The 57671-nt window shown below is 69.1% G+C and carries 42 protein-coding genes, 1 tRNA gene and 2 pseudogenes (1 of these 45 running past the window's edge); 20 read left to right on the forward strand and 25 right to left on the reverse strand.

Going from position 1 to position 57671, the window contains the following annotated elements; translation table 11 throughout:
* Window positions 1–275: 275 nt before the first annotated feature.
* Window positions 276–1118 (reverse strand): MurR/RpiR family transcriptional regulator, encoded by an 843-nt coding sequence (locus tag ACIA8F_RS13700; RefSeq protein ID WP_399378506.1) that lies wholly within the window; start codon window positions 1116–1118, stop codon window positions 276–278.
* Window positions 1119–1336: 218 nt separating this feature from the next.
* Between ACIA8F_RS13700 and ACIA8F_RS13705 the strand changes: the two genes are divergently transcribed.
* Genes ACIA8F_RS13705 through ACIA8F_RS13725 form a run of 5 tightly spaced genes read left to right on the forward strand, consistent with a single transcriptional unit; the run spans window position 1337 to window position 7727 of the window.
* Window positions 1337–2440: a TniQ family protein gene (locus ACIA8F_RS13705; protein WP_399378507.1), complete on the forward strand. Its 1104-nt coding sequence runs from the start codon at window positions 1337–1339 to the stop codon at window positions 2438–2440.
* Window positions 2437–3198 (forward strand): TnsA-like heteromeric transposase endonuclease subunit, encoded by a 762-nt coding sequence (locus tag ACIA8F_RS13710; protein WP_399378508.1) that lies wholly within the window; start codon window positions 2437–2439, stop codon window positions 3196–3198. Before ACIA8F_RS13705 ends, ACIA8F_RS13710 begins: the two co-directional genes overlap by 4 nt.
* Entirely contained in the window at window positions 3195–5351 is a 2157-nt protein-coding gene (locus tag ACIA8F_RS13715) for a transposase (protein ID WP_399378509.1), read from the forward strand. The genes ACIA8F_RS13710 and ACIA8F_RS13715 overlap by 4 nt, the downstream gene beginning before the upstream one ends.
* Complete coding sequence (locus tag ACIA8F_RS13720; protein WP_399378510.1) at window positions 5351–6544, forward strand: TniB family NTP-binding protein; 1194 nt, start codon at window positions 5351–5353, stop codon at window positions 6542–6544. Before ACIA8F_RS13715 ends, ACIA8F_RS13720 begins: the two co-directional genes overlap by 1 nt.
* A 58-nt stretch (window positions 6545–6602) precedes the next feature.
* Window positions 6603–7727, forward strand: coding sequence for a TniQ family protein (locus ACIA8F_RS13725; RefSeq protein ID WP_399378511.1), 1125 nt, complete (start codon window positions 6603–6605; stop codon window positions 7725–7727).
* A 45-nt stretch (window positions 7728–7772) separates the two neighbouring features.
* On the opposite strand, the gene ACIA8F_RS13730 is transcribed toward ACIA8F_RS13725, so the two are convergent.
* The 10 genes and pseudogenes from ACIA8F_RS13730 to ACIA8F_RS13775 form a co-directional block, all read right to left on the reverse strand.
* Window positions 7773–8720, reverse strand: a complete 948-nt coding sequence (locus ACIA8F_RS13730) for a TniQ family protein (protein WP_399378512.1) — start codon at window positions 8718–8720, stop codon at window positions 7773–7775.
* On the reverse strand, window positions 8713–10170 hold the full coding sequence (locus tag ACIA8F_RS13735) for a DUF6221 family protein (protein WP_399378513.1): 1458 nt from the start codon (window positions 10168–10170) through the stop codon (window positions 8713–8715). The genes ACIA8F_RS13730 and ACIA8F_RS13735 overlap by 8 nt, the downstream gene beginning before the upstream one ends.
* Window positions 10167–10562: a helix-turn-helix domain-containing protein gene (locus ACIA8F_RS13740; protein WP_399378514.1), complete on the reverse strand. Its 396-nt coding sequence runs from the start codon at window positions 10560–10562 to the stop codon at window positions 10167–10169. Before ACIA8F_RS13740 ends, ACIA8F_RS13735 begins: the two co-directional genes overlap by 4 nt.
* Window positions 10563–11206: 644 nt before the next feature.
* Window positions 11207–11662 carry a hypothetical protein gene (locus ACIA8F_RS13745; RefSeq protein ID WP_399378515.1) on the reverse strand — a complete coding sequence of 152 codons (456 nt, stop codon included), beginning with the start codon at window positions 11660–11662 and terminating at the stop codon, window positions 11207–11209.
* A gap of 135 nt (window positions 11663–11797) precedes the next feature.
* Window positions 11798–18382 (reverse strand): RHS repeat-associated core domain-containing protein, encoded by a 6585-nt coding sequence (locus tag ACIA8F_RS13750; RefSeq protein WP_399378516.1) that lies wholly within the window; start codon window positions 18380–18382, stop codon window positions 11798–11800.
* Between the two features lie 724 nt (window positions 18383–19106).
* The gene (locus tag ACIA8F_RS13755) at window positions 19107–19364 is read right to left on the reverse strand and encodes a transposase (RefSeq protein WP_399378517.1); all 258 of its coding nucleotides are present in this window, start codon (window positions 19362–19364) and stop codon (window positions 19107–19109) included.
* A 32-nt stretch (window positions 19365–19396) separates the two neighbouring features.
* Window positions 19397–19540: pseudogene (locus tag ACIA8F_RS13760) on the reverse strand (transposase); the annotation flags it as partial.
* Between the two features lie 512 nt (window positions 19541–20052).
* Window positions 20053–20289, reverse strand: a complete 237-nt coding sequence (locus ACIA8F_RS13765; protein WP_399378518.1) for a hypothetical protein — start codon at window positions 20287–20289, stop codon at window positions 20053–20055.
* A gap of 251 nt (window positions 20290–20540) precedes the next feature.
* Window positions 20541–21548: a hypothetical protein gene (locus ACIA8F_RS13770; RefSeq protein ID WP_399378519.1), complete on the reverse strand. Its 1008-nt coding sequence runs from the start codon at window positions 21546–21548 to the stop codon at window positions 20541–20543.
* Window positions 21549–21560: 12 nt separating this feature from the next.
* Window positions 21561–22076 carry a hypothetical protein gene (locus ACIA8F_RS13775; protein WP_399378520.1) on the reverse strand — a complete coding sequence of 172 codons (516 nt, stop codon included), beginning with the start codon at window positions 22074–22076 and terminating at the stop codon, window positions 21561–21563.
* Between the two features lie 272 nt (window positions 22077–22348).
* Between ACIA8F_RS13775 and ACIA8F_RS13780 the strand changes: the two genes are divergently transcribed.
* The 3 genes from ACIA8F_RS13780 to ACIA8F_RS13790 are packed head-to-tail and all read left to right on the forward strand — an operon-like array spanning window position 22349 to window position 26978.
* Window positions 22349–23275, forward strand: coding sequence for a DUF2690 domain-containing protein (locus tag ACIA8F_RS13780; protein WP_399378521.1), 927 nt, complete (start codon window positions 22349–22351; stop codon window positions 23273–23275).
* Window positions 23276–23316: 41 nt separating this feature from the next.
* Window positions 23317–26271 (forward strand): hypothetical protein, encoded by a 2955-nt coding sequence (locus ACIA8F_RS13785; RefSeq protein ID WP_399378522.1) that lies wholly within the window; start codon window positions 23317–23319, stop codon window positions 26269–26271.
* Window positions 26272–26303: 32 nt separating this feature from the next.
* Window positions 26304–26978 carry a hypothetical protein gene (locus ACIA8F_RS13790; protein ID WP_399378523.1) on the forward strand — a complete coding sequence of 225 codons (675 nt, stop codon included), beginning with the start codon at window positions 26304–26306 and terminating at the stop codon, window positions 26976–26978.
* 71 nt (window positions 26979–27049) lie between these two features.
* Here the strand turns inward: ACIA8F_RS13790 and ACIA8F_RS13795 are convergent, their stop codons facing one another.
* Window positions 27050–27382, reverse strand: a complete 333-nt coding sequence (locus tag ACIA8F_RS13795) for a hypothetical protein (RefSeq protein ID WP_399378524.1) — start codon at window positions 27380–27382, stop codon at window positions 27050–27052.
* A 563-nt stretch (window positions 27383–27945) separates the two neighbouring features.
* Between ACIA8F_RS13795 and ACIA8F_RS13800 the strand changes: the two genes are divergently transcribed.
* On the forward strand, window positions 27946–31986 hold the full coding sequence (locus tag ACIA8F_RS13800) for a GDSL-type esterase/lipase family protein (protein ID WP_399378525.1): 4041 nt from the start codon (window positions 27946–27948) through the stop codon (window positions 31984–31986).
* A 31-nt stretch (window positions 31987–32017) separates the two neighbouring features.
* Window positions 32018–32458 (forward strand): hypothetical protein, encoded by a 441-nt coding sequence (locus ACIA8F_RS13805; RefSeq protein ID WP_399378526.1) that lies wholly within the window; start codon window positions 32018–32020, stop codon window positions 32456–32458.
* 235 nt (window positions 32459–32693) lie between these two features.
* Here the strand turns inward: ACIA8F_RS13805 and ACIA8F_RS13810 are convergent.
* Together ACIA8F_RS13810 and ACIA8F_RS13815 are read right to left on the reverse strand one after the other, a co-directional pair.
* Window positions 32694–33893: pseudogene (locus tag ACIA8F_RS13810) on the reverse strand (IS3 family transposase).
* Window positions 33894–34049: 156 nt separating this feature from the next.
* The gene (locus ACIA8F_RS13815; protein ID WP_399378527.1) at window positions 34050–34562 is read right to left on the reverse strand and encodes an SMI1/KNR4 family protein; all 513 of its coding nucleotides are present in this window, start codon (window positions 34560–34562) and stop codon (window positions 34050–34052) included.
* Window positions 34563–35438: 876 nt separating this feature from the next.
* On the opposite strand from ACIA8F_RS13815, the gene ACIA8F_RS13820 reads away from it, so the two are divergent.
* Window positions 35439–36701 (forward strand): MFS transporter, encoded by a 1263-nt coding sequence (locus ACIA8F_RS13820; protein WP_399378528.1) that lies wholly within the window; start codon window positions 35439–35441, stop codon window positions 36699–36701.
* Between the two features lie 9 nt (window positions 36702–36710).
* Complete coding sequence (locus tag ACIA8F_RS13825; RefSeq protein ID WP_399378529.1) at window positions 36711–37097, forward strand: hypothetical protein; 387 nt, start codon at window positions 36711–36713, stop codon at window positions 37095–37097.
* Between the two features lie 441 nt (window positions 37098–37538).
* Here ACIA8F_RS13825 and ACIA8F_RS13830 read toward each other — a convergent pair whose 3' ends face one another.
* Complete coding sequence (locus ACIA8F_RS13830) at window positions 37539–38924, reverse strand: cystathionine beta-synthase (RefSeq protein ID WP_399378771.1); 1386 nt, start codon at window positions 38922–38924, stop codon at window positions 37539–37541.
* A 167-nt stretch (window positions 38925–39091) separates the two neighbouring features.
* On the opposite strand from ACIA8F_RS13830, the gene ACIA8F_RS13835 reads away from it, so the two are divergent.
* From ACIA8F_RS13835 to ACIA8F_RS13845, 3 genes are all read left to right on the forward strand, one after another.
* Complete coding sequence (locus ACIA8F_RS13835) at window positions 39092–40204, forward strand: SGNH/GDSL hydrolase family protein (RefSeq protein ID WP_399378530.1); 1113 nt, start codon at window positions 39092–39094, stop codon at window positions 40202–40204.
* A gap of 67 nt (window positions 40205–40271) precedes the next feature.
* Window positions 40272–41492, forward strand: a complete 1221-nt coding sequence (locus tag ACIA8F_RS13840; RefSeq protein ID WP_399378531.1) for an acetyl-CoA C-acetyltransferase — start codon at window positions 40272–40274, stop codon at window positions 41490–41492.
* Between the two features lie 416 nt (window positions 41493–41908).
* Entirely contained in the window at window positions 41909–42733 is an 825-nt protein-coding gene (locus ACIA8F_RS13845) for a hypothetical protein (protein ID WP_399378532.1), read from the forward strand.
* Window positions 42734–42752: 19 nt separating this feature from the next.
* On the opposite strand, the gene ACIA8F_RS13850 is transcribed toward ACIA8F_RS13845, so the two are convergent.
* On the reverse strand, window positions 42753–43127 hold the full coding sequence (locus tag ACIA8F_RS13850) for a hypothetical protein (protein ID WP_399378533.1): 375 nt from the start codon (window positions 43125–43127) through the stop codon (window positions 42753–42755).
* 101 nt (window positions 43128–43228) lie between these two features.
* Here ACIA8F_RS13850 and ACIA8F_RS13855 point away from each other — a divergent pair, with 101 nt between their 5' ends.
* Window positions 43229–43459, forward strand: a complete 231-nt coding sequence (locus ACIA8F_RS13855; protein WP_399378534.1) for a DUF4287 domain-containing protein — start codon at window positions 43229–43231, stop codon at window positions 43457–43459.
* A gap of 91 nt (window positions 43460–43550) precedes the next feature.
* Here ACIA8F_RS13855 and ACIA8F_RS13860 read toward each other — a convergent pair whose 3' ends face one another.
* Window positions 43551–44408, reverse strand: a complete 858-nt coding sequence (locus ACIA8F_RS13860) for a Bax inhibitor-1/YccA family protein (RefSeq protein WP_399378535.1) — start codon at window positions 44406–44408, stop codon at window positions 43551–43553.
* A 183-nt stretch (window positions 44409–44591) separates the two neighbouring features.
* Window positions 44592–44673 (reverse strand) — tRNA-Leu (locus ACIA8F_RS13865).
* Between the two features lie 442 nt (window positions 44674–45115).
* Here ACIA8F_RS13865 and ACIA8F_RS13870 point away from each other — a divergent pair.
* Entirely contained in the window at window positions 45116–45880 is a 765-nt protein-coding gene (locus ACIA8F_RS13870; RefSeq protein WP_399378772.1) for an ABC transporter ATP-binding protein, read from the forward strand.
* A gap of 54 nt (window positions 45881–45934) precedes the next feature.
* Complete coding sequence (locus ACIA8F_RS13875) at window positions 45935–48487, forward strand: ABC transporter permease (protein ID WP_399378536.1); 2553 nt, start codon at window positions 45935–45937, stop codon at window positions 48485–48487.
* Window positions 48488–48566: 79 nt separating this feature from the next.
* Here ACIA8F_RS13875 and ACIA8F_RS13880 read toward each other — a convergent pair whose 3' ends face one another.
* Both ACIA8F_RS13880 and ACIA8F_RS13885 read right to left on the reverse strand, forming a co-directional pair.
* Window positions 48567–49946 (reverse strand): class I SAM-dependent methyltransferase, encoded by a 1380-nt coding sequence (locus tag ACIA8F_RS13880; protein ID WP_399378537.1) that lies wholly within the window; start codon window positions 49944–49946, stop codon window positions 48567–48569.
* Between the two features lie 207 nt (window positions 49947–50153).
* Window positions 50154–51539 (reverse strand): NAD(P)/FAD-dependent oxidoreductase, encoded by a 1386-nt coding sequence (locus ACIA8F_RS13885; RefSeq protein ID WP_399378538.1) that lies wholly within the window; start codon window positions 51537–51539, stop codon window positions 50154–50156.
* Between the two features lie 430 nt (window positions 51540–51969).
* On the opposite strand from ACIA8F_RS13885, the gene ACIA8F_RS13890 reads away from it, so the two are divergent.
* Together ACIA8F_RS13890 and ACIA8F_RS13895 are read left to right on the forward strand one after the other, a co-directional pair.
* A complete protein-coding gene (locus ACIA8F_RS13890) occupies window positions 51970–53085 on the forward strand; it encodes a MerR family transcriptional regulator (protein WP_399378539.1) in 1116 nt (371 codons plus the stop codon).
* A gap of 68 nt (window positions 53086–53153) precedes the next feature.
* The gene (locus tag ACIA8F_RS13895; protein ID WP_399378540.1) at window positions 53154–53315 is read left to right on the forward strand and encodes a hypothetical protein; all 162 of its coding nucleotides are present in this window, start codon (window positions 53154–53156) and stop codon (window positions 53313–53315) included.
* 69 nt (window positions 53316–53384) lie between these two features.
* Here ACIA8F_RS13895 and ACIA8F_RS13900 read toward each other — a convergent pair whose 3' ends face one another.
* The 5 genes from ACIA8F_RS13900 to ACIA8F_RS13920 form a co-directional block, all read right to left on the reverse strand.
* On the reverse strand, window positions 53385–54326 hold the full coding sequence (locus ACIA8F_RS13900) for an exopolyphosphatase (RefSeq protein WP_399378541.1): 942 nt from the start codon (window positions 54324–54326) through the stop codon (window positions 53385–53387).
* Window positions 54323–54898, reverse strand: a complete 576-nt coding sequence (locus ACIA8F_RS13905; protein ID WP_399378543.1) for a DUF501 domain-containing protein — start codon at window positions 54896–54898, stop codon at window positions 54323–54325. The genes ACIA8F_RS13900 and ACIA8F_RS13905 overlap by 4 nt, the downstream gene beginning before the upstream one ends.
* A gap of 40 nt (window positions 54899–54938) precedes the next feature.
* Window positions 54939–55427 carry a septum formation initiator family protein gene (locus ACIA8F_RS13910; RefSeq protein ID WP_250737322.1) on the reverse strand — a complete coding sequence of 163 codons (489 nt, stop codon included), beginning with the start codon at window positions 55425–55427 and terminating at the stop codon, window positions 54939–54941.
* 99 nt (window positions 55428–55526) lie between these two features.
* A complete protein-coding gene (gene eno, locus ACIA8F_RS13915; RefSeq protein ID WP_399378546.1) occupies window positions 55527–56813 on the reverse strand; it encodes a phosphopyruvate hydratase in 1287 nt (428 codons plus the stop codon).
* A gap of 320 nt (window positions 56814–57133) precedes the next feature.
* Window positions 57134–57671, reverse strand: partial view of a transglycosylase family protein gene (locus ACIA8F_RS13920; RefSeq protein WP_399378547.1) — the 3' portion only. Its footprint extends 170 nt past the window's final position; only the last 538 of its 708 coding nucleotides appear in the window; its start codon lies off the right edge, out of view — the gene reads right to left on this strand; it ends in the stop codon at window positions 57134–57136.

Consider the following 57671-nt stretch of genomic DNA (forward strand, 5'->3'; position numbering starts at 1 on the left):
AAGCCACAACTGTCGAAAGTTGCGGACAGGGCGCCTAAATCATGCAGTCCAGACCAACACCCCACCCCCCCCCCCCCCCCCCCCCCCCCCCCCCCCCCCCCCCCCCCCCCCCCCCCCCCCCCCCCCCCCCCCCGCGGGGGGCGCGCCCCCCCCCCCCCCCCCCCCCCCCCCCCCCCCCCCCCCCCCCCCCCCCCCCCCCCCCCCCACCCCCCGCAGCAAGCACCGCACCCCCGCCAACCCCAGCCCCGCCGGCGTTTGAGGCGCACCACACCGAGCTACTCCACGAACAGCCCCCGCGCCGCCGCCCGCGCGTCAAACGCCTCCAACCGCGCCTGCGCCTCCGGCAGCGCATCCGCCATCGCCTCCAACAGCACCCGCCCCAACAGCATCGGCGCACACGCCGTGTCGAAGGCGAGCCCGGTGCCGACCGGAGCCGGGATCAGGAGGTCGGAGTGGCGGGCCACCGGCGCGAAGGCGGAGTCGGCGACCGTGACCACGGTCAGCCCCGCCCCCCGCGCGTGATCCAGCGCCTCCGCGACCTCCTTCGGATGCCGCGGCAGCGCGAAGCACAGCAGGGCCGAGGCCCCCGCGCCCACCGCCGCGTCGATCCGGTCGGCGAGCATCGAGCCGCCCTCGTCGAGCAGCCGGACGTCCGGGTGGACCTTCGCGGCGAAGTACGCGAACCCGCGCGCCTGCGAGGAGGCCGCGCGCAGCCCCAGTACGGGCAGCGGGCTCGACCCGGCCAGCAGCCGCCCCGCCTCCCGGACCGGCGCCGGGTCGGCGAGCATCGCGGAGAGCTGCCGCAGGTTCTCGATCTCGCCCTGGACGGCCTGCTGGTACTCGTTGTACGCGTCCTCCTCACCGCCCGCGGCCCGCTCGGCGGGGGCCACTTCGCGCAGGTGGCGGCGCAGCGCGGGATAGCCGTCGAAGCCGAGCGCCACCGCGAACCGGGTCACCGACGGCTGGCTCACCCCGGCCAGTTCGGCGAGCTCCACGCTCGACAGGAACGGCACCTCCGCCGCCCCGCGCACCATGCAGTGCGCGATGCGCCGCTGGGTCGGCGTCAGCCGGTGTCCCTCGAACAGCTTCTGCAGCCGGGCCGCAGGGCTCTCGCTCATCCCGTTCCCCTCCGTCCAGCCGGCCGGTCACCGACGGGATATTCAGTCTCCGAGCACTCTGCATGCGCTTATGCAGGACGGCAACCCGATCCCGTCATCCGAGACCTCTCCTGAGAGCAGTAGCTCAAAATGAGAGTGTGAACCCCAGCCTGATAGTGCACTTGATAGCGTGAGCCTCTAGATGAGAGTGATGCGGGACGCTTTCAGGGGGTGAGCATGTGCCGCCACGGCGATTAGCCCTGGTCGCGGCTCCACGGCCGGGTGAGGCGTTCGGGTCGTGGGTGGACCGGATGGCGCACGTGAACCGGTGCCCACCGGCCGAGGTCGCGAACCTGATGGGACTGCGCCTGCGGGGGGCATCTCCGGATGTCCGGCCCCCCTTGTTCGGGGTGCGTTCCGACGAGGAGGTCCGGCGGACCGTGTTCACGGCAACGGGTGTTCCCGGCGGCCTGGTGGACGGGATGCATCTGTCCGTTTTCGAGGGTGGGCCGTTGAGCGTGGAGTCGGTGCTCTCGGCGGGAAAGGCGCATCGGCCATCGGCCGGGCGGGAATGGGCGGAGCCGCACGGCAGCCGTGCGTGCCCGTGCTGCCTCCTCGTGTCGGGTGGCGTGTGGCAATTGTGGTGGAAGCTGTCGGGCGCGGCAGTGTGTCCCGAGCATCAGGTGGCGCTGCTGGATCGTTGTCCGTCGTGCGGTTGGGTGCTGAGGTGGGGTGGGGACCGGCCTCGGGTCGTTCCGGCGCAGTGGGTCAGGCCGCCGACTTGCTGCGCGAACTCCGTTGGCGGAAGACCTTGTTCGCAGTGGCTTCCTGCGGTTCGCGTGACCCGGGCAGCTGAACGGACGGCCGAAGCGCAGCAGCGATGGCTGGACATCGCGTTCGGGCGGGCGAGGCCGGTACTGGGCGGCGTGGACGTGCCCGCGGGCGAGTGGTTCGCGGCGTATCGCGCGTGTGTGATCTTGTTGCGGCTTGGGTTGCCGAGGGTTCTGGGTCGTCTGCGGGATGTGCCGGCGTGGTGCGGGAGAGTTCTGCTGGAGGAACGCGCCGAGCGCGGGGCGCATCGGGGCCAGTTCGGCTGGGGCCCGGCATCAGCCGATGCCGCGGCGGCGTTTCTCACCGTGGTGATGCCCGTGCTGACGGCCTCCGGTATGCCGGAGTTGTCGCGGCGGCTGGCACCGCTGGTGCGGACGGCGGTCGATGTCGGGCGTCTGGCTGCCCGGCCACTGGGGCGGCTCTCTGTGCCGGAGGTTTTCGCGGAGGCGGTGGCGGCGCAGGTGCAGGTGGGGCGTTCGGCCAGGAGTCCGTGGGAAAGGGGTTCGCGGTGAGCGGTGACGTGGAGGGTCCGGAGCCGGCGGTCCGGGGGTTCGACCTGGTGCGGGTGCGGTACGTCGATGCCGAGGGGATCGAGCGTCTGGTCCGCCTGGAGGAGGCGGCCGGTGTGCTGTTCGAGGATGGCCGGATGGTGCGGGCGATTCCCAGTTACCGGGACCAGGGGCACATGCCGGGCCAGTACTGGGTGGCGAAGTGGGGCGACTTCGCCGACTACGAGAGCGTGCTGGAGTCGAAGTGGCTGATGCTGCTGGACTTCGACCCGCAGGTGACGGCGTTCGTCACGCAGCCCTTGGAGTTCGATGCCATCGACGCCCGAGGGGCGTGGCGGCACACGCCGGATGTCTTCGCGCGTCGCCGGGACGGCAGCGTGCTGCTGCTGGATGTGAAGAACCCGGAACTGCGGAATGATCCGAAGGTGTTGCTGCAGGAGGAGCGCACCCGGCGTGTGTGTGAGCGGCTGGGTTGGGACTACGCGATGGTGTCGGAGCCGAGCCGGCAGCGCTGGGTGAACGTCGATCTGCTGTCCAGTGCCCGGCGTCCGCTGCATCTGGGGGCGGATCTGGTTCCGCGCCTGCTGGAGTTGGCCCGTGAGCCGGTGGAGATCGGGGAGTTGATGCGGTTCATGGAGTTCCCGGACCTGGCTCGCGGGGTCCTGTACCACTTGATGTGGCATCAGCGGATCGTCACGGATCTGGATCGTCCGCTGCGGGAGACGACGCTGGTGAAGACCGCGGCGGAGGCGTCCGAATGACGGCCGACGGCGCGGTGCGCCTGCGGTACGGGACGAAGCTGTGGCTGGACGACGAGGTGCACACCGTGACCGGGGTGACCGACGATGGGGTGCGGCTGCGTTCGGACAGTGGTTCGTGGACCGTGATCGGTGTGGGGCACCTGCTCGCGGATCCCACCTTCCGCCCCTGCGACGGTGACGAGGCCGCAGAGGGGGAAGCCCCCAGTGAACCGGGCACTGCGGAACGGCAGCTGTGGCCGGACGCCGCCGCTCTGTTCGACAAGCTGAGCGACAAGCAGCTGGAGGACCTCCAGCGCGCCCAAGAGCACCTCCAGGAAATGACCACCGGCTATCGCAGCGGCGATCCGCAGGACGCGCTGCCCGGGGAACCCCGGCCGGAGTACGCCCCGGAGGTGTCGCTGGCCCAGCGGGTGCGGAGCAAGGCGCGGGAACTGGGCTACAGCGAGCCGCAGACGTGGCGGCGGCTGCGCAGATGGCGGGATGAGGGGCCGTGGGGGCTGGTGGACCGGCGCAGTCATCGGCCGTCGGATCCGCTGGCGGGCGTGGACCAACGGCTGATCGACGCGATCCTCACGCAGCATTACGTGACGGAGGAGGACGACTCGACCGGCAGCCTGAACCGGCTGCGGCGCCGGGTGGAACGCCGCCTGGCCGACGTCCACGGCCCGGGCGCGGTGAGGGTGCCGTCGCAGAAGTCGTTCAACCGGTACGTCGCCGCTCTTCTGCCCGGCCGCTACACCACCGGTCAGGCCACGACGCGCCAGTCGGTGGCGAACCGGCCGGACGGGCACTACCGGCCGATCACCGCCAGCCGTCCTGGCGAGCTGGTGATGATCGACACCAGCTGGCTGGACGTGCGCGCCTACGATCCGGTCGAGGACGTCGTCTTCTCGGTGGACCTGACGATCGCCATCGACGTGTGCACCCGCAGTCTGCTGGGGTGGCGTCTGGTACCCAAGGGCACGAAGGGCGTGGACGCGGGGCTGGTGATCGCGGACGCGATGATGCCCGAGCCGATGCGTCCGGGCTGGCCGGACGGGCTGCGGCACCGGATGCTGCGCCTGCCGTGCGAGCCGCTGCTCGCGCAGGACGAGCGGTTCGCGGCCGCCGCGGCCCGCCCGGTGGTGTTTCCCGAGAAGATCGTGATCGACCACGGCAAGGCGTTCGCCTCGCAGGCGGTGAAGAACGTGTGCCGCCGTTACGGGATCACCATCCAGGACACCCGCAAGTACCGGCCCACCGACAAGCCACAGGTCGAGGCCGCGTTCAAGACGATCAGAAGTCAGTTCTCCGAGCACATCGCCGGCTACAAGGGCAACCACGTGGTGCACCGCGGCGGCGACGTGGACGCTGTTGCCCGGTGGACGATCGAGGAACTGGAGGAGTTCTTCGCCGAGTACGTCGTCGCGGTCTACCAGCGCCGCCGGCACAAGGGCCTGGTGCTGGCGGGGTTCCCGGAGATCAATCTGTCACCGAACGACGCGTACCGGCTCGCCGTGCACCGCTGCGGCTATATCGCCGCCCCGCGTGATGCCAACCTGTTCCTGGAGCTCCTGCCGATCCACTGGTGCACGATCACTAACCGCCGCATCCAGAAGGACTACCTGCACTACAGTGCGCCCGTCCTGCGCGCCCACAACAGCACCAAGTCCCCGTACGCGCAGGCAGGCGGCACCTGGCCGATCCGCTACGACCCACGGGACATGACGCAGGTCTACTTCCACGACCCCTACACCGGCATCTGGCACACGCTGCGCTGGGGTCACGCGCTGACGGGTCTGGAGCCGTTTACCGACATCACCCTGCGCCAGGTCAAGCAGGAGCTGCGTGATCGTGGCCGTGACCCGCAGGACCAGGAGGTGGTCCTGGACGCGTTGCTGGACCTGCAGAACCGCACGGACGCGGCCGAGGCGTCCACCGCCCGCTCCCGCCGGGCACGCGCCCGGGACGCGGAGCGTGCCAGGGCTGCGGCCCGGGACAAGGCACGCACCGAAGCCGTCGACTCCGCTGCCGGCACCCCCGTCAAGGGGCCGCGCCTGCGGGCCGTGCCACCGCTACCCGCTCGGAACGAGGAAGAGGTCACGATCGACTTCGACGCCCTGCCCTCGTACGAGGTGTGGGGCGGCCGCCCGGAGAAGGACGGCGCTCCGTGATGGCCCCACCGCCCGGGGACGATGGGGAGAGCCTGCATCCCGGGCTGGCTGAACCGCGCACCAAGGAGGACTGGTTCGGCTACGTGTTCTACGATCCGCCGCCGCGGCCGCTGCTGCCTCCGTATGAGGTCTACCTGGCGATGGACGACGCCGAGCGGCGTCGCCTGAACCGGAGCCGCAACCGCTACCACAGCGCCCTGGTGCTGGCCTGGACACCGGCCGTGCAGCACTTCGAGACCGAGATCACGGAACTGCTGGCCGCCAACGAAATGGCACCACCGGGCGCCCGGCTCGGCCTGCTCATCGACGGTCCGCCCACCGTCGGTAAGTCCACCCTGGTCAAGATGATCGCCCGGAAGTTCGAGCAGGAACTGCGGGAGGATTTCCCCGAACGGTTCGCCCCCGAGCGGCTGGGCTCCTACGTCCCCGTCGTGTACATCTCGCTCACCGACCAGGTCACCCCCAAGCAGATCTCTCTCGCGATCGCCCGCTACCTCAACGTCCCCACCAGCGGCACCAAGGACACCATCGACGATCGCGTCCTGACCGCGCTCACGTCGAGCGGCAGCCAGCTGATCATCTTCGACGATCTGCACTTCCTGGACTGCTCCCTCAAGGAGGGGCGGGCCTCCAATGATCACATCAAGTTCCTCGCCAACCACGCCCCGTGCACCATCATCGGTACCGGTGTCGACCTGGAGAACAGCCCACTGCTCGGCGAGGGCGGCCCCACCGGCCCCCGCACACGCCCTGCCCGCACCAGGGTTCCGGTGCCGGCCGGCGCCGGTCCCCGGACGCAGACCGCCGGCCGCTTCGGCCGCCAGGAACTCGCCGCGTTCACCCTCGACAGCGACGACAGCATCCTCCAGTGGGTCGGTGTCATCCGCTCTCTGGAGAGGTCACTGGCCCTGTATCGGCACGAGGAGGAGAGCCTGACCCGCCGGCACTGGCGCTACCTGCACGAGCGCACCGACGGCAGCATCGCCGGCCTGCACGCCCTCATCCGCCGCAGCGCGGTTCGCGCCGTCCGGCAGGGCACCGAGGCCATCACTCGGGAGATCATGGACTCCATCGTGCTGTCGTACGCCCACGAACGCGCGTACGCCAAGGTCACCGACCTGAAGTCACGTCAAGCGGCGACGGAAGCGAAGAAGCGGGACCGGAAGCGGCCTGCGGCCGGGGGAAGCGCCTGATGGGGCCGACACCAGGGCGCCCGATACCTGTCATGGACACGCGGGCAGGATTGGCGTCATGTCCACGTCGCTGCGCCGCCTCGCCCTGGTCCCCGAGCCGTACCCAGGCGAGTCGCTCCTCAGCTGGGTCGACGCGCTGGCCCGCCTGAACCGTGTCAGTCGCCTGCATGCCTTGCGACTCGCGGGCTTCGCCCGACCCGACGTCGCCGGGTACCGGCCCAGTGTGCACTTCGGCACTTACCTGACCGCCACGACGGTGGCCCGTGTCCACGTGGCCACCGGATTGTCCGCCGGACAGCAGCATCGGATGACCCTCGCCCACCACGCCGACGGCGTCCTGCCCGCGCTTCCCTCCCCCCTGCACCGGCGGACTGCCGGCATCTGGCTGGCCCGCCTCCTCCTCGCCCTGCCCGCGCGCTCACGCGCGTGCCCGGCCTGTCTACGCGAGAACGGCGGGCGCTGGCTGCTGCGATGGCGCCTGGCCTGGTCCTTCGCCTGCGTACACCACCACGTCTACCTGCTCGCTGCCTGCCGCGGCTGCGGCAACGGCCTGCACCAGATTGTCCCCGGTCCGGCGGACGCCGTCGTGTGCGGCCAGTACAATCACAGCCGCCGGGAACCTGCCTGCCCGCAGGTCATCTCCCGTATGCGCGCTCCCCGGCTGTCCGACCCCCATCTGCTCCAGTGCCAGCGCCGTCTCGACAGACTCGTCGACCACCCGCACCTCCGGGGCGGCCAGGACATCCTGCGATCCCTGCACGTGGCGCTGGAGGACATCCGCATCCACTACGACGACGCCCCGCCGCTGCCGGACACCGACACCGTCCTCCACCGGCGGTGGCAGGGCCACCAGGGCGCCCTGTGGTACGTGGACGATCCACTGCTGACCGCGGCCCTCGTCAAGATCGCGACGCTGGGCGGACTCGGCGCTTCCCAAGACGGCTGTCGGCAGGCGGACACGGCCTCGTGGTCGGCCGGCGGCTTCCTCCCGCCGGACACCGGTGCGCCGGCGGCCAACCGCTTCGGTAGCAAGTGCCGCGCCACCGCCTGTGCAGCCTGGGTGCCACCAGGACAGGGCTGCGTGGTGCACGCGCGCGGCCTGCCGCACGTATTGTGCCCCGCGCACGCTCGTCACGTGACCGCGCCTGGCATCGCGGACCTCATACACCGGCGTTTCGTTTGAGACGGAAGAGGCGCTCCTCGCGGCTGCGCTTCCCAGGGCGCGCCGTCAGTCAAACGGTCCCGCCCCGGGCCTGTCCGACAGCACGGTCCGGGCGGCGATGCGCACCAACGCGGACACCGCGGCTGGCGACCCGCCCTCAAGAGTCCACGAAAGCGGCGGCTGCCACGGCTGCCCCTGCGCCTCGTGCACGGCGCGGATCACGGTACTTTCCATCCGGTCGAGCAGACCGGCCAGCGTTTTCCGGTGCGCGACGTCGCGGATGATCAGGACAAGCTGTTGCAGCACGCGGCGTGAGGTCTCGTTGTGCGACGCGTCGGCAGGTGTCACCAGCGCATGGACACGGCGCTGGACGTGAATGGCCTCCTCGGCGCCCGCCGGGACGGCCGGCATCTCCACCACAGGGAACCCGCACACCGCCGCCCCATGACGCCGTGGACCGCGGCCGTGCCACGCCGCGGGACGGAGGCAGCGGGTGCGCTGTCCTGAGGCGGTCGCCTCCAGTCGCCAGTACAGCCGCAGACCGCAGCGCGGACAGCGGTCCACCAGGTACACCAGGTGATCAGCGCACAGGAAGGTCCACTTCAGCCGCCAGCTGAGCAGCCACCGGCCGCCCGACGCCTGGACGCACAGCGGGCACGCGGCCGAGTGCTCACGGCGCAGCCAGGGGTAACTCACTCGCGCACCCTGCCCGATGCGCCCGCTGTCTAAGGCGAGCTGCGGCAGAGCCGTGGGCGCGTAGAAGCTGAACAGCATCCGCTCCACCTGCGCCGGCCGCAGCCCCGTTCGCCGCCACAGCCCTTCCAACTGCTCAGGATTAAGGTGGAACTGGTGGGCGCTGAAACTCGCGCTACCAGACAGTCCCAGTGTCCGCAGCGCCATCGTTCGCGACAGCCGCAGAGTCACCGCGACCGTGTCGACCCAGCTGACGAACGACTCCCCGGGGAACGGAGTGGGAACCACCCCGAGCCGCCTGACCGGCTCCTCCTCAACCACGGCCCGCCGCGCCCCGGCTCGCTTCCCCGGCCGAGCCCTCCACCACGATGGGGCGCGCCGGGTTCTCCCCCTGGCGGGGCAGCCACGCCATACGGAAGTCCGGGTGACCGACGTAGGGCAGCAGCAGGCACCGCACGGCGTACCGCAGGGACCTGCCCTCGCGGGTACGGGGCGCGGTGGCCGCGCAGGCTTCCAGAATCAGCCGCTGGGCCTCGATCCGCTGCCGCAGCAGACCGCCGCCCACCTCCCCCACGCCTTGTTCTTCTTCACGGAGCCGCTCGTCGAAGAACATCAGGTACGGCTCGGTGAAGGCGGCCGGTCCAGCGTGTTCGCGGGACTGAGCCCGCCGGGTGAACCCCTGTGCGTGCCGAGGGCAGTGGGTGTCCCGGCCGTCGGTGTCGCCCAGCACCACACCGTGCCCGGCCGGCACCCAGGCGAAGCAGCCGCTGTGACGGCAGCGGCTGCCGAACCGGTTCGCGGCCAATGCAACCTCGCCTGCCTGCCCGGGCTGCCTGGCGCCCCAGTTCGGCCGCGCCGGTCCTGCCTGTACCGGAATTCCGTCGGCGGTCTCGAGGCCGGCCTCGGTGGCGATCTTCATGGCGGCGGCCACGAGCAGAGGGCGGTACTGCTCGCGGTATCCGCCGGGCGCGAGATGGCGCTCCCAGGCCCGGTGGACCGCTTCGTCGGTCCGGGGCAGCCGAAGGGGCCGAACCGCCGACCACGCGTCCTGCATCGAGTGGTGCAGCTCCCGGAAGAGATCCCGTGCCTCCTCTGCCGTCAGGACTTGCGGGCCATCGAGCAGGTCGTCGATCCGCTGCTGGCAGACCAGGAGCCGGGCATCGCGGACCAGCTTGGCCCGCATGCGGCGGATGTCACGGCCGCACGGCTGCGGCGGCGGTCGCAACCCCAGCCCCCGGGAGGCACCGGGGCAGATCCAGGACTTTGGCTCTCCGGGCCACACACGGTGCAGGGCGGAGGCACAGCCGGGGCACTGCGCGATCAGGTACCTCTGGTGCCGTACGCACGCGAACGACCAGGCCAGCCGCCATCTCACAAGCCACCGGCCGCCGTTCTCCCGCAAGCACGACGGGCAGGCATTGGAATGCTTGGCCAGCACCATCCGCTGCCGGTACCGCCACGCGGCCCAGGCCCCGTACTCCTTCGCATCGTCCTGCGGCAACGGCTCCAGCACCCTCCCGGCATAGTGGGCCAGCGTCATGCCGCGCAGCCGCTCCCCCGCCACCCCGGTGCTTTCGCTCACCGCGCGCACGACGGCGTCGCTTACGCGGTAACCGAACACGGCCGACACCGTGCTGGAGCTGATAAAGCCCGCCATACGCAGCGCCTCAGTGCGGGAGACCTGGTTGAGCCGCGCGAGCGCGTCCGCCCAGCTCAGCAGAGATTCACCGGGATGGGGATCGGGTACCAGGGCGAGTCGGCGTGGACTCATACCTCAGGCTCCTGCCGGGCCGCCGCGAATTCGAGCAGGCGGCCCGGACTGACGCCCAAGCCATGAGCCAGGGCCAGGACGGTGAGCAGCGAGGGATTCCGTTTGCCGTGCTCGATGCCAATGACCATGCGAGCGGACAGATCGGCGGCTTCGGCGAGCGCCTCGATGCTCATGCCGCTGCGCTCCCGGGCGTCGCGGACCGCGAAGCCGAAGGCCTGCAGTCGCGGATGGGGAGCGTTATGGGGCACCTCGTGATGCCAGCAGGCGCACCGCGGAGGTCGCCATGAACGATAGTGCAGTATTAGTTGGCGACGTGGGGGTGAGGTGGATAGCACGGGGGCAGGAGTAATCTGCTTCAGGGCGACGGCGTTGAAGAACTCGCCGTCGGTCATCTGCTAGTAGGCGTCGAACGCGTCGATCCGCACCGGGTCCACCGCGTCCGGCTGCTCCCAACTCCTCGCCCAGAACGCCACCAGCTCGGCCTGCCACACTGGGCGGACCCCACCTATGCCGACGCGGACGTCGAGACCGCAGAAGGCCTCGCCCCGTCCCCCAGGAAGTGAGCCGCAGAGCCCCCCACTGATCCGCTTCCCAGTCCCTGGGCCGCCCTTGTGGCAGCCCAGGACCTTTCCGAGGCGAGCCGGACTCTCACGCAGAGTATTCAGCCACGTTTCACGCAAGGCCCCTCGGATCCCGGTTGTGGGCGCGGCGGCTGCGGACCTGCGACCCGGCCGCCCGAGAGCGGCGCGATACCGCGGCGTGTGCGCTGCTGGACGCGGTCTACGCACTGCTGCCCGCGGCGGACGCGGGCCTGTACGCCTCGCGTTTCGAGGCGAACTTGACGCTGCTGCTCATCGTCCCCCGGACGCGGCGAGGTGAGGTGGGACGCGGACGCCCTGCTCGCCCGCGCCGACGGGGGTCCGAGGCGGGCGGCCGAGCTGGTCGCCGAAGTCGACTACGGGATCGACCGGGGAAGCGCCGTGTCCGTCCGGCAGCGGGGCCCGATGCGGACGCATCGGGCCCCGCGCCGAAACGGTCAGCGGCTCCCGTCTCCGAGCATGGAGCGCAGGGCGTCGTCGTGCCGCACCACGCCGGGAGCCGTCAGTTCTTCGACGGCCTCCAGCAGGCGCCTGCGGTCGGCCGCGCTCATGAAGGTCAGGGCGGACCGAGCCCGATTGCCGTCGGTGTCCACCAGGGTGAGAGTCCAAAGAGGAAGCCATCCCCCGGTGCCGGATACCGAGACCTCCGCGAGCCGCTCGGCCGGGAACTCGATCCGCTGCGAGCCGTGTCGCACGGTCAGGACCCCGCCGGCGACCGTGATGGAGATGAGCCGGCACAAGGAAGGGACCGCGAGGAGGAGGGCCAGTGAGAGGCCCCCGAGGATCCAAGAGGAGGCTCCCCCTCCCATGAAGAACAGCTTCGGCCACAGCACTAGGGCGAAGCCGACGACGAGGCAGGCTGCCACGCGCCGGGGACCGGGGTGTACGGACATGCCTTCCGATGGTGCGTTCATAAGGATCACTCCAGGTGATACGGGAATCGGGAACACTTCCGGGAACCCCACCGCCACCACGGGGGTCACGGTGGGGTCTACTCGGGCGACTGTGGGTTCGTGGCCGTGCCTAGATCATCCGCCGCAGATTTTGCGGAGGTTCGCCAATGTGCCCTCGATCGGCGCTGCCTTCAGTCCCCAGCCGACCGACTTGGCGACCCTGCCGACCGCTCCGACGCCGCCGACCTCGGCCGCGAGGAACCCGATCTGAGCACCGCAGTCACCCCAGTTGCTGTACTTGCACTTGTCGTAGGTGTAGGCGGCCTGAGTCGCGATCATGACGGCGCTGGCGACTACCGCCACCACACCGAGGACCGGGGCGCACGGAACGCAGACAGCCGCGCCGATCGTGGCGACCACCGCGATTCCGGCCGCCCAGCCGCTGACCTGTCCGATCGCGTCCACGTGCTTGTGGATGAACCCGCCGAGGCTCCACCGGCCGCTCGGGTCTGTGTAGTTGAGCGGGTTGCTCCAGCTGTACCCGTAGGCACTGAGTGTCTGGGACACCATCGGGTCCACGGTCAGGAACTGCGCCGTGGACGGATCGTAGTAGCGGGCGCGGAGGTAGAGCAGTCCAGTTTCCCCGTCCGTGTACTGGCCCGTGTACTGCAGGGCGGTCGATGCCGTTCCGGTGTGGCCGCTGACCGTACCGAAGGGTGTGTAGCCGTAGGTGCAGGTGACCGCGCCGGCGGTGTCGGTCAGTGCGCGCGTGGAGCCGATCTGGTCGTGGAAGTACCACTGGGTGCCGGCAGCGGAGATCTGCTCCACCGGTGCCTGGCCGGGACCGTAGAGGTAGCTGGTGGTCCCGTCGTAGAGCAGGTTGGGGTTCTCCTCCCCGTCCCAGGCGAAGGAGGTCGTGGTGCCCCCCGCCGTCTTGGAGGCGCGCAGGCCGTTGCCGTCGTAGCGGTAGGTGGCCGTGGCGCCGCCGTTGGTGGCAGTGGTCAGCCGGTCGGCCTGGTCATATCCGTAGGAGCTGACCGCGCCGCCGCCCGTGGTGGCCTTGGTGCGGTTGCCCTGCGGGTCGTAGGTGTAGGTGGTTGCCCCGGAAGCGGGCGTGGAGCAGGCCGGGTTGACCGGTGCGGTGCCCGTGGTGGACCAGCACAGCCGGCCCGAGGAGTCGAAGACCTGGTTGGAGCTTCCGACCTGGGTCGGGTTGTCCGCGGCGTCGTAGCCGAATCCGGTCGTCGTGGAACCGGCCGTGGCGGTCTTGAGCTGATCGCGCGCCGTGTACCCGAACGTCTGGGCGCTGCCCGGGACGCCCGTGGGCGTCTCCCCGCTGAGCTGGCCCGCGAGGTCACGGGTGTAGGTGAGGGCGGCGAGGGTCGTCGTGCCCTTCTTCAGGGTGTCCGAGGAACGGCGCCCGGCGTCGTCCCACCCGCTGGTGGCGATGGTGCCGTTGGGGTAGGCGGTGGAGTTCCAGTTGCCGTCGGCGTCGTAGCCGAAGGTGGTGGACTTGGTGTTCCAGTCCCGCAGTGCGGTCAGCCGGTTGGCCTTGTCGAACGTGCGGGTGACGGTGCGGCCCGTGCCTCCCGGATAGACGAGGGAGGTCTGGTTGCCGCCCGCGTCGTAGCCGAAGGTGGTGGCCGCACCAGCTCCGTTGGTCAGCGAGGTCAGCTCACCGAAGGCGTTGTAGGCCCACGTGGTGGTGCCCGTGCCGTCGGTCATCGCCGTCCGGCGTCCGGACGGGCTGTAGCTGATCCCGGTGACGTTCGGCGTGGTGCCGTCGGAGTACGTGATCGTGACCGGCTGGCCGGTCGGGTCGTAGGCGTAGGTCGTGACCCGGTTCTGCGGGTCGGTGGACGTCAGCAGATTGCCCGTCGCGTCGTATGTGACGGCCGTCACCCGGCCGCCCGGGTCGGTCCGGCTGGTCTGCCTTCCCTGGGCATCGTAGCCGTAGAGGGTCGCGACGTTCGCGCCGTCGATCGTCTTGGCGATGGTCCCGTCACCGTTGTAGACGGTCTGCGCCTTGGTGGCGTCGGGTCGCGTGACGGTGGTCTTGCGGTCGAAGGCGTCGTAGCCGATGACCGTGCTGTGGTTGTTGGAATCCGTCGACGAGGTCTGGTTGCCGTTGGCGTCGTAGACCGCCGACGTCGCACGGCCCAGCGGGTCCACGCTCCTGGTCTGGTGGCCCCAGGCGTCGTAGCCGAAGGCGGTGCAGCCCTTGGCGGGCGGTGTGCAGCCCGCAGTGGTGCCCGCCGCCGTGCCGGCCGGCGAGACGGAGGAGGTCATCAGACCCCGGTTTGCGTCGTAGCCGTACAGGGTCTTGTTGCCCTCGGGGTCGGTGCTGCCGGTGATGTTGCCGTTCGCATCGTAGGTGGCCAGGGTGGTGTTGGCGCGGGCGTCCACCGTCCGGGTGACGTCCGCCGGGTGGGTGGCGTCCTCGTAGTACATGGCGCTCGTACGGGCGGGCGCGCTGCCGTCGCCCGGCTGCACGGTGGTGCTGGTGAGCAGTCCGAATCCGCTGCCCGACGCGGTGATGTGGCCGCTTTCGTCGTAGCCCCGGTCGGTCCGCAGGCCGGCGGGGTCGATGGTGGTGATCAGGTGGTCGGTGTCGTCGTAGACGTAGCTGGTGGTGAAACCGCGGGAGTCGCTCTGCGAGATCCGGTTGCCGTGGTCGTCGTAGGCGAACGTCTCCAGATTGCCCTCGGGGTCACTGGAGGAGGTCATGCCCATGCTGATCGGGTCGTAGGTGTACGTCCAGGTCCCGGCGTCGGCGGTGCCGAACCCGCGGGTCTCGGACGTCAGCATGCCGCTCTGGTAGGTGTAGAGCGTCTTGTGGCCCACCGGGTCGGTGACCCGGGTCTGCCCGGCCGTGAGACCGGCCGCGGCGTCCGGACCGTACGCGAAGGCTGTGATCCCGCCCATCGGGTCGGTCTGTTTGGTGACGCGCTCGGAGGCGTCGTACACGTTCGTCGTGACCGGCGTGGGGGTCGCCACCTTGCCGAACTGCGCGGGCTTGCGCATCGAGGTCATCAGGTGCGCCGCGTCGTAGCCGAACGTGGCGTGGTCGTCGTCCTTCAGCGTGGGCGTGCGGGTGGTGCCCGCGCCGTAGACGTCGGTGAGGTTGCCCGCGGCGTCGTAGCCGTAGGTGACCTTGCGGCCGGCCGTGTCGGTCAGGCCCGTGATGTGGGTGCCGGTCCAGGTCAGTGTGTAGGTGCGCCCGCCCGGGTCGGTGATGGTGCTCAGTCGGCCGGAGCCGTTGTACGCCATCGTGGTGGCGTACGGCGGGGTGGCCTTGCTGCCGACCACGTCGGTCGCCGAGAGCAGGCGTCCGGTGGCCGTGTCGAAGATGAAAACGTCCTTCGACTTGCGGGTGAAGGTGTACGTCGTCCCGGACTTGGTCAGGGAGGCGTTGTAGCGCGGTGCGCTCGGGGCGTAGGTACCGGCGGTGTTGATGAAGGTGACCTGCGAGCCGTCCTCCTGGCTCACCGTCACATCACCGCTGGTGCCGTTGGTGGCGGCGGAGAGGTTATAGGAGTACGTCCATCCCCAGCCGAAGGCGCCGTTGACGGCCAGGGCCGCGTTCGGGCCGGCAGGGCTGGAGAGGGCCGAGGCGTAGGTGCGCGAGAAGTTCAGCGGCGCGCCGCGGCCCGGGGTGTCCAGGTCCTTGATGGTCTCGCCGAAGTAGCCGGTGCTGGTGTCCACGGGGTCACCGGCAGTACGGCGTACGCAGCCGCACTGCGCCCAGGCCGGATTGCTGCCCTTGGGCGCGTCCTTGACACCGGGAGGTCCGCCGATCGGCTGGCCCGGGGTGCCGCCCATCGGGATGAAGGCGACGGCGTCGTACGCGACGTCGTAGTCCGCGTAGTTGATATTGCCGGAGCCGGTGATCTCACTCTTGTTGGTGAGCTTGACGTTGCCGCCGTTCTGCATGGCGAAGGTGCCGATGGTGACCCATTCCTCGGATCCCCAGTCCTGGTTCACCCGGATCTTCCACGGGCTCACCCCGCCGCCCGGGTTGATCGTGTAGACCACGTTGGTGGCGGACGCCGCGGTCGACGGGAAGTGCAGCTTGATCTTGTAATACTGCAGCTTGGGCAGGTTGGGCGTCCAGGTACCGGTGTTGATCTGGTCCGGGTTGGAGCCGTCCTCGGTGTGCGTGAACAGCACGTGGCCGCCGAAGCCGGCACCCAGCTGGTGGGTGTCCAGGGCTCCGATCGGATCACCCGCGGCGTTGGTCCCGTAGGCGTAAGAGAAGGTGCCGCCCTGCGACCAGTTCGACGCGCCGCAGCCCACCAGGTTCAGCGGCGGCTGGCTCTGGGACTCGTCGACGATGATCGGCGACCCGTAGCCGGCGTTCGCGACCTTGGAGGTGTCGAGGGTGCAGGTCGGCGGGTGCGGGTGGGGCTTGACGACGGCCGGTTCGGTGGATCCGGCCCCCGCGGTGTACGCGCTGGTCGCACAGGTGGTGGCGCAGTCCGCGATGAACGTCACCGGCGAGTGCCACCAGCACTGGAGGCTGGCCAGGGTGCAGTTCTTGGGGTTCTGCGCGCCCGTCGGGTCGCACAGGTTCTCGGCCGTGCAGAAGGAGCCGACCGGCGGGATCTGCAGCCAGGTCTTGCCGCCGTGGTAGTCCGGCTTGGGGTACGCCTGCTGGTTGAACCGCAGGATGGGCTGGCCCATCCAGCCCATGATGCGTTCCTGGTACGGCCAGCTCGCGGGGTGCGAGGCGTCCGCGTAGGAGGAGCGCAGGTACGGGGCGCGTGTCGGCGGGTAGTCGGGGTTGGCCGGGTTGTTGGACCAGCCCAGGCCCCAGGTGCCGTCCGCACCGACGCAGGTGGGGCTGGGAGTACAGCCCGTGGTGTTGCCGAACTTGGAGTTGGGCTGGATGCCGGAGTTGTAGGCCCAGGCGGCCAGGTACCAGTTCTCCAGGTAGCGGGGGTTACCGCCGTTGACGGTGATGCCCGCGTCGTAGAGCTGGTTCCAGGTCCTCTGCAGGATCTGCAGGCCCGCGGAGACGTTCTCCTGGTAGTCGACCGCGATCTTCGTCTGGCCGTTCACCGAGTAGGTGGTGTCGCCCTTGGACATGCCGGTCGTGACCTGACCCAGGCCGTAGCCGCAGTCACCCTTGGCATAGTCCATGTGGCTGATCGAGCCGCCGGCGCCGTAGTAGTCACCGACGAGCACCCCGCCCGCGATGCCGGGCAGCGCGTGCCAGGAGGCCTGGCTGTAGTTGCTCTCCTGCGCGACGATCGCCTGGTAGACCGAGCGGGGCACCGTGTCGAAGGTGTCGCCCGCCGGGTGCTTGAGGGCCACCCGGGAGAAGTCGCTGTTGGGGGCGTACGCCGCCAGGCCCAGGTTCGCGAACCCGGCCGGGCGGGTGTAGGCGGAGCCGGTCAGCAGACCCTGCTCGGCCATCTCGATGCCCCAGGAAACCTGCGCCGTACCCGGCTGCAGGACCTGTCGGTTCTCGGCGAGCCGGTCCACCGCACACTTGGGTGTGGTCTGCGCCGCCGCCACCGCCATCGGAATGGCCGAGGCCTGCGGCTGCTTCGTCCACTGGACGCCGGAGCCGGAGCTCGCGGTCGAACTGGGCGCGGTGCTTAGGGACTTCGCTCCCATGGGGGGCGGGGTGACCGGCTGCGCCAGCGGGACCGGCAGCGCGGTGACCGCGTTCTTGGAGGACTTCGCCGCCGGGCGGTTCAGGAGCCGCCCATCCTTGGTGGCCAGCACCAGCGGCGCGTCCGAGGAGGTCTCCGCGCCGTCGCCGATCAGGGCGCCGCCGTCCAGAGAGACCCCGGTGACACCGTTCGGCAGGCCCTTGGTCTGGGCCTTGGTGATCCCGGAGCTGGCGGCGACGTCACTGGCGCCCACCGCGATGGCGTGGCCGGAGCGACCCTGCATCAGGCGCAGCGACTCCTTGGGGCCCTGCCCCAGGGAGGAGACCTTGCCGGAGCGCAGGCGCATCAGCTTGGACGGCTCCGCCTTCTCGGACTGGACCGCGAAGTCGACCGTGCCGCCGGCCGAGGGGCGCAGGTCGTACGCGTCACCGTCGACCTTCGCGAGCACCTTCGGAGCGGCCGTGCCCGCGGCGGGCGCGGGAATCCGTACGAGCGAGGCGCCCATGACGCCGACGGGGCCCTCGGGGGTGGGGACCACGGAGGTCACCTGCCCCTGCACGGTCACCGTGCTGCGGATCTTGCCAGTGGGCAGGTCCACCGAGAGGACCTGCGTACTGCGCTGGTTCTCGCCCGGGTTGACGACGAACGTGGCGTCCTTGGAGAGACCGCAGCCCGGCGAGTGGTACTTCATCGCCACACCTGTGGCCACCGGCTTGACCGCGCCGCTCTTCAGGTCGACCGAGTACGCGAACGCCCCGTGGTCGCGGGCCTCGGCCCGGTTGACGGCGGACGCCGGCAGCACCGTCAGCGCCGCGTAGCGCCCGTCACCCGAAACGCACTGGTAGCCCGTCCAGGAGGCGTCGTCGATGCCTCCCGGCCGGACGACCGCCAGCTCGCGCCAGGCATAGCCGCCGGCGCCAGTCCCCACCGCCAGGTGGTAACCCGAGCTGTCACCCCATCCGTTGACCAGGACATCGGCAGCTGGACCCGCCGACTCGGCGGGCGCCGCCTGCACGCCGGGCGCCTTCACCGCCGTCGGGCCCGAGGCCGCGGAGGCCGGGCCCTGAGTGGACGCCAGCAGGGACACTGCCAGGAACACCGTCCCTGGTATGCCCAGCGTGGGCCATCTATATCGCGACACGAAATCTCCCCATAACGGGGTGCGCACAGTGCGTACCCCACACACGCCGAACCGGATCCACCGGCACGGCGAAAACCCGGCCGGTTCCGGACCGTGTGGAACGGCCGGGTCCGGCTGGGAAGCCTTTGGGCGGCCGCAAGGCCGGGACTGGGGGTGGTGGCGAGGGCGCCGGGGCAGGCGCGGGGGTTCATGGGAGGGCGGTGGAGAGGACTTCGACGGTCGCGGCGCCTCGATCATTAGATCATTCTTAATTCGCAGCAATTCGGGTGTTTAGATCTATCGAACAGCAAAGAGTTGACTCATGTTCGGGCAAGATCTAGCCAATTCCCCTAGTGGCCTGAGTCTTAAGGTTTGGCGTTAGTTCGGTATGAGTCGTCCTGGCCCGAAGATTCCGCCGTTGTCGGTGCCCGATGCCCAGCGTGCCGTGCTGGAGGGTTGGTTGCGTCGGCGAACGAGGCGTACGCGGAGTCGACCCGGGTGCCGGTTCCTGCCCGGTCGCGGTCATCTCGAACGCGGTCCAGTCGTAAGACTGCCGGCCCTTGGCGCCCTCGCCGCACAACCGACGCTCCCACCGGTCCCGGACGACCGCATAGTGCAGCAGGTCACCGACCTTGTCCGCCTTCGGCTGACGCGCTTTGCCGGGCGGGCCGGAAAGTGGCAGGTCCACCGAGACCGCCGGCACCTAGCGCAGTCGGCGGGCGTGCAGCCAGGCCCGCAGTCCCGGGTCGCGTCCGTAGCCGGAATCGGCGGCCACCCACGCGAACGGCAGCCCCGCCGCCAGTGCGCGTTCCAGCATGCCGAGCCCCGACAGGGGCTTGGTCGCGAACCCGGCCTCGTCGGGCACCCCGGCGGCCCGGCAGCGATCCCGGTCGCCGGTCCACAGCTCGGGCAGGTACAGCGCCCGGTCCACGAAGGTGTGTGCCCGCCCGATGCCGCGCAAGTGCGCATCACCATCACCTGCCAGTTGCGCGCGTACCCAGTCAGACCGCAATGCTGGTGAGCGACCCCCACCGAGCGCGTGCTTTTCTTCTGAACCTGGCTGTCGTCCAGCACGAGCGCAGCCTCCGGGTCACCGATTCCGGCGACTACGCAGTCCCGTACCCGATCCCTGAACACATCCGCCGACCACGACGCGGCGTTCAAGAACTTCTACACCCGGTCCGGCGTCGCATGCCCCGCCCGCACGGACAGTGTCCACCCGTTCACCCTGCCCAAGACCGCCAGCAGGCTCTCGACCAGGTCCGCGAACACCTCCATCGGTGACACCAACTGCTCAGCCCACAAGCCGAGATGCTGCTCCGTCACACCCACCGGCATGACCACTCAACGGCAGTATCGATCAACCGTCACAAGATCTGCTGCTGCAGTACAAGAAGCCCCGAGATCGTCCACTATCAACTCCACGCCACTCTCCTGCTGCACTGGGCCCTTTCTGCGCTCCGCGCCCGCCGTGCAGCCACCCAGGCGCAAGTCGATCCGGACCGCGTTCAGTCGTTGTGGGGGACCTTCGGTCCCCGAGCCTGCGTGGAGTTGGACAAGCGACGAGGCGAGAAGTGCTGTCGCTGCCAATATCACCACCGCGCGCTTCGCTTCTTTTGCCCTACACGCACACTAAAGTGTTCCCATTTCTACTTCTGGTTGACGATGGGAGTGAACTCGTCGACGTAAATCTTCGGAACCTGCGGAATCGGACCCATGTCCTTCGAGCCGATCAACGCGTCATCCCGAACTGTTTTTCCCGGAGGGACATCCTGAAGCCAGAACCGGTTGTACGCGGTCCAGCCTTCACCGTCAGCGATGCTGATCTTGACTGAGTATGTCGCATTACGCTCGTAGGTATTGGCTACCTCGATCTCGGTACGCACACCGCTGCTTTCCGGCGTGGCACGTACGACCAGGTCTCCGTACTCCAGGACACGCGTACGACCTTCGGAGTGCACCGAAGCCACAGGCGATGGAGGCACTTGCGGACTACTCTGCTCCGAGCTCGGAGTCGCCGGCCGCTGCGCGGCGGGGGCCCTGTCAGCGGAGGCGTTACACCCGGCGGCCAGTGCACACGCCGCCATCAGGCCCAGTGCTCGGACCATGCGCGATCCGGGCACTACTACATCAGCCCTCACTCGGAGGAAGCCGTCATACGTATGCGCGCGGCAGTGATTTCCTTGTAGTGCTGCTCTTTGATTTCGGTCAGCTGGCTCTTGTTGTCGGCGATCTGCTTGTCCTGAAGTGCGGACTCCACATCGAACCAGATCTTCACCAGATCCGTCTGCTTCTTGCAGTCGATGTCATCGACCGCCAGAGCGATGGACTCCTGTGACGGCTTCGCGTCGTTCGTGACGCCCTGGTCCATCGCCTTGTAAGGATCGGCAAGTCCCTTGTGTCCCTTGCCGTCCATGCACGAAGACCACGCGGCGACGGCCTTGATCACCTTGTCCTCCTTCATCGACTGCACAAGGCTGTCCCCGGCGAGCTGCGCCACGATGATCGGGTCGGCCTGTTTCACGCCGAGTTGATCCTTGGACCAGCCGATACAGCCGCCTGTCTTCAACTTCTTTCCGTTGTGCTCGGCCCGAGCGGGCTTGATGCCCTGGCCGGGGCCGGCGACCGGCTCTCCCGCCTTGGATGCCTTGGGCGGTTCGGGCTTGGTGTGGCCGGTCAGGATCTCGACCTCGACATCGGACAGATCACGCAGGGGCTGCTTGGTGTGCTCCTGTAGTGCCGGGGGGAGCTGGTAGCCGTACTTCTCGGCCTCGGCCCGGTCTGTTATGCCATAACGGCGTTCGATGTTGGCGTCGTTGTCACTGGGAGGCGGGTTGGCGCCCGCTCGCGGCAGTGTCAGATCGATACCGTAGTCCTTCATGCAGGACTGCTGGAGATTGGTGGCGGCCTGCTCGATGGCGACCTGGTCCTCGTAGGAGGCCATGTACCCCTCCAGTGGAAGGGTTAGGTTCTTGGTCAGGCCGCTGGTGGGGATCCTCTTGGGCCAGTTTTCCTTGTTCACGATCGGTTTACCGTCGGCCGCGTTCTGCGTGATGTCCGGGGCAGTGCCGGAGGAGCAGGCGCTGACCAGGAGAGCTGAAGCGGTCAGGGCTACTGCGGCGGCTATCCGCTTGGTGTGCTTCACGGGGGTTCCTTCTTACGCGAAGTGGGAGGAAGCGTTGTTGTTCTTCAGGGCAGAGATCAGGTTGGTGATGTTGCAGCTTCCGTAAGGGCCGTTCTTCTGGAAGTACTGGGATGTACCGCCGTAGCCGGAGTTGAAGTACACGCGGTAGTTGTCGTCTGGGGCGCAGTTCCACACGGACGCCGCATTGTTCTTCATGTACTGGCCGTTACCATTACCGCCGCCGACGAAGATATAGCGGTAGCTCGTCAACGACGATCCCTGGTACTGGCTCGTACCAAAGTGGTCGCTCACGTTGCCGTAGAACAACGTGTACCCCGATTTGATCCATCCGTCCTGGATCGCGATGTCCTTGGAGTTGTAGAACAGCCACAGATCACCCTGTGTGCAGTTGATCCACGGAACATCACAGTTATCGCCGACCGTGTACTCCGCCGCATGCGCCGGACCGGCGGTCGCCATCACAGCCACCACGGCCGCGAAGGACGTAGCGAAGGCGGCCACCTTCTTCATGTAGCGGATATCCTTCATCACTTCTCCGTCAATAGATCATTTGTGCCGGAAAGATCTTCACACCCGAACCAGTCTCCTGGCCAGGGACGTTGCGTGATCGAGACGTAAGCGTTCAGCGGGTATGCGCTGTATGACGGTTTTGGGCGTGCGGTGACGGACGGCCTCGAACATTCACGTGCGCGCGCCGCTCTGAGGGGGGAACGGGGCAGGGCTCCGTCGTCCTCGCGATCGGTCAGGAATGATCACGTGAGTCCGAGGGCGGCCAGTGGCCGGGCCATGTCCCGCCCCTGATGACGCAGACCCTCGGCGATGCTGTCCCGCCCCGCCAGGCGGAGCGCGCCGATGGATCGGAACGGGCATCACCTGCCCACGGCGCTTGGGGAAAGGCAGACAAGCACTGCGAAGCTCCGGGAGGAACTAGGTCATTTTGCTTGAGATCCCATCCACCAGGTGCTTCGTCGTTCCGTGACGACGCCGCTGACCAACACCGCTGCTCCACATTCAGGCTGAAAAGGGCTCAGTCCCCTCAATCCAGAAAGAACCACACTCGCAAGGGAGTTGTTATCATCCACGTCCCATGGTCGCAGTCAGCGACTCAACGTCACCACCGATACGGAACAGAGCCGCGATTGGTGCGGAACGAAGATGAACTTTTGGAGGAGATACCTGTGCACGGCATACGTAGATGGGGGCCCGTAGCGGCCGCTCTGACGCTGCTGGCTGGAGCCTTTCAGGGAATTCAGGCGTCCCCGGCAGCCGCAGCAGACTGCTGGCGGGCCTCTTGTGAGGGCAAGGATCCCATTCAGATGGGGTGTGATGCCGATGCCGAGATTCTGCAGCAGGTGACCGAGTCGGACGGCTCGGTCGCGATCCGGCTGATGTGGTCACCGCAATGTCAGGGGGTATGGGCGAAGGTGTCACGCGATCTCGACACGTCGCCTGACTACGTGTACCTGACGCTGTGGGCGACGCGTGATCCCGACGGCGGAATCCAGGTCTACGACACGGCGGGTCTTCTCGCCGACGGTGTGGCAGGTGCCTACACCAAGATGCAGAACTGGAAGGGCACTACGGCGAAGGCATGTTGGAACGACGTCGATGCCAAATTTGATCCGGCGCCGACGAAGTACATCGTCAACGACCCGACGGTCACTCACGATAAGCCGGTCGACTTGAGCCTGCCGATCCAGCACGGCCGTTGCACGGATTGGATGTAAGGAAGATGAAGCACAAAACGCGTTTCAGAAGGCACCTCGCCATGAACCCGCTGCTGGCCATGAGCGTGGTGGCGGCATCTGTCTCCCTCATCCCGCTGGCTTCCGCGGACACCACGGCAGCACCCGCCGCCTCGGACACCGCGATACCCCGTCTGTTCTCCACGCCCAGCAAGGACCTGGGCTCGGAGTACGCCTCTTCACCAGACTCGATCGTGCAGGCCACCGGTGACGCCGAGGGACTGCACATCCTCGCGGCAAAAGAGAGCGACGGGTTCTCCTTCTACGAGATCGCCCGCCTCGACCGCAAGGAACTGCCCGACGCCGGCCCCTGGACGGGCTACGTCTGCACCACGGGTTCAGGGAAATACGCGGCAGCCGTCTACGCCCCGTCGTCCTGGTCCAACAAGCCCGGTGCGTACTGGGACGGCGCGTTCGCCGCAGTGATCCGTCTCTCCGACGGCAAGGTCACCGAGGTTCCCGACCGGGTGCAACTGGCGTACTTCACCCCGGGGTGCGGCACGGGCGACGAGGTGGCGTTCACTTCCAGTTCGGCCACCGACACGTCCGCCGGTTCGACGACGGTGATATCGGTCGACGCGACCACGGGATCGGTGTCTTCACGCCGTACGCTCGACGGGTCCCTGACGCACGTCACTCCCATGCAGGGGCGCACGGTCGGCGTGCTCGGCGGCAACCTCGTCGACCTAAAGGGCAATGGCAATAAGCTGTCCGCCCGCAAGCTCTCCGCGATGCCCGGACCGATGTTCGCGCTGACCGCTTCCAAGAACGGCGCCGTGGACGTCGGCACGGTCGACGGCGAGAACAGCGTCATCTCCCGCTTCAACGGCAAGGACCTCACCGAACTGGGCCGCGCCCCGAAAGGCACGGTCAAGCTCCTCCCCGTGGCTGATGGCGCCGCGGTCGTCGGAGACGTGAAGGGAATCGACACCAGTAAGGCCCCGGGGCTTTCCAAGCACGCGGTGGACGGCCGTGTGGCCGGCATCTCCCGTCACGGTCACCTGGTCACCAACTCGGTCTTCTCCGAGCAGATGAAGGGCATCACCACACGCATCGGCTCGCCCTCGAACGAGGGCGCCGGAACACTGACCGTCAAGGCGACCGCGCTCAAGACCGGTGCGAAGGCGACCAAGCTCGTGGACGCGGACCGCAGGCGACCGAAGTCGGATTCCTCCCTACCGATGGACCCGGCCGCGTTCATCACGGCCGATGACGACGATCCGCCCAACTGCGGTGAGGGCGACCCGGAAACGAAGTGTCTGTCCGGGTACGGCGCGCCCGTCTGGGGCAAGGTCGGGACAATGGAAACCCCCTGCATCGTCAAGCGCAACGACCCCAAGCGGCAGGCACTCCAGGTCAGCGCGAACATGGTCGAGTGGGCGGTCGGCCAGGCTGTTCACGGCCAACTGAACGTCTCGCGCCCGCAGAACTGGCACGACACCGGTCTTCCCGCGTACACCCCGCAGGGCCTTTTCCCCAAGCCTTCGCTGACCGGCGGGGGTGAGATTCCCGCACAGGTCATGCTCGGAATCCTCGCTCAGGAGTCCAACTTCAAGCAGGCCTCCTGGCACTCCATGAACGGCGACTCGGGCAACGTCACCAGGTCCGACTGGCTCGGAAATGCGAACGGCACCCACGGGTATCCCAACCGGGCCAAGGCCGACTGCGGCTACGGCATTGCCCAAGTGACGACCGGCATGTCCGAGCTGCACGACACGCAGCTCGACACCTTGCACGCCGGCGCCGTCACCACGGACTACGCGGCGAACATCGCAGCCGGTCTGGGCATCCTGGCCGAGAAGTGGAACCAGCTCAAGGCTCTGGGCATGAACTCCAACAACGGCAGCCCGCAGTACATCGAGAACTGGTACATGGCGCTGTGGGGCTACAACTCCGGCGTCTACACATCTGGCAACGTCGGCGTGGGCTTCTTCAACAACCCGATCAACCCGCAATACCCGGCAGACCGAAAGGCGTTCCTGCGCTACAGCTATGACGACGCCTCCCGCCCCGGCGAATGGAACTACTCGGAGAAGATCCTCGGCTGGGCGGAAGTCCCTCAGATGACGTGGAATGGCGAAGAGTCGTACTCCGAGCCGAACATGCCGCTGAGCGTGATCAAGGTTGCCCCGAGGAACGTGTTCTGCTCCCCGTCCGTCAACGCGTGCAACCCGGCCGCGGCCGACCCGTGCCCGACCTGGGACGATCAGTGCCGCTGGAGCGGTAGCGCGGACTGGATGGGCCCGCAGAGCACGACCAACTCCAGCACCGAGAAGCTCAGCTACGCGCTCGGCTCGGCGGAACCCGCCCTCCAGAGCAAGTACGGTCACGGCCCGTGCATCGGCCACCCGAGCGTCTACACCAGCGCCATCATCGTCGATGACCTCGGACAGCACGAGGACACATACGACTGCGGGGACTTCGAGGGCTCCAGCGACGGCAAGTTCACCCTCCAGTCCGGTGACAACATCACCACGCTGAGGAGCGACGGCACGTTCCGCGCCACCCCTTACATCGCCAACATCGACCTTCACCAGCTCGGCGCCGGCTACGACCACCACGTCTACTTCACTCACAACTACGACTACACAGAGCCCTTCCACAAGATCACCGGCCGGTGGCAGGTCAACCAGAAGAAGCTGCCCTCCGGGGACCAGCCCGGCCAGCGCTACAAGGTCTACGTCCACCTGCCCAGCCACGGCGCGGAAGCGGTCGTCCGGTACGACTTCATCCCGGGCGAGAACGCCTTCGGTGCCAAACCCGACTACTGCAATGTCAACCAGGCAACCCGCAGCGCGGGCAAGGACACCTGGTTCGAGATGGGCACCTTCACCTTCTGGAAGGGCGGCCGGATCGAGGCTGACAACATCCACAAGGGCGGAACCGGGGACGACAACGTCGTGTTCGACGCGATGGCCTTCGTTCCGTACAACTCCGCCGAGCCCGGCCCGTGCGCCCTCGTCGACGGTGGCCAGTGATACGCGCCGCCATCCGTGTTCCCGCCGTGCTGATGACTCTCGTCATCAGCACGGCGGGAGCCGTCTCCTGCAGCCGGGACAACAGCCCCGAAACGGCCGCGTCCGAGAGTTCGAAGGCCTCAGCGCCCCGTCCTGAGCCGTCCACGACTACGACACGAACCGCGCCGCGTGCCGCCGATCTGCCGAAGCACGCGGTGGCCGGCGACGAACGGCCGAGCTTCGGCGCGGTGGACACGATGGCCAGCGGATACACCGGGAAAGACTTCCTAGCCGGGCTCTCGAAAGACTGGAAGCTGGAGCTGGACAAGCCCGTTGAGCAGGAGATGCCCGATGGGAACATGAGGACCTACATCCACGGGCGCGGTGGAGGCGGAGCGACGGTTTCGGCTGGATACGACGATCACGAGGACATGTCGTCTCTCGTGTGCAGAACCGGCACGAAACAATCCGACGGCCTCGGATTCCTCACAGCCTGCACCGGGTTGGATGTGGTGGGGGTCGACCACGGGAAGGCATCCTCGTGGCTCGATCAAGCGAAGAAGGAGACCGACTCCCTGTACGAGAAGAAGGTTGCTGAGACCGGAAACAAGAAAGAGTACGTCGTCAGCGGGGTGTTCACCTCAGGGCCCGTGGTGATGGTCCTGCACCGGGCATACGACAAGTACTCGCTGAGAATCCTCGGAGGCGCGGTGGAACAGAACATGTAGCCCGGCTTCCAGACGCACGGGTCCCCTGCCGTCGCCGACAGGGACCCGTGCTCTGCATACGCCTGCAGGGGTCAGCAGATGAGTTCTGCGGTCTTTTCCTTGTAGTCCTGCATTTCTCCAGCCTCATAGCCGGATTCCTTCAGGCTCTGCATCAGCGATGCTGTGTCGCCGCACAAGCGCGGACGCTGCTCATCGAGGTAGGACTTGACGGAATCAGCGGTCATCTGCTTCCACGCCTCTTTGGTGTCCTGATCCTTCTCGTGTGCGTAGGAGAACTCGACCCATTCCCTTTCCCGGTCAGTCAGGCGGGATGTGTCGACAGACGTATTACTTCCCCCGCATGAGGCGACCATGAGAGTGCATGCCACCACGAGACATATGCGCGTTTTCTTCACGATGCTCACTTCCGAGTAGACCCCAGAGGCGCATTCTACGCACTCCTCCGTACGCAGGCCCTGCGGTCCGCAGTTGACAGCGGATTCTGGATCAGGGATACGGGCCCGCACGCCTGCCGGCTCGTACCCCTGATCACGGCTACCTGCGACGCGATGGACGCGTAGTGGATTGGTCACGGCCCTCGGCCTGCGCACGCTCCCCGCCTGGCGATCCCTGCCGGCGTATATCCATGGCGGGCTTCCGCCGTCGACTCCATACGCTGTCAGGCCGATTGGGGGAGAACGTCCGCTTGACGGCATGATCCGTTCCCTCCCGATGGCAGCTTCGCGGAGCACTCGCCTGCACCGGCCGTCACAAGCGGGGTCACGGATTCCGCTGATCGCTGACTCCGTGGAAACTCTCATCTAAAGTGCCCGTGACCACCCGGCACCACTCGTCGCATGGGGGCACGTGACGGATGCGACGGCGCTCAAGGACGTGGATTCTCCACCTTTCTGACGCGCTTCGCCGGAGCCGCTTCCGACCGTCACACACCAGTTATTTCCGGCATGCACCGAAGAGGAATAATATTGTGAGAATCCATAGAAGATCGGCGGCGTTCGTCGTCGCCGTCGTGGCGGCGGTATCGATAGGTGCGCCGACCGTCCTGCCAGCGCAGGCTACCGAGGCACCTAGTGGCGCCGTTCAAGGCGCCGTTCCCGAAATCGGCGGCGGTGAGGACCACCCGTCCGCCGTCCCGCCCGCGGACCGCAAGAAGATCATCGGTGGGGCTTTCGACCGGGCGTGGACGACGTCCGGGGACGCCTCCGGCTTCCACGTCTTGGTGGCCGACGCCAAGAACGGCTACGGCTGGAAGACGGCGGCCAGCCTGTCCGAGCCTGGTTTCGATACCGACGCGTGGATCGGCAACGCGTGCCTGACCGAGTCCGGTGAGCGCGCGGTGGTCGCGTACGCGCCGCGTACGTTCACGAACAAGCCCGAGCTGATGGCCAGGGGCGCCTTCGCCGCGGTCGTGGAGCTGGCCACCGGCAAGGTCACCAAGCTGCCGGTGCAGGTGTCGCTCGCGTACTTCTCACCCGGTTGCGGCGAGGGCGAGCAGGCGGTGCTGTCGCAGTTCACCGACGAGAGCATGGCCGAGAACGCCACCCGGCTGGTCACAGTGGACGCCGCTGACGGCAAGACCCAGAAGCCGCTGAAGCTTACGGGGCAGATCACCTCGGCCATCCCGTACGGCAAGAACGAGGTCGTCGCCGCCGACGGAGCGCGGCTGGTGAAGATCGGCAAGGACGGATCGCGCAAGCCCATCGCCAGCACCGACGGCGTGCCCTTCCAGCTCACGAAGGACGCCGCGGGGGGCGTCACCTTCCTGGACAAGTCCCCGAAGAAGGACAAGGCTGGCAAGGTCGTCGGCCAGGTCAGGCACCTGGCCGCCGCAGCGTTCCGTACCGCGGACGGCAAGGCTCGACCGCAGCTCGTGGCCACCGGCGAGCTGAACTCGCTGGACCTCGCCGCCTCAGCCTCCGGCGAGGTGTACGTCACTGGCAAGGCAGCCGGCAAGGGCAAGGCTCCCGCGCACGTGCACAACCCCGGCGGCCTGGCCAAGGACACCCGGATGAGCACGCGCGGGCAGGCCGCGGTGGCCTCCGCGTGGGCCGACGGCAAGGCCTCCCAGATCCGTCCGGACGAGGCGCTGACCGAACGCACCGTCGCCACCAGCATCAAGGTCCTGGAAACCGGACAGACGGCGAAGCTCAACAGCGTGCCGGGCCGGCATCCGGTCGCCAGCAACCGGATGAACCAGGGACGGCAGACCACGCCAGCCTTGCCGAAGCCGGTCGAGGACAGTGCCGCAGCGAAGTCCGCGACCCAGCCGCAGCCTGGAGTGAAGACCATGTCGGCGGGCCGGGTCCCGATCCAGGCCACGGCGCAGGCCACCACGCGCGCCGCCGCCTCGGGAGGATCCAACTCCCCGGTCGACGACCCCCGCGTCTGCTCCGTGCCCCGCAACGACATCGTCAAGCAGGCCTTCCAGCCGACCCCCCGGCAAGTCGAATGGGCCGTCGACCAGGCGGTGATCAACGGCCTGAACAAGTGGATCGAGCGCCCCGGCGAATGGAAGTCGATGGCGATGGGCGCCTACCGCCCCCAGGACCTCTTCCCCATCCGGCCCCTACTCGGTGACCCCAACGGAGTCGTCGACCGCGCAGACGAATGGCACATCCCCGCGCAGATCCTGCTGGGCATCACCGCCCAGGAGTCCAACATGTGGCAGGCCACCCGGTTCGCGGTGCCCGGCGTCACGGCGAACTCGCTGATCGGCAACTTCTACGGAATCGAGTACGCCGCGGACGGCGACCAAGGCGACGCCTGGGCGATCAACTGGGCCAAGGCCGACTGCGGATACGGCATCACCCAGATCACCGACGGCATGCGCCTGCCGGGCCACGGCCAGCCCACCCTCTCCACCGCCCAGCAGGAGGCGGCCGCCTTGGACTACACGGCGAACATCGCCGCCGGCGCGGACAAGCTCGCCGAGAAGTGGAACCAGACCCGCAGCGCAGGTCTGATCATCAACGACGGCAAGCCGAAGTACATCGAGAACTGGTACTTCGCCCTCTGGGCCTACAACGCGGGCTTCTACGAGCAGTCCGCCGCACCCGACAACGGCGGCACGTGGGGCGTGGGCTTCACCAACAACCCCGCCAACCCGCTGTGGAAAGCCAACCGGACACCGTTCCTGGAGGCCTCCAGCGGCGCCGACGACTACTCGCACGCCGCGCACCCGCAGGACTGGCCGTACCAGGAGAAGGTGATGGGCTGGGCGGCCCGCCCGCTCTCGGCCATGTTCGCGCCGGGTGACATGCAGGCCGGCTTCCGGCCGGCCTGGTGGACCACCAATGCCGACCGTACGACCATGAAGGCCCCGGAGGGAACCTTCTGCGACTCCTCCAACGAGTGCGACCCCAGCAAGATCGGGCCGGACGACAAGAACGAGCCGGGTCTGGGCGCCTGCAACCGCTCGGACCTGCACTGCTGGTGGAACAAGGCGGCCACGTGGAAGAGCTGCGACACGGGTCACTGCGGTAACGCGATCCACCGCTTCAACAACACCGACTACCCCGAGCAACCGGACGCGACCACCTCGTACGCACCGCGCTGCAGCGGCGGCCTGCCGGCCGGTTCGCTGATCGTCGACGACGTGCCGGACACGGCCTGGCCCGCCGGCTCGCGGTGCGCGAGGGGCTCCTCCGCCGGCTCGTTCGAGTTCAGCTACAAGGACGTCAACGGCATCTTCCCAGGCAAGATCGACACGCATCAGGTCGGCGCCGGATACGGCAACCACTTCTGGTTCACCCACACCCGCAAGGACGGGGCGGAGGGCGACCGGCTGGAGACGACCGGCACCTGGAGGCTGGGGCAGGAGCTGAACGGCTGGACCCGCATTCTGGTCCACCTGCCCGACCACGGCGCGCACACCCAGCAAGCCGAGTACGAGATCGACCTGGGCAACGGGTACTTCAGCCAGTCCCGCTTCATCAGCCAGAAGCGCAAGGCCAACGAATGGGTATCACTGGGCGTATACCAGGTCTCCGGAACACCGCGGGTGCGGCTCAGCTCCGAGACCGAGGACGGTGACGGCAGCGAGGACGTGGCCTGGGACGCGGTCGGCTTCCAGCCGCTTCCTGGGAAGCCGAAGGAGATCGTGGCGGTCCTCGGTGACTCCTACACCTCGGGCGAAGGCGCCGGCGACTATCTCAAGGAGACCAACTCCTCCGTCGAGACCAAGAGCTGGAACGCCTGCCGCCGCAGCCAGAACTCGTGGTCCCGCAAGACCACGATGCCCGGCACCTCCGGCCCTCTGGGCCAGCTGGCGGACGGATTCGACCCGTCTGTGGAACTCCAGAACGTCTCGTGCTCCGGTGCCCACACCTGGAACGGCCAGGTGGGGGCGGGAGACCCCATGGGGAGTGATGGCAACATCCACTGGGACTGGGACGGAAGCTTCCGCGAGAAGTCCCAGATGGACTCCGGAGCCCTCACCTCCGACACCACCCTGGTCACCCTCAGCATCGGCGGAAACGACGCCGGCTTCCCCACGGTCCTCCAGGAGTGTGCCACCCTCGGCTGCCCGCCGGACGACGAGGTGAAGGCCGACATCGACACCGCGGTCGACGGCGGCGTCGCCTCGGTGCTTCAGCAGATCCACAACAGGGCACCCAATGCCAAGATCGTCCTCATGGGCTATCCAAAGCTTTTCAACACGGACGTCACCCTCTGTGTTAGTGGCGTCGGCGGGATAGGAATGATCCGGCTGAACGAACTCGGCCGTCACATGGACACCAAGCAGCGGGAGCTCGCCGAGAGGCTGAAGGCACAGGGGCTCCCGGTCACTTATGAGTCGCCCGACGCGGATTTCGAGGGCAAGCGCGCCTGCGACAGCCCCGAAGGAATCAACAAGATCGTGACCGGTCAGAACGGTGACGGCGACTTCATCTGCAAGGTCGGGGGTACTTGGTGCGTCAGCCGGGAGAGCTACCACCCGAACCAAGTAGGGACGACCGCCTACTCGGCTGCCTTCCTGCGCGCGGTGAACAAGCTCAATGCGCCCTGAACGACGAGGTGGTACCGCCTCATGGGCGAAGGTGTTCGTCGCGCTCCTGCTCGCGCTGCTGGTCACGGCCACCGGCTTCCTCCTGATTGCCCGCCACAGTGGTGACACGCGGAGGGAAGAGGCGTTCGAGGACACGAGGGTGTTCGCCGATCGGTTCGTGGACCAGGTCCTGGCTCGTAAGGCCGAGTTCCCCTTCGACCAGCAGGAAATGCGGAAGGTGATCACCTCCGGCCCGGACATGGCACCGGGGCAGGGGACGCTGTACGACATGCGTCGCACCGACACCACCGTGCGCGTGTTGGTGTATTTCGCCACCCTCTACGAGCGATCCTCGCCGATCCTAGGCTCGGCCCAGGCGAGGGCACAGCGGTGCTTCACCGTCACCTTCTCCGGTGCCGGCACGGACGGCGTCTCGGCCGCCGTCACCGCGCACGACCGTGGCACGTCGTGCGCGGAGCTGGTCGAGCGCTGACAGTAGGGCTGATGTTCGTAGGCGTCTCCCGGCGGGATCTGACCCAAGCTCGGACTGAACTCGGGTCTTCATCAGGATCTGTCAACCTTCGCCGGGAGACGCTCACACGTATCCGCCGGCCGGGCTTCGTGAACCTGTAAGAGCCTGGCCAAAGCTCTCTACCGTCTTGTCCGCTGTGCGGGCGGGTGGGTGAAGTTCCGTCTGAGGTTGATCCGGGGGAGTGGACACCGGGGTTTCATGCGACGAGCGACAGCTTGCTTGTCGTGATCAGTTGTTGTTCGAACTCGGCTGGTGTTCGGTAGCCGAGTGCGGAGTGGCGGCGGCGCCGGTTGTAGTAGGAAAGCCAGCGGAAGAGTTCGAGTCGGGTCTGTGCCTTCGAGTTCCAGCGGCGTCCGTGAAGCAGTTCGCGCTTGAGGCCCTGGAAGAACGACTCGGCAAGGGGAATTACCGTAACTCGAGCCGACCCGGCGGATACCGTGCCGCAGGCAGACCTCGGCGAAGGCGGCCGCGTTGTACTGGGCTCCTCTGTCGGTGTGAAAAACGACGCCGCGGACCCGGCCGCCGCGGGAGCCCACGGCCATCTCGATGGCGTCGGTGACCAGCGAGGTCCGCATGTGGTCCGCGATCGACCAGCCCACGACCTTCCTCGAGCAGATGTCGATCACGGTGGCGAGGTAGAGCCTTGTCGCGCCGACGGCTATTAGGTGATGTCGCCGCACCATTTGGTGTCCAGGGCGTCCACGGTGAAGTCGCGCATCACCAGGTCCGGCACGGGCGGAGCGGTCCTGTCCGCGATCGTCGTCCGCTTCTTCCTCCGCAGGTGCCGGCCGACGATGTCGTTGACCCGCATCAGCCGGGTCACCCGCTTTCGGTTGATGCCCCGCCTCCTCACCCGCAGCTCGGCATGGACGCGCGGCGCACCATATGCCCCTTGGTGTTCGGCATGGATGGCACGGATCTCGGCCACGGTCCGCTTCTCCTCGGCCCGGCGCTCCGCGCGTTCCTGTGCGGTGGCCAGGTACCGGTAGAAGCCGGCGCGGGATGCCCCCAGCACCCGGCAGATCCGCTGGACCCCGAAATCGGCGCGGTTCTCGGAGATGAAGTCCCGGCGGTGGGATCTCACTTCACCTCTCGAGCGAAAGAGGCCGCTGCCCGGCGCAGGATCTCGCGCTCCAGGCGCCACTCCTGCTCAGCCTTGAGTAGCCGGGTGTTCTCCGCCCGCAGCCGGGTCAGTTCCTCGGCCACGCCGACACCGGTTCCACGGCCGTCGGACATGGCCGGGGCCTCATCCTTGCGGACCCATGTCCGCAGCGACTCCGCGGTAATACCGAGAATCCGCGGCCACCGCCGCGTGCGTCCGCTTCCCAGCCGCGGACCGAAAGAGCGCGACAGCGTCCTTCCTGAACTCCTCCGGATACGGAGACCTGCGTCCCACCTGGGCATCCCTCCCTGGACCATCAAGATCCATTGCCAGGGTGTCCACTCCACGGGGTCAGCCGTCCTCACCCTGGAAAGTCAACGCTGATGCATCTCATTGCCGTTCCAGGGTGAGGACGGATTGGCAATGGTCGTCATCCAGTTGGGAACCGTTTCACGACCAGACAAGGCGCCCTTCGGCAACGGAACAGACCGGATAGTCCCCCGCGCCGATCCTCGTCAGCATCTCCGCCACGGAGTCGAAGTAGTGAGCCAGTGACGCGTACTCGCCGGTGACCGTGGGCTCACCCACGAACCATCTGCCGAGACGTCCGTCCCTCGCGTCGATGAACTGCCCCATCCAGCCGTCCCGGTCCGACTGGAAGGGGATCCACTCCTTGCGCCATTCGCACCCACCGGACAAGGGGTGATTCGCGTAGAGCCTCTCCATCGCCCGGATGCCCAGAAAGAAGCTTCCCTCGTCGGGGAATCCGTCGAAGCCGCAGCACATCACGGCGTCGTCGACGTCTTCCTCCGGCAGATCCAGATTGTTCTGCAACAGCCACGTCCGCAGGTCCCCGTGCAGGGAGATCCCCATCCGTTCCTCGGCTGCCGCGAGCATCTGCTCCGTAGCGGGCCCCGGCAGATCCGCGTGATCGACCGGCGCGTGCTCTCGAAGAAGGCTCATCACACGCGACCAACTCTCAGCGACACTCATCGCCCTATGCCCTCTGTCCTCTCTACAGGGATGTCTTCGTCCGACTACGCCACTGCGGAGGTTGGGAAGTACCGGCCGGAGAACCTTGCAGGGATGGCACTTCGAGCATGCGTTCCATCCCTCCCCACAATCACCTTCCGCCCCGAAGCGCAGGACCGGCCCCTCAGCGAAGTGACCGCCCGCGACTTTTCACAGACAACCCACGGTGCCCGGCGGGCCCAGCCGAGGAGCTTCCAGGCTCGAGCGAGGGCCGCGGCGTCACCCTGGAGCGGCGAAGCTGAAAACGCTCACTGAGATATGCGGGTTCATCCACGCGGAGATGGCAAACTACACGGTCGTGTTGTTGTGCACGGTGATGAAGACAGCCCGCTCCACGTACCACGCAAGGGTAGTCGGAGCCGAGGCCCGCGAGACGAGGCGGCGAGCCGATGAGCCCTGCGCCCCCTGATGCGAGGTCGCGCTGACTTGCACGAGCTCACACGCAGCCATAAAGCCCTTGTCAGCCCCACTCTCATTTCCCATGCCCCGGAATGATCATGCTTCGACATTCATCAAACTAATAGTGGGCAGGTCAGCGGGCATGTCAACTCTCATCTCTAGCGGCGGCTCTCATCTCCGGGGCCCTCTCCGGGACCCTCCCCGAGGCCCTCCCCGAGGCCCTCTCCGGGGCCCTCCCCGAGCCCTTCCCGCACGCCCCCAGCCCCTCCCCCGAGCCCTCCCCGCACCCTCCCCCACCCCCCGGATCAATTCGCTTGACCGGCCCGCGGCCCGCACTTGATCCTCAAGGGCCGGACGCCGAGCCCCACCCGGCCAACCCCCCACCGAATCCAAGTGAATTGGCCCCTCATGGCGACTTCGTCCGTCTCCGCTCCACCCCTGCCCCGCACCCGCCTGTGGACCAGGAACTTCGGCCTGTTCTTCACCGCCCGCATCGTGTCCATGCTGGGCGACACGATGATGCCGGTCGCCCTGGCCGTCGCCATGATCTCCCTCGGCCACGGGGTGAGCGGCATCGGGTACGCGCTGGGTGCCTGGATGGGGTCCTTCGCCCTCTTCATCGTCTTCGGCGGGGTGATCGCGGACCGCTTCCACCCCCTGCCACAGATGATCGGCGCGGACGCGGTCCGGTGCGTGGCGCAGGGTTCCTTCGCCCTCTACCTCTGGCTCGGCCACCCCACCCTGTGGTTCGTCATCGCGGGCTCGGTCCTCGGCGGCATCGCGACCGCGATGTTCCAGCCGGGCACCTCCAGCCTCGTCCCCCAGGTGTCCACCGACCCCACCCAGGCCAACGGGGTGCTGCGGGTCAGCCAGGGGATGGCCACGATGGCCGGGCCGGCGCTCGCCGGGGTCCTGGTCGCCGCCACCTCCACGGCCTGGGTGTTCGTGATCGACGCCGCCACCTTCGCGATCAGCGGGGTCTGCCTGGTCGCGCTGCGCCTGCCCCGCTTCGAGGCCGACCGCTCGCAGTCCACCCTGACGAACCTGCGGGAGGGCTGGGACGAGTTCCGCTCCAGGTCCTGGCTGTGGGCGGTGATCCTGATCTGGTGGGTGCTCGGGGTCTTCGTCTGGGGTCCGCTCACCCCGCTCGGCGCGGCCTCGATCATCTCCGAGCACGGCAAGGCCGCCTTCGGGTACGCGGAGGGCGCCTTCGGGGCCGGCTGCGTCCTCGGCGGCCTCGTCGCACTGCGGATCCGCCCGGTCCGCCCGCTGCTCGGGGGCGGCATCGCGATGTTCCTGTTCCCGATGATGCCGCTGGCCGCGGCGCTGGTCCCGGCCCTGCCGCTGCTCATGCTCGGCTACGCGATCAGCGGTGTGGGCTGGGCGTTCTGGGGCGTGCAGTGGTCCACCACGGTGCAGACCCAGATCCCCGGGGACCGGCTCAACCGCGTGACCGCGTACGAGGTGGGCGGTTCGATCCTCGCCATCCCCCTCGGCCAGGTCCTGTCGGGCCCGGCGAGCACCCTCTTCGGTGTCCGTCCGCTCCTGCTGGGCGGGGCCGCCATCAGTCTCGGCTGCGCCCTCGCCCTCCTCCTCGTCCGCCCCGTGCGCGGGCTCGTGCGGCGCGATACGGGGGCTAGCCCCAGTGCCGGCGAGGACGGCGGTTCCTAGGGTGGCGGGATGGAGTCCCAAGAGCTGAAGAAGGAACTCGCCGCCACGCTCGACGCCCGTCGGGAGCTGGGGCCGGAGTACGAGGCCGCGCTGGTGGACTCGTTCGTGGAGAAGGTCGACACGCAGGTCCGCCGGCGCCTCGCCGAGGAACGGCTGACCGCGGCGCGCGGTCCCCGGCCCGGCGCGGCCGGCTCCCCGGAGGGCAACTTCGGCGAACGCTTCGGCTTCGCCATCGTCACCCTGGTGCTCGCGATCCCGCTCTCCGCGATCGGCGCCGCCCAGGCACATCTCAGCGGTCTGGTCGTGGTCTGGCTCGGCATCCTGGGCGTCAACTACGTCCACGCGGCGAAGTTCCCCCGGCACCGGGGCGAGCGCGGCGGCGAGCAGCCGAGCTGACGGCCGGGCAACCGACGGCCGGGCAGGCGCACGGCGGGCCGGCGGGCCGCCTCCGGGCATGTTTATGCGCGGGGACCGCCGCACCCCGGTTTCCCGGGGGCGGGACGACGGCGGTCCCCGCGCAGGACACGGGCCGGGTCAGGGCCGTCCGCGCGTCCGTGGCGTCCAACGCGGTCCGGGAGCCGCTCCGGAAGTGCGCCGACGCCGTTCGTGGTGCCGGCCGGGTCCCGGTCTCCCGGTCTTCCCTGCCGACAACCACCACTGTGCCGGAGCCGTGTTAAGCCGGTGCTGCCGTCACGTGTCGGGCCCGTACCGTTTGCGCGTCGTCCGCGCGCGAACCCGTGCGCGAACCCGTACGGGGACCGCACGAAGGTCCGCACGAAGGCCCGTACGAACCCCGTACGAGGATCCGTACGGGCTCGCACGGGGACCCCGTACGGGCTACTTGGCGCCCTTGGCCAGGAACGCCAGCAGGTCCTGGCGGCTCACCACACCGGTCGGCTTGCCCTCGACCAGCACGATCGCCGCGTCGGCCTCGCCGAGCACCGCCATCAGCTCGGCGACCGGCTCGCCCGAGCCGACCTGCGGCAGCGGTGCGCTCATGTGCTTCTCCAGCGGGTCGCCCAGCGAGGCGCCGCCCGCGAACAGCGCCGCCAGCAGCTCCTTCTCGACGACGGAGCCGATGACCTCGGCGGCCATCACGTCGGGGTGGCCGGCGCCGGGCTTGACGATCGGCATCTGCGAGACGCCGTACTCGCGCAGCACCTCGATGGCCTCGCCGACGGTCTCCTCCGGGTGCATGTGGACCAGCGAGGGGATGCCGCCCGCCTTGTCCGCGAGCACGTCCCGGATGCGGGCGGAGGGGCCCGTGTCCTCCAGGAAGCCGTGTCCGGCCATCCACTCGTCGTTGAAGATCTTGCTGATGTAGCCGCGCCCGCTGTCCGGGAGCAGGACGACGACCACGTCGTCCGGGCCGAGGCCCTCGGCCGCCTTCAGCGCGGCGACGACCGCCATGCCGCAGGAGCCGCCGACGAGCAGGCCCTCTTCCTTGGCGAGGCGGCGGGTCATCTGGAAGGAGTCCTTGTCGGACACCGCGATGATCCCGTCGGCCACCTCCGCGTCGTAGGCGGTCGGCCAGAAGTCCTCGCCGACGCCCTCGACGAGGTACGGGCGGCCCGAGCCGCCGGAGTAGACCGAACCCTCGGGGTCGGCGCCGATGACCTTCACGCTGCCGCCGGACGCCTCCTTGAGGTACCGGCCGGTGCCCGAGATCGTGCCGCCCGTGCCGACGCCCGCGACGAAGTGGGTGATCTTCCCGTCCGTCTGCTCCCAGAGCTCGGGGCCGGTGGTCTCGTAGTGCGAGCGCGGGTTGTTCGGGTTGCTGTACTGGTCGGGCTTCCAGGCTCCCGGGGTCTCGCGCACGAGGCGGTCGGACACGTTGTAGTACGAGTCCGGGTGCTCGGGGTCGACGGCGGTCGGGCAGACCACGACCTCGGCGCCGTACGCGCGCATGACGTTGATCTTGTCAGTCGAGACCTTGTCGGGGCAGACGAAGATGCACTTGTAGCCCTTCTGCTGGGCCACGATGGCGAGTCCTACACCCGTGTTGCCGCTCGTGGGCTCCACGATGGTGCCGCCGGGCTTGAGTGCTCCGCTCTGTTCGGCGGCCTCGATCATCCGTACGGCGATGCGGTCCTTCGCGGATCCGCCGGGATTGAAGTACTCGACCTTGGCAAGGACGGTGGCCTGGAGGCCTTCGGTCACACGGTTGAGCTTCACCAGCGGGGTGTTGCCGACGAGGCTGATCATCGAGTCGTGGAATTGCACCATGTTCTCCAAGGAGGGGACTCCACGGGTTCTCCGGGAGGCACCGCCAGACTATGCGGAAAGGGATTGGCCGACCGTCCGTACGGGGCAGGAAGGTCAACAGGACGGCGGGGTCGAGCAGGCACGGCGCAGGGATCCGGCCAAGGACCGAGAAGGTGGCTTGAAGGGTGTCCAGGGCGAGGACGGCCCGCCGCATCGCGGCGGGGGCGGCGTACGGCGGTGGCGGGATCGGGCTCGTGGGAGCCGCAGCGGTCGGGCTGGTGGTCGCGGAGATGCAGTTCGCGAAGCGGACGGTCGGTACCGGGCTCCCGGATCCGCCGCGCGCGGACGGGCTGTACGGGAGCGAGTTCGGCGGGCCCGAGCTGAGTCCGGGCCCGCTGCGGTTCGGCGTGCTGGGCGATTCCACGGCCGCCGGGCTGGGGGTGCGGCGGGCCCGGCAGACTCCGGGCGCCCTGCTGGCCTCGGGGCTGGCGGCGGTGGCCGAGCGGCCGGTCGAGCTGTGCAACGTGGCCCTTTCGGGTGCCATGTCGGACGATCTGGACCGCCAGACGGGGCTGCTGCTGGACGGTGACGCACCGCCCCCCGACGTGTGCGTGATCATGATCGGCGCCAATGACGTGACCCGCCGGATGCCGCCCACCCAGTCGGTGCGGCTGCTCACCGCGGCCGTACGCCGGCTGCGCCTCGCGGGCTCCGAGGTGGTGGTCGGCACCTGCCCGGACCTCGGCACCATCGAGCCGGTCTACCAGCCGCTGCGGTGGCTGGCCCGCCGGGTCTCGCGCCAGCTCGCGGCCGCCCAGACGATCGGGGTGCTCGCGCTGGGCGCCCGTACCGTATCGATCGGCGACCTGATGGGGACGGAGTTCGCGGCGAACCCCCGCGAGATGTTCGGCCCGGACTCCTACCACCCGTCGGCGGAGGGGTACGCGACCGCGGCCATGGCCATACTGCCGACCCTGTGCGCGGCCCTCGGCGTCTGGCCCGAGTCGGACCGGCTGGACGTGTCGCGCAACGAGGACATGCTCCCGCTGGCCAAGGCCGCCTCCGCGGCGGCCGGGCAGGCCGGCACAGAGGTGACCGGGGCCCGCGGCGCCTGGGCGCTGCTCAAGTACCGGCGCAGGCGGCGGGTGCCGGGCGAGGAACTCACGGAGCAGACGGAGCAGACGGAGCACACTGGAGGTGCCGCGACGGGCGCCGGGGCGACCGGCCCCGCGGGCAGCGGGGCGACCGGCCCCACGGACGCGCCCAGAGCGACCGGAGTCACATCGCAAGGGCAGTGACCTCGACGGTACGGGGCGGTAACTTCGCATGCGGTCCCGGTACGACACCACCTCCCTTGGAGCCCCGATGCCCGAAGCCGTCATCGTTTCCACCGCCCGGTCGCCGATCGGGCGCGCTTTCAAGGGATCCCTCAAGGACGTCCGCCCGGACGACCTGACCGCCACGGTCATCCAGGCCGCCCTCGCCAAGGTGCCCGGCCTGGACCCGCGCGAGATCGACGACCTGATGCTGGGCTGCGGTCTCCCGGGCGGCGAGCAGGGCCACAACCTGGGCCGGATCGTCGCGGTGCAGATGGCCATGGACCACCTGCCCGCCACCACGATCACCCGTTACTGCGCCTCCTCGCTCCAGACCTCCCGGATGGCCCTGCACGCCATCAAGGCGGGCGAGGGCGACGTCTTCATCTCCGCGGGCGTCGAGATGGTCTCCCGCTCCGTGAACGGCTCCTCCGACGGCATCCCGGGCACCCACAACCCGGTCTTCGCCGAGTCCGAGGCCCGCACCAAGGAGGTGGCCGAGTCCACGGGCTCCTCCTGGCACGACCCGCGCGAGGACGGCCGCACCCCCGACGCGTACATCGGGATGGGGCAGACCGCGGAGAACCTGGCCCGGCTCAAGGGCGTGACCCGCGCCGACATGGACGAGTTCGGCGTGCGCTCGCAGAACCTGGCCGAGGAAGCCATCAAGAACGGCTTCTGGGCCCGCGAGATCACCCCGGTCACCACCCCGGACGGCACGGTCGTCTCGCAGGACGACGGCCCGCGCGCCGGGGTCACCCTGGAGGCCGTCCAGGGCCTCAAGCCCGTCTTCCGTCCCGACGGCCTGATCACGGCCGGCAACTGCTGCCCGCTGAACGACGGCGCCGCGGCGCTGGTCGTCATGAGCGACACCAAGGCGCGCGAGCTGGGCCTGACCCCGCTGGCCCGGATCGTCTCGACCGGCGTCACCGGCCTCTCCCCCGAGATCATGGGCCTGGGCCCGGTCGAGGCCTCCAAGCAGGCGCTGAAGCGGGCGGGCCTGACCGTAGGCGACATCGACCTCTTCGAGATCAACGAGGCCTTCGCGGCCCAGGTGATCCCCTCCTACCGGGACCTGGAGATCCCGCTGGAGAAGCTGAACGTCAACGGCGGGGCCATCGCCATCGGTCACCCCTTCGGGATGACCGGCGCCCGCATCACCGGCACGCTGATCAACAGCCTGCAGTTCCACGACAAGCAGTTCGGCCTCGAAACCATGTGCGTGGGCGGCGGCCAGGGCATGGCCATGATCATCGAGCGGCTGAGCTGAGTCGGAGCGGGGGGTAGGGGTCGCCCTGAGGCACGAAGGGCGGCACCTGCCCGCCGCGGAGGCTCAGCTCAGCGCGACCACAAGATCGAGCGTCTCAGCTAGTCCGACGGGAGCGGGGTCGTCGGGATCATGAGCCGAGGCCAGACGCCGTAAGGGATCCGCTTGATCCCTTAGCGGCGTACTGACATCGAATCTAACCCTGTCGCCGCCATTCTGTGACCAAATGTCCCCCAGGATGTGACCTTCGTCCTGGGGGATCACTGTTTTCGCAGGTCAGGGCGGTTCCCGAGGGGGCGATCAGGACGAAAGGCCTGTCCAATTCATGACGTAATGCACTGCTGCCCATTCCCAGGACGGGACAAGCTGATGTAGGAAGTCGGGGGATCGAATCAATCAGGAGTTAGTCAGTGAGCGCCATGTCTCTTGCCCTACTGCTGACCACGGCCGCTGCCACGGCCGTCGGCGCTGCTGCGCTGCACGCCGTCCACGGCCTGCGCAAGCAGGTCACCGCACTGCGCGGTGAGCTGACGGTTTCGCACCCCCGTGGCGCCGCCGCCACCGTTCCGCACGCCCGCAGCGCAGTGGAGTCCCCCGCCGCCGAGATACGAGCCGCCGTCGCCGAGGCCCTGGCCGAGGAGCGCGAGCGCGAGCTCGCCGAGGCGCGCGCGTTCTGGGCCGCACAGGAGGCCCGTGACGCCGCCGACGCCCCCTCGCTGCTGGGCGGCCTGTCCGGCCTCGGCGAGGAGAGCCCGGTCTTCCTGCCCCGGCAGGCGGACCTGGTCGGCCTGGAGCCGCTCCTGGGCGACGGCCTCGAGGGGGCCGACGACTACACGGCGTACCCGGAGGACTCGGCCGAGCTGGCCGCCGCCCGCCGGCGCCACCCCTCGCACCCGGACTTCGTCCCCGTGCAGGCCTCGCACCCCGGCGCCGACCACGAGCGCACGGTCAACCGCCTGGAGGAGCTCGCGGAGGCCCGTACGGCCCTCGCGGACGTCCGCCCCGGCCCGCTGGGCACCCTGGACGTGTACGTCTTCACCGACGGCACCACGCTCTGCATGACCCCGGGGCACCGGGAGACCGCCGAGCGGCTCGCCGACGCCCTGCGTTCGGGCAGCGCGCCGGTCCTGCTGGGCGGCTCGGGCATCTCCGGCGCCTACGCCCTGACCTTCTCCTGCGGCGACTCCGAGGACCCGGACAGCAACGTCTACATCCTCGCCGACCGGGTCATCGCCTCGCTCTGAGCCCCCGTACCGGTCCGCGTCACCGCAGCGCCCCGGCTTCCACCTGTTCCACCAGCCGAACGGCCTCGTCCAGCACCTCGGACGGGGCCTTCGCCGTGTCCGTCGCGGCGTGCAGGGCTTCGGCGAGGTCCAGCCCGGCCACGGCCAGCTGGTCGCCGACGACGAAGATCCCGGCATCGGGCATCGTCCGCGCCACCGTCTGCGCCGGAGCCGCCCCCGCGGCGTCCCCGGCGCCCGCGGAGGCCGCCTCCAGCCGCTGCGCCCTCAGCGAGAGCTCCCGGGCCAGGTCCAGCGCCACCGCGGCGGCGCCCTGCTGGAGCCTGCTCTGCGGGGCCGCCCGCAGCCGGTCGGCGAAACGTTCCACGGCGGCGGTCAAGGGTGAGGTATCGAGCACCCGGCCGACCTTACGCGCCGCCCCGGCGCCATTGCCAACGGGCGAACTCTCCGGCACGGTGGCGTGAAGAGAGCAGCACGGCGATACCTCCGGAGGCGCCCATGTCCGTCGAGTTCTCCGAGCAGACCCACCGCAACATGATCGACAGAATCCCCCGTTCCACCGGTCGTGAAGTGTCCGACTGGCTCCGCACCGTGGACGAAGGTCCCTCCCTCGTCCGGTTCGAAGAGAAGGTCAGCTGGCTGCTCGGCGCGCACGAGCTGTCGTACGGCCAGGCCAAGGCGATCATCCACGAGTACGACCTGCGCAGGGCCGCCCGCAAGTTCGGCTGAGCCGGCCCCTGCCCCTGTCCACAGCCCCCGACATGCGGGAAGGCCCCGCGAGCGCGTGCTCGCGGGGCCTTCCTCGGCTGTACCGGGGGTACTAGTCGCCCTTGAGGATGGAGATCAGGCGCAGCATCTCCATGTAGATCCACACCAGGGTCATGGTGAGGCCGAAGGCCGCCAGCCAGGACTCCTCGCGGGGGGCGCCGTAGGTCACGCCGTCCTCGACCATCTTGAAGTCCATGGCGAGGAAGGCGGCACCGAGCAGGATGCCGATGACACCGAAGAGGATGCCGAGGCCGCCGCTGCGGAAGCCGAGGCCGTCGCCGCCGCCGAAGACGGAGAACAGCATGTTGACGACCATCAGCAGCATGAAGCCGATGGCGGCCGCCGTCACGAAGCCGACGAAGCGCCGGTTCACCCTGATCCAGCGCATCTTGTAGGCGATCAGCACGCCGGCGAAGACGCACATCGTGCCCATGACGGCCTGGACGACCGTGCCGGGACCGACGTAGGTGCTGACGGCCGAGCTGATGACGCCGAGGAAGACGCCCTCGAAGGCCGCGTACGCCAGGATCAGTGCCGGGACCGGCTTGGCCTTGAACGACTGGACCATCGCGAAGACGAACGCGATGAGCGCGGCGACGAAGGCGATGGCGTACGACTTGTTGATGTTGGCCGGGTCGACCGGAAGCGTGATCCAGGAGATCGCCGCCGTCAGGATGACCGTGCCGAGCGTCAGGGCCGTACGGCTCACGACGTCGTCGATGGTCATCGCATTGCCGCGGACCGGCGCCTGCGGCATACCCGTGGCCGGGTCGGTCGCGTAGGGGTTGGTCGCGTACGGGTTGGTGGCGGTCCCGGCCTGGGCCTGGGGCTGCTGCGTGCCGAAGCCCGCATAAGCACCGTTGTCGCGGCTGAATCCCCGTCGCGAGAAGACCGGGTTGCTGCTCCTCATCTCACTCCTCCATGGCCACCGTGCGCGGCCTTGGAGTCAAGAGTAATGCGAACGCAAAGAAATCGCCCTACTGCTGGAGGAGGATCTTTCCCCGCCGGTACGGGCCCTGCTCGGGCGGTCCGGCGGGGGCACCCCTGGCGCCCCCGCCGTACGCACGTTCCGGCCTGAAACGGAACGTCATCGTGCCCGAAGCCGGACTTGAACCGGCACGACCCGAGGGTCAGCGAGGTTTAAGCTCGCCGTGTCTGCATTCCACCATCCGGGCAGGGCGTAGCGGCCCCGTAGGAAAAGCCTTGAACGCTACGCCGAGCCTATCCGGAACACTTACGCCCCCACCTGGGCGTCTCGCCGATGTTGTCTGATTTTATTGGCGATTGATGACGCGTCAGGGGACAGAAGGCGCGGTCGGCACGTTCCGGGCGTCGATCATGGCCGCCACGGGATTGACGGGATTTCGATGGCCCGCGCCACCCCGCACGCCACCCTGTGCGCCACCCCCTCGGCCGGGCTCCGCTTCCCGTACCTCCGCGGGGCCGCCGTCATACCAAAGGAGGAGGCGCGGGCCCCCGTGGTCAGTCTCCGGTGGACCGGAGAACGGGCATCACGGCTGATCCGGAGAGGGCGGGGCGCCGCGACGATTGAGGGGTCCCGCCAACCGCGGACCGTGAGCCCGGTCCGTCCTTCGAGGAGCCGCCCCCGTGACCACCATGAACTACGCCCCGCACACCACCCAGGCCGTCGCCGCGCGCGCCACCGGCCTCTCCAAGGTGTACGGCCAGGGCGAGACCCAGGTGGTCGCTCTGGACAACGTCTCCGTCGACTTCGCGCAGGGCCAGTTCACCGCGATCATGGGCCCCTCCGGTTCCGGCAAGTCCACGCTGATGCACTGCGTCGCGGGCCTGGACACCTTCTCCGCCGGATCGGTCCGCATCGGCGAGACCGAGCTGTCCACCCTGAAGGACAAGCAGCTCACGCAGCTGCGCCGGGACAAGATCGGCTTCATCTTCCAGGCCTTCAACCTGCTGCCGACCCTGACGGCCCTGGAGAACATCACGCTCCCCATGGACATCGCCGGCCGCAAGCCCGACCAGCAGTGGCTGGACGCGGTGATCAGCATGGTCGGCCTCTCCGAGCGCCTCTCCCACCGCCCCACCCAGCTCTCCGGCGGCCAGCAGCAGCGCGTGGCCGTGGCCCGCGCCCTGGCCTCCCGCCCCGAGATCATCTTCGGTGACGAGCCCACCGGAAACCTCGACTCGCGCTCCGGCGCCGAGGTCCTGGGCTTCCTGCGCAACTCCGTGCGCGAGCTCGGCCAGACCGTCGTCATGGTCACCCACGACCCGGTCGCCGCCTCCTACGCGGACCGCGTCATCTTCCTCGCCGACGGCCGGATCGTCGACGAGATGATCCAGCCCACCGCCGACGGCGTGCTCGACCGCATGAAGGCTTTCGACGCCAAGGGCCGCACCAGCTGAGGGACGTCCCTCGCCTCCGTCCCCGCTGACCCCTGACCCCAGGACTCCTCCACCATGTTCCGTACCGCCCTGCGCAACGTGCTCGCGCACAAGGCACGGCTGCTGATGACGGTGCTCGCCGTCGTCCTCGGCGTCGCCTTCGTCTCCGGCACGCTCGTCTTCACCGACACCGTCGGCAAGGCGATGTCGAACCAGTCCGCCAAGAGCTTCGACGGCGTGGCCGTCTCCGTCACCTCCCAAGGCCCCTCGCGCAACGACGAGGGCGTCAAGGAGGGCGAGCCGGGCATCAGCCAGCAGACCCTCGACAAGGTCAAGGCCCTCGGCGGCGTCGAGAGCGCTTCCGGCCGGGTCAGCGGCTTCGCCGCCGTGGGCGACCAGGACGGCAAGCTGATCGGCACCGGCTGGGCCAACACCGGCGCCAACTTCGTCCCCCTCAAGGACGGCAAGGACCCCCGCTACGCCTTCACCTCGGGCAACGGACCGGCCAAGGCCGGCGAGATCGCCCTCGACCAGGAGACGGCCAAGCGCGGCAAGTACGCGGTGGGCGACAAGGTCCGGGTGGCCGACAACGGCCCGGCCAAGGAGTACACCCTCACCGGTGTCTTCACCACCGAGGACGGCGCGGTCAACGCGGGCGGCTCGCTCGTGCTGTTCGACACCCCGACCGCCCAGCAGCTCTACCTGGAGCCCGGCTACTACGGCGAGCTCTCGGTCAGCGCCAAGGCCGGCACGAGCGCCGACCAGCTGCTCACCGGGATCAAGCCGCTCATCGGCAAGGACGCCAAGGCCCAGACCGGCGCGGCGCTCGCCGCCCAGCAGGCCAAGGACATCGAAGCCGGCATGGGCAGCATGAACCAGATGCTGCTGACGTTCGCGCTGATCTCGCTCTTCGTGGGCGTCTTCCTGATCTACAACACCTTCACCATGCTGGTCGCCCAGCGCACCAAGGAACTGGCCCTGCTGCGCGCCGTCGGCGCCAACCGCGGCCAGGTCAAGCGCTCGGTCCTGGCCGAGGCCCTGGTCGTCGGCGTGATCTCCTCCGCCATCGGCCTGATCGCCGGCGTCGGGCTCGCGGCCGGCATGCGCTCCGCGATGAACGCCTTCGACGTCAAGATCCCCGCCGGTCCGCTGGTCGTCGCCCCCGTCACCGTCATCGCGGCGATCGTCATCGGCGTCTTCGTCACGATGCTCGCCGCCTGGCTGCCCGCCCGCCGCACCGCCAAGATCTCCCCGGTCGCCGCGATGGGCAGCGCCCACCTGCCGGCCTCCTCGAAGTCCCTGGTGCTGCGCAACAGCCTCGGCGGCGCCGTCACCCTGCTCGGTCTGCTCGGCATCCTCGGCGGCGCGATGACCGGCAAGGACGGCAAGATGCTCATCGGGGCCGGCGCCTTCCTCACGATGATCGGCATCATCATCCTGCTGCCGGCCCTCTCCCGCCCGGTCATCGCGGCGGTCCGCCCGCTGCTGGAGAAGGTCTTCGGCGTCGCCGGCAAGCTGGCCGCGCAGAACGCGGTCCGCAACCCGCGCCGCACCGCCGTCACCGCCGCCTCGCTGGCCATCGGCCTGACCCTGGTCACCGCCCTGTCCGTACTCGGCATCACGATGGGCAAGGCCATCGACCGGATGACGACGGACAACCTCAAGGCCGACTACAAGGTCTCCATGGGCGAGAGCTTCGGCAGCCTGGACCCCTCCGTGATCCCGGCCCTGGAGAAGGCCGCGGGCGTCAAGGCGGTCTCCCCGCAGCAGGCCGGCGACTTCAAGGTCGGCGACGGCGACACCTACCGCTCCGTCTCCGGGGTCAACCCGGCGACCATCGGCCAGCTCCTCAACTTCGACGTGACCAGCGGTCAGCTGACCAGCCTCGCCAAGGGCGAGGTGGCGGTCGCCGAGAAGACCGCCACGACGGACGGCCTGTCGGTCGGCTCCCCCCTGAAGGTCACCTTCCCCGACAAGAAGACGGCGACCCTGAAGGTCGGCGCGGTCTACAAGGACATGGAGGGCATGCTCTCCCCCTACGTGATCGACTCCCGGATCCTCGACCAGCACGACGAGAAGCCGTACCTGCGCGAGGTCCTCGTCAAGATGGACGGCGGCCCCTCCGCCAAGGGCGAGCAGGCCCTCGTGGACGCCCTCGGCAAGAACCCGGCGATCACCTTCGCCACCCAGCAGGACATCCGCAACGAGATGGGCGGCATGATCAACACCGCCCTGAACATCATGTACGGCCTGCTCGCCATGGCGCTGATCATCTCGGTCCTCGGCGTCGTCAACACCCTGGCGATGTCCGTTTACGAGCGGACGCAGGAGATCGGCATGCTGCGGGCCATCGGCCTGGACCGCGGCCGGGTCAAGAACATGATCCGGCTGGAAGCCATCGTGATCTCGCTCTTCGGCGCGGTGATCGGCGTGGTGCTCGGCACCTTCATCGCCTGGGCCGTCGGCGAGACCATCAAGGGCTCGATCCCGAACTACGCCCTGCAGATCCCCTTCGACCGGATCGCGATCTTCATGCTGCTGGCCGGCATCGTCGGCGCCCTGGCGGCCATGTGGCCCGCCCGCAGCGCGGCCCGGCTGAACATGCTGACCGCGATCAAGACGGAGTAGCCCCGCACCGCCTCAGCACGCCGCAGGGCCCCGCGACCTCCCGTCGCGGGGCCCTGCGGCGTTTCCCTGCCCTACGGGGCTACGCCGGCCACTCCCGGGCGCGCAGCGGCAGACCCGAGGCGGACCGGGTCCCCGTGCGCACCGCGAGCACCTGGTTGACGCCGAGGCGGTTGTGCTCGAAGGCGAGCGCCGAGGCGGCCATGTAGAGCTGCCAGACCCTCGCCCGGCCGGGCGAGGTCAGCCGCTGCGCCTCCTCCCAGTGCTCCTCCAGCCGGGCCACCCAGGCCCGCAGGGTGAGCGCGTAGTGCTCGCGCAGCGCCTCCACGTCGCGGACCTCGAAGCCGGCCCGTTCCAGCTCGCCGACGGTGGTGCCCAACGGGGACAGCTCCCCGTCGGGGAAGACGTAGGCGTCTATGAACTCGTCGATCCGGTAGGCCTCCTCGTCCGGCTCGGGGCGCCGCGCGATCTGGTGGTTCAGCAGCCTGCCGCCCGGCCGCAGCAGTCCGTACAGGCTCCGGGCGTACGTGCGGTAGCGGTCGGCGCCGACGTGTTCGGCCATCCCGATGGAGGAAATGGCGTCGTACGGCCCGTCCTTGACGTCCCGGTAGTCCTGGACCCGGATCTCGACGAGGTCGGCCAGGCCCTCTTCCGCGACCCGCTTGCGGGCGTAGGCGGCCTGTTCCCGCGAGAGCGTGATCCCGGTGACCTTCGCCCCGTACTCCCGGGCCGCGTGCAGGGCCATCGAGCCCCAGCCGCAGCCGACGTCCAGGAGCCGGTCCCCGGGTCTGAGGGCGAGCTTGCGGCAGACCAGGTCCAGCTTGTCCCGCTGGGCGTCCTCCAGGCTCCCGCCGGGGGTCCAGTAGGCGCAGGAGTACACCATGGACGGGCCGAGCACCCGCTCGTAGAAGGTGTTGCCCACGTCGTAGTGGTGGCTGATGGCGCGCCGGTCGCTGCCCCGGGTGTGCCGTGGCTGCCCAGGGCCGCCACGGCGGTGGGCCTCCTCGGGCGGCGGGGCCGGTCTGGTCCACGGCCGGGCCAGGCCCACCAGGCTCCGCACGGCGGCCCGGGCGTGCGGATCGCGCAGCAGGGCGGCGGGCCCGGCGCCCTTGCCGTTGTCCTTGCTCTTGCTCTTGCTCTTGTTCTTGTTCTTGTTCTCGTTCTGGGCGGGCGCCTCGGCGCCGGGTTCGCGGTCCGGTTCCCAGAGCAGCCCGCCGACCCGGTCCAGCAGCTCGAACAGGTCACCGTCGACGGTCAGGTCCCCGGCCACCCAGGCGCGGGCCAGGCCGAGCTCGCCCGGCTTCCACAGGATCCGGCGCAGGGCGCGCCGGTTGGCCAGGACCAGGATGGGCCCGCCGAGCGGGCCGGCCTCGCTGCCGTCCCAGGCCCGGATCCGGACCGGGAGGGGGGCTCCCATCAGGGTTGCGGCTAAAGCGGCCAGCCGCGGCGCGGCGTCGTTCATGCGGGTTCCTCCGAGGGGCGCTGACGTGCTCCGACAAGTTCCGACCGCACGGCATACCCGGATCCGGTCCCGAATATGCCGAAGGGGCCGCCCGCACCACGGATGGCGGGCGGCCCCTTCGGGACACACTGGGTCCTACTGGTCCTACTGGTCCTGCTGGTCCTACGGGGTTCTGCTGGTCCTACTGATCCTGCGGGTCCTGCGGGGTCAGGAGGCCTTGGCCTTCTCGGCCGGGGCAGCGACGGCGGCCGGAGCCGGCGCCGGCTTGGCGGCCTCGTAGAACTCCTCGCGGGGGCTCTCCAGGGCGCCGAGGGAGACGACCTCGCGCTTGAGGAACATCGCGAGGGTCCAGTCGGCGAAGACGCGGATCTTGCGGTTCCAGGTCGGCATGGCCATGCCGTGGTAGCCACGGTGCATGTACCAGGCGAGACGGCCCTTGAGCTTGATCTTCATCTTGCCCATGACGATCATCGCCACGCCCTTGTGGAGGCCGAGGCCCGCCACCGCACCCTTGTTGGAGTGCGAGTACTCGGCCTGCGGGAAGCCCCGCATGCCCGAGATGACGTTGTCGCCGAGGACCTTGGCCTGGCGCAGCGCGTGCTGGGCGTTCGGCGGGCACCAGGCGTTCTCCACGCCGGCCTTGCGGGCGGCGAGGTCGGGCACCTGGGCGTTGTCGCCGGCGGTCCAGATGTAGTCCGTGCCCTTGACCTGGAGGGTCGGCTCGGCGTCCACGTGGCCGCGGGGGCCCAGCGGGAGGCCGTAGCGGGCCAGCACCGGGTTGGGCTTGACGCCGGCGGTCCACACGAGGGTGTTGGAGTCGACCTCGAGGCCGTTCTTCAGCACCACGTGGCCGTCCACGCAGGAGTCCATGGAGGTGTTCAGGTAGATCTCGATGCCGCGCGACTCGAGGTGCTCCTTGCCCCAGGTGCCGAGCTTGGGCCCGACCTCGGGAAGGATCTTGTCGGCCGCGTCGACCAGGATGAAGCGCATGTCCTCGCGCTTGATGCTGGAGTAGTACTTCGCGGCGTCGCGGGCCATGTCCTCGACCTCGCCGATCGTCTCGGCGCCGGCGAAGCCGCCGCCGACGAAGACGAAGGTGAGGGCCTTGCGGCGGACGTCCTCGTCCGTCGTGGACTCGGCCTTGTCGAGCTGCTCGAGTACGTGGTTGCGCAGGCCGATGCCCTCTTCCACGCCCTTCATGCCGATGCCCTGTTCGGCGAGGCCGGGGATCGGGAAGGTGCGGGAGACGGCGCCGAGCGCGATCACCAGGTAGTCGAAGGGCAGCTCGTACGCCTCGCCGACCAGCGGCGTGACGACGGCGACCTTGCGGTCCTGGTCGATGTTCGTGACCCGGCCGGTGAGGACCTCAGCCTTCGGAAGCACGCGTCGCAGCGGTACGACGACGTGCCGAGGCGAGATGCTGCCTGCGGCCACTTCGGGGAGGAAGGGCTGGTAGGTCATGTACGAGCGCGGGTCGACGACCGTGACGGTCGCCTCGCCGTAACGCATCTTCTTCATGATGCGCTTGGCTGCGTACAGGCCTACGTACCCACCTCCTACAACGAGGATCCTGGGACGCTCCGTGGTGCTCATGAGGAAAAGTATCCAGCACCCCAAGGGGTGACGCTCGTGAGCCCCTTCACAAGGACCTCGGGCCCCTCTGCTACACTCCGCCGCCCACGTGACCGAGGTCATGGCGCGAAGCGGGAACCAGCGTGTAACGGGAGTCGTTGAACACCAGTCCCGACCTGGCCTCCAGGCCCTCAAGCGGAGTAGACCACCGGCTTCGTGGATACCTACCGCCAGAGCCCCGCGACGACCTTCATTCGCACGAACGCGAGCAAAAAGAAGGCCCCGGGGGCTCCGGACTCACCCAAAAGGCTCCTCCGGAGCCCTCACGGGCACCTTTTCCTTGTGAAGAACTTCACGAAGTTCATGTGGACGACGGGACCAATGACCCCCGAACGGCCCCCCGAGAGCCCTTCTTGACCCTCGACCCGGTCGAGGGACCAGGGTTCGGGGCGTGGAGAACGAAATGCGCAGCATCGGCGAAACGGCCCTCGACAGCGGGCTGAGCGTGAGTGCCCTGCGGTTCTACGACGGGGCCGGCGTGCTGGTCCCCGTCCGGGTGGATCCGGCGAGCGGGTACCGCTGGTACGGGCCCGAGCAGGTCGAGGAGGCCCGGCTGCTGGCCCGGCTCCGGCGGACCGGCATGCCCCTGGCGGACATCCGGCTCGTCCTGGCCGGCTGGGCCGGCGCGGACACCGATCTGGTCCGCGGCCTGCTCCGGGCGCACCTGCTCCGGCTCGAACGGGGCCTGTCCGATGCGCGCGCCGAGCTCTCCGCGATCCGCGCCCTACTCGACCGCCGGGAGACCCCCATGACCACGAGCACGACCACCCATTCCACCGCCGGTACGACCGCCCGGCTCACCCTGGCCGCGCCCGAGCTGGCCGCCGCGCTGGACGCCGTCCGGTTCGCCGTCGGCTCCGACCCCGAGCTGCCGGTGCTCGGCGGCATCCTCTTCGACATCGAGGACGGGGCGCTGCGCGTCGTGGCCACCGACCGCTACCGCCTGGCCGTCGCCCGCGCCGGGGCCGCCGGCCACTGCGGGCCCCGCCTCCAGCTCCTCGTACCCGCCCCCGTCGCCGATGCGATGCGGGCGCTGCTGAGCGAGGACGCCCCGGTCCTGCTCGGCGTGGACGGCGACCGGGTGGCCCTGGAGACCGAGTCGGGGGACCGCCAGGCGGCCGGCCGCTGCCTGGGCCACGAGTTCCCCGACTACCGCCGCCTCGTCGGCCTGCCCGCGGGGCGCCGCGTCCTCGTCGACGTCCCGGCCTTCCGCGCCGCCCTGGAATCCGGCCCCGTCCGCCCGGCCGAACGCGAACAGGACGGCGCGACCGGCGACGTCAGCGTCCTCAGGGTGACCCCCGGGGGCGGCATCTCCCTCGGCGCCGACGGCGACGACGACCCGGCCGACGTCGGCCTGAACCGCGCCTTCCTGCTGGACGCCCTCACGGCCGGAGCCCGGGACCAGCTGATCCTGGAGCTCGGCGCCCCGAAGACCCCCGTGGCGATCCGCCGCCCCGACGACGAGGAATCGTTCTCGCTCCTGATGCCGGTCCGCCTGGAGGGATAGGCCCGGGCAGGCGGCGCCTTGCCGGGGTTGTCGCCGCGTGCTTGCACCGCCGTGTGCACACTGGGCTCATGAGTGAGAACGCGGACTTCGGCCCACTCGACGAGGCGTACGACGAGCTCCTGGCCCGTGAGGCCGAGGCCGTACTGGCCGCGGGCGGGCCGACCGTGACCATGGCGGAGCTGCTGGCCCGTCTGTCCGGCGAACGGGGTCCGGTCCCCTTGGACGGCTGACCCCGACGGCGGGTGCCCCCGGCGGGATGGATCCGCCGGGGGCACCGGGCCGTGCGTTCGCTTGGGGCGTCAGGCGATGGACCAGGCGATTCCGTCGAGGATGTCGTGTTCCGAGACCACGACCTCGGTGGCGCCGACGCGCTCCATGATCGTCAGCAGGACCAGGGCGCCCGCGCCGATCACGTCGACCCGGCCCGGGTGCATCACCGGGATGGCCGCGCGTTCGGCGTGCGTCAGCGTCAGCATCCGCTCGCTGACCTCGCGGACCGTCTCGTAGGGGATCCGGGAGTGGTGGATGCGCGCCGAGTCGTACGCCTCCAGGCCCAGGGCGATCGCGGCGACCGTGGTCACCGAGCCGGCCAGGCCCACCAGGGTGCGCGCCTCCGCCAGCGGGACCGTCTCGGCGGCCAGGTCCAGCCCCGCCTCGATGTCGGCCCGTATCGCGGCGATCTGCTCCGCGGCCGGCGGGTCGGTGACGACCCCGTCCACCGTCAGGTGGCGCTCGGTCATCCGGACGCAGCCCACGTCGACGGAGCGGGCCGCCCGGACGTGCTCGGTACCGACCACGAACTCCGTGGAGCCGCCGCCGATGTCCACCACCAGGAAGGGGCGCTCCAGGTCGGTGCGGCCGGTCAGCTCGCCGGTGGCACCGGTGAAGGAGAACTCGGCCTCCTGGTCGCCGCTGATCACCTCGGGCTCGACGCCCAGGATGTCCAGGACGCCCCGGACGAACTCGTCCCGGTTCTCGGCGTCGCGGGAGGCCGAGGTCGCCACGAAGCGCACCCGCTCCGCGCCCAGCTCCTTGATCACCGCGGCGTACTCGCGGCAGGCCGCGAAGGTGCGCTCCAGCGCCTCCGGGGCCAGCCGGCCGGTCTTGTCGACGCCCTGGCCGAGCCGGACGACGGTCATCCGGCGGTCCAGGTCGATCAGCTCGCCGGTGGCGGGGTCGAGGTCCGCGACGAGGAGCCGGATGGAGTTCGTACCGCAGTCGACGGCGGCGACGCGGGTCACGCGTCCGCCTCCGTGGCGGCGCTCTCCGCGGCGGTCTCCGCGGCGGCCTTCTTCTCGCCGCACGGGGTGACGCAGGCGCCCTTGGCCCACCACTCGGGCAGCATCGCCAGGGCCTCGTCGCCGAACGGGTTCACGCCCGGGCCCGCGGCCAGGGAGTGGCCGACCAGCACGTGCAGGCACTTCACCCGGTCCGGCATGCCGCCGGCGCTCGGGAAGCCCTGGAGCACCTCGATGGCGTCGCGGCGGGTGATGTAGTCCTCGTGCGCGGCCCGGTAGGCGTCGGCCAGCTCCGGGTCCACGGCGAGGCGGGCCTGCATCTCCTTCATCACGCCGTTGGCCTCCAGCGTGCCGATCGCACCGGCGGCGCGCGGGCAGGTCAGGTAGTACAGCGTCGGGAAGGGGGTGCCGTCGGGGAGCCGCGGGGCGGTCTCCACCACGTCCGGCTGCCCGCAGGGGCAGCGGTGCGCGATGGCGCGGAGCCCGCGCGGGGGGCGGCCGAGCTGCTGTTCGAACGCCTCGATGTCGGCGGCGGTCGGCTCGGTCCGGTCGGTCTGGGGCGGGGGCGTCTGCATGCCTGGAGGAAGTCTTTTCGTTCTCGTGGATGGGTGGGACTCAGTCGCCCGGGCGGTCGGCCTTGTCGACGCCGTCCCAGACGTTGGAGTACCAGGGCCGGTCGGTGGCGGCCTGTCCGCTGCGGCGCTGCTCTCCCGCGGCGGCTCCGGGGTCGGTCATGATGTAGCTGATCTCCCCCGGCCGGACGAAGTGCAGGTGCTTGCGCGCCTGCTGCTCGGCGTACGCGTTGTCCTGCCAGCGGGCCTTCTCGTCGCGCAGCCGTTCCAGCCGGTCCCGCGCGGAGACGGCGTCCTTCTGCTGCTTCGCGATCTCCGAGCGCTGGGACACGTACTGGCGCATCGGATACGCGAGGGCGACGACCAGGGTACAGAGGACGAGCACGAGCAGGGCGGCCCGGCCGGTGAGCCGGCTGCGGCGGACCTGCCGGCGGGACTGCGAGCGGTACACGTGCGCCGCGGTCCGCTCACCGAGCTGCTTGAGCCTGGTCGCGGTCGAGAACGTGGCGAACCGGTCCCGGTTCCCGGCCATTGATCCGCCTCCCCTATATGCGCACGACGCACTACGTCCCCGCACACGGTACGGGACCGAGTGCGGGGACGTAGGGAGGCTTGCGCCCTAAAGGAGCGATCAGCCCTTGAAGCGCGGGAACGCGGAGCGGCCCGCGTACACCGCGGCGTCGTCGAGGATCTCCTCGATGCGCAGCAGCTGGTTGTACTTGGCGACGCGGTCCGAGCGGGCCGGGGCGCCGGTCTTGATCTGGCCGCAGTTCACGGCGACGGCGAGGTCGGCGATGGTGACGTCCTCGGTCTCACCGGAGCGGTGCGACATCATGCACTTGAAGCCGTTGCGCTGGGCCATCTCGACGGCGTCCAGGGTCTCGGTCAGGGAGCCGATCTGGTTCACCTTGACGAGCAGGGCGTTGGCCGAGCCCTCTTCGATGCCGCGGGCGAGACGCTCGGGGTTGGTGACGAAGAGGTCGTCGCCGACGATCTGGACCTTGGAGCCCAGGCGGTCGGTGAGGGTCTTCCAGCCGGCCCAGTCGTCCTCGAACAGCGGGTCCTCGATGGAGACCAGCGGGTACGCCTCGACGAGCTCGGCGTAGTAGTCGGTCATCTCGGCGGCCGAGCGGGACTTGCCCTCGAACTCGTAGCTGCCGTCCTTGTAGAACTCGGACGCGGCGACGTCGAGCGCGAGCGCGATCTGGGTGCCCGGGACGTAGCCGGCCTGCTTGATGGCCTCGACGATGAGGTCCAGCGCGGCGCGGTTCGACTCCAGGTTGGGGGCGAAGCCGCCCTCGTCGCCCAGACCGGTGGAGAGGCCCTTGGTGTGCAGGACCTTCTTGAGGGTGTGGTAGACCTCGGCACCCCAGCGAAGGGCCTCGGAGAAGGACTCCGCGCCGATCGGGGCGATCATGAACTCCTGGATGTCGACGTTGGAGTCGGCGTGCGACCCGCCGTTCAGGATGTTCATCATCGGAACGGGCAGCAGGTGCGCGTTCGGGCCGCCGAGGTAGCGGAAGAGCGGGAGGTCGGAGGCCTCGGACGCGGCGTGCGCGACGGCGAGGGAGACACCGAGGATGGCGTTGGCGCCGAGGGAGCCCTTGTTCTCGGTGGCGTCCAGGTCGATCATCGCCTGGTCGATCAGGCGCTGCTCGGTGGCGTCGTAGCCGACGAGCTCGGGGCCGAGCTGCTCGATGACGGCGAGGACCGCCTTCTCGACGCCCTTGCCCATGTAGCGGTTGGGGTCACCGTCGCGGAGCTCTACGGCTTCGAACGCTCCGGTGGAGGCGCCGGACGGGACTGCAGCACGGCCGGTGCTGCCATCGTCGAGGCCCACCTCGACCTCGACCGTGGGGTTGCCTCGGGAGTCCAGGATTTCCCGGGCTACGACGACGTCGATGGACGGCACGAGCATCTCCTTCTGGGATGTGACGCTGGGTGTGCGGTGGCATGTCAGGCCGTGGGATGGCCTTGCCGCTTAGAGCCTAACCGCCTCCGGGCACTCGGCCAGCCGACCGCCCGGGTCCTGGGACGAAAAAGGGCCTGAATGCCCCTCTTACAGGACATAGGGCCCTTGATCATCGGGATTCCGGAGGCTCCGTCAGGGCGGACGGACGCGCACACAGCACCGCCCGGCGCGAAGGGGGTTGCGCGCCGGGCGGTGGAATTGCGTGGTGGAGCTCCGTGCGGAACTACTGCGTGTCGCCAAAGCGGCCACGCCCGTTCTCACACGTTTCAGCTGAGGTTCAGCTTCTGACCCGGGAAGATCAGGTTGGCGTCCGAGACGATGTCCTTGTTCAGCTCGAAGAGCTTCTCCCAGCCGCCGGACACCTGGTTCGCGTCCGCGATCGCGCCCAGCGTGTCGCCGGACTTGACCTCGTAGGAGCCGTTGCCCGTCTTGGGGGCCTCGGTCTTCGGCGCGGCCGGGGCGGCCGGACGCTCGGAGCGGGTGGTCGGAGCCTCGGCGCGCTTGGTCTCCTTCTTCGGCGCGGCCTTCTTCTCCACCTTCGGCGCCGGCTTCGGCTGGGCCTTCGGCTTGGAGGGGGTCTCGGCCGAACCGCCGGTGTAGGAGGAGTTCGACAGGCCCACGCCGCAGGACGGCCAGGCGCCCTTGCCCTGGCCCTTGAGGACCTTCTCGGCGATGGATATCTGCTGCGACTTGGAGGCCTGGTTGGCCTGCGCGGCGTACGCCTTGCCGCCGTACGCGGCCCAGGTGGAGGACGTGAACTGCAGGCCGCCGTAGAAGCCGTTGCCCGTGTTGATGGACCAGTTG

Origin of the sequence: Streptomyces sp. NPDC051563 (assembly GCF_044454225.1) — a bacterium.
Classification (GTDB): domain Bacteria; phylum Actinomycetota; class Actinomycetes; order Streptomycetales; family Streptomycetaceae; genus Streptomyces.

What these genes read in the sequence shown, in the direction of transcription:
- ACIA8F_RS13825 (WP_399378529.1), top strand. Translation starts at nt 36,711, where the DNA reads ATGGAGTCCCAAGAGCTGAAGAAGGAACTCGCCGCCACGCTCGACGCC.
- ACIA8F_RS13840 (WP_399378531.1), top strand. Translation starts at nt 40,272, where the DNA reads ATGCCCGAAGCCGTCATCGTTTCCACCGCCCGGTCGCCGATCGGGCGC.
- ACIA8F_RS13905 (WP_399378543.1), bottom strand. Translation starts at nt 54,898, where the DNA reads ATGCAGACGCCCCCGCCCCAGACCGACCGGACCGAGCCGACCGCCGCC.
- ACIA8F_RS13855 (WP_399378534.1), top strand. Translation starts at nt 43,229, where the DNA reads ATGTCCGTCGAGTTCTCCGAGCAGACCCACCGCAACATGATCGACAGA.
- ACIA8F_RS13700 (WP_399378506.1), bottom strand. Translation starts at nt 1,118, where the DNA reads ATGAGCGAGAGCCCTGCGGCCCGGCTGCAGAAGCTGTTCGAGGGACAC.
- ACIA8F_RS13725 (WP_399378511.1), top strand. Translation starts at nt 6,603, where the DNA reads ATGTCCACGTCGCTGCGCCGCCTCGCCCTGGTCCCCGAGCCGTACCCA.
- ACIA8F_RS13720 (WP_399378510.1), top strand. Translation starts at nt 5,351, where the DNA reads ATGGCCCCACCGCCCGGGGACGATGGGGAGAGCCTGCATCCCGGGCTG.
- ACIA8F_RS13775 (WP_399378520.1), bottom strand. Translation starts at nt 22,076, where the DNA reads ATGAAGGATATCCGCTACATGAAGAAGGTGGCCGCCTTCGCTACGTCC.
- ACIA8F_RS13790 (WP_399378523.1), top strand. Translation starts at nt 26,304, where the DNA reads ATGACTCTCGTCATCAGCACGGCGGGAGCCGTCTCCTGCAGCCGGGAC.
- ACIA8F_RS13860 (WP_399378535.1), bottom strand. Translation starts at nt 44,408, where the DNA reads ATGAGGAGCAGCAACCCGGTCTTCTCGCGACGGGGATTCAGCCGCGAC.
- ACIA8F_RS13880 (WP_399378537.1), bottom strand. Translation starts at nt 49,946, where the DNA reads ATGAACGACGCCGCGCCGCGGCTGGCCGCTTTAGCCGCAACCCTGATG.
- ACIA8F_RS13895 (WP_399378540.1), top strand. Translation starts at nt 53,154, where the DNA reads ATGAGTGAGAACGCGGACTTCGGCCCACTCGACGAGGCGTACGACGAG.
- ACIA8F_RS13815 (WP_399378527.1), bottom strand. Translation starts at nt 34,562, where the DNA reads ATGAGCCTTCTTCGAGAGCACGCGCCGGTCGATCACGCGGATCTGCCG.
- ACIA8F_RS13870 (WP_399378772.1), top strand. Translation starts at nt 45,116, where the DNA reads ATGAACTACGCCCCGCACACCACCCAGGCCGTCGCCGCGCGCGCCACC.
- ACIA8F_RS13735 (WP_399378513.1), bottom strand. Translation starts at nt 10,170, where the DNA reads ATGAGTCCACGCCGACTCGCCCTGGTACCCGATCCCCATCCCGGTGAA.
- ACIA8F_RS13910 (WP_250737322.1), bottom strand. Translation starts at nt 55,427, where the DNA reads ATGGCCGGGAACCGGGACCGGTTCGCCACGTTCTCGACCGCGACCAGG.
- ACIA8F_RS13845 (WP_399378532.1), top strand. Translation starts at nt 41,909, where the DNA reads ATGTCTCTTGCCCTACTGCTGACCACGGCCGCTGCCACGGCCGTCGGC.
- ACIA8F_RS13745 (WP_399378515.1), bottom strand. Translation starts at nt 11,662, where the DNA reads ATGTCCGTACACCCCGGTCCCCGGCGCGTGGCAGCCTGCCTCGTCGTC.
- eno (WP_399378546.1), bottom strand. Translation starts at nt 56,813, where the DNA reads ATGCTCGTGCCGTCCATCGACGTCGTCGTAGCCCGGGAAATCCTGGAC.
- ACIA8F_RS13780 (WP_399378521.1), top strand. Translation starts at nt 22,349, where the DNA reads ATGACGCAGACCCTCGGCGATGCTGTCCCGCCCCGCCAGGCGGAGCGC.
- ACIA8F_RS13740 (WP_399378514.1), bottom strand. Translation starts at nt 10,562, where the DNA reads ATGACCGACGGCGAGTTCTTCAACGCCGTCGCCCTGAAGCAGATTACT.
- ACIA8F_RS13875 (WP_399378536.1), top strand. Translation starts at nt 45,935, where the DNA reads ATGTTCCGTACCGCCCTGCGCAACGTGCTCGCGCACAAGGCACGGCTG.
- ACIA8F_RS13715 (WP_399378509.1), top strand. Translation starts at nt 3,195, where the DNA reads ATGACGGCCGACGGCGCGGTGCGCCTGCGGTACGGGACGAAGCTGTGG.
- ACIA8F_RS13785 (WP_399378522.1), top strand. Translation starts at nt 23,317, where the DNA reads ATGAACCCGCTGCTGGCCATGAGCGTGGTGGCGGCATCTGTCTCCCTC.
- ACIA8F_RS13885 (WP_399378538.1), bottom strand. Translation starts at nt 51,539, where the DNA reads ATGAGCACCACGGAGCGTCCCAGGATCCTCGTTGTAGGAGGTGGGTAC.
- ACIA8F_RS13820 (WP_399378528.1), top strand. Translation starts at nt 35,439, where the DNA reads ATGGCGACTTCGTCCGTCTCCGCTCCACCCCTGCCCCGCACCCGCCTG.